Here is a 57,671-nt window from a genome sequence, read left to right as displayed (position 1 = left end):
CTATTTAATAAAAATCCAACTTGGTTAGTTGGTGAAAATTTTGGAATTTCACATCAAGATAATGGTTATTTGTTTTTTAGTAGCTCATTAAAATCATCAGTACCAGAGAAAACATATTTTGTAACTAGACAACTGTCAGAATTTAGTAATCAAGATAATTTGTTGGTTTATGATAGTTTTAAACATCTTTACAAGTATCATTTATCCTCAAAATTGATCGTGTCCCATGGAGTAAGAGATGCTATTCCTTCTTTATATCATTATGATAGAAATAATGATAAATCCATTTATCACCTGCAGCACGGGATAATAGCAATGAAAAAAGTTTATTTTAATCCAAATTCTTATAGAGGTAAAATGAGAAAAATGGTTGTGAGTTCACAAAAGGAAGCTGATATTTTAATCAAAAATATGGATTTTAGACCAGTAAATATCATGGTGACTGGACTTACGAGGTATGATTATTTAGTCAACTCAAGCTATTTAGACAAGAATAAGGAGATTTTTGTAATGCCAACATGGAGAGATTGGCTTGTAAAAGATGAAGATAATTTTAAACATAGTGACTTTTTTAAATATTACTATAAACTTTTGAATGATAAAGACTTATCCGATTTTCTTATTGGTCATAACATAGTACTTAAATTTCTACCTCACATAGAAATGCTTCGAAGATATGGTGATTATTTTAAAAGTGAACTTCCGAATATAGATATAGTTGATAGTCATACAGAATCAATACAAGATTTAATTAAATCTTCAAGCTTATTAGTCACAGATTATTCTAGTGTTGCATTTGATTTTGCTTATCTAAATAAACCGATTATATTTTTCCAATTTGATGTGGAAGAATATATGAATCAGCGTGGGGCGTTTATTAATTTTAATAAAGATTTATTTGGAGACAGATGTAAAGACTACGAAGAATTAAAAGCTTCATTGATTAAAACGGTGGAAAATAATTATTCAAACAATCCTTTTTACAGAGAAAGAGCAAATCAATTTTTTGATTTTCATGATGATGAGAATTTTTTGAGAACTTATCAAGGAATAAAGAGGGATAATGTATGAAGGTCACATTTATAGTTTATAATATATATGGAATTGGCGGAACTGTACGGACCGTTGTTAACACAGCAAATTATCTGGTTAATAATGGATATGATGTATCAATAATGAGCATTAAGAAAACTTTTGATACGCCTAAGTTTGAAATTGATAAGCAAGTCAAATTAGTGCCGCTATTGAATACTAGAAAGCAATTTTCAGATAAGTCTTTTAAATCTAAGATGGCTGCATCCATTAATAAGCTTCCAAGTTTATTCATAGATAGAAATGAACTCCTTTATAAAAATCTATCTTTGTACACGGATATTTTATTAATTAAAGCATTAAAAAATTTAAAATCAGATGTTGTTATTTCTACATTTCCATCACTAAATTTTTTTAACGCTAAGTATGTTAACAAGAATGTCGTAAAAATTGGACAAGAGCATGCACAGCTTTCTGCACATCACAATACGATTAAAAGAAAAATAAAGAGATATTATAATGAGTTGGATTGTTTAACTGTTTTGACACCGAAAGAACAAGAAGATTATGAAGCATTTCTAGACCAATCGATCGACATTAAGGTAATTCCAAACGGAATTAATAATACAGAATTCAAAACAGATTACAGCAATAAAGTAATCGTATCAGCTGGAAGATTTGTTTTTGAAAAAGGTTATGAGAGATTAATATCCTTATATGAGCCTATTGCAAAAAAATATCCTGATTGGGAACTGAGAATATATGGTTCTGGAAATGATTTTAATTTGATGCTAGATACTATTTTTGAAAAGGGAATTTATAATAATGTTTTTCTCTATCCTAATACACCATTAATTATGGAAGAGCTCTCGAAATCTTCAATATTTGTATTACCATCTAGATTTGAATCTTTCGGAATGGTTGTCATCGAGGCTATGTCAGTCGGATTGCCTGTCATATCTTATGATACGTATGGACCGACCAATATTATAGAAGACTCAGTTGATGGATTTGTTGTTCCTATGGATGATGAAAAAGAATTTCAAGAAAAACTTGAACAACTTATAGAAAACCATGATCTTTTGGAACAGATGGGAGAAAATGCGAAAGTAAAGTCAAAATCATATTTATTTGAAAATATAGGGAGCTTATGGGACAATCTTTTAAAAACTTTCAGATAAATGATGTCTTATAGAACAAAGAAGGAGATCAAATGAAAATAAAAAGTTGTTTACCTATAATTTGTTTTCTTTTAGTACTTGTATCTATTAATGAGCTTGTTATTTCAGATGAAATAATCACCTCTACTGAGTCCACTGAATCAATAGATGGTTTTAGAGGAAAGAATTCGGGAGATGAAGAAACTCTTATATCGACATTTCCAAGTACAAATGAGAATTTAGTAAGTGAAAATGAGACCACTAATTCCTCTACAGCCTATTCTAATATTGAAAAAGTAGAGGAGAGCATTACTGCTGAAACAGAAGAAGGTATTTCTGTTTCAAAAGAATATGCAATACCTTCTGGACGTTCTGACTTGTATGAAACAACGAATGAAAATTCAGTAAGAAGATCGACAAGAGCAGCTGTTTTAAATCCTCCAATCGTTAAAGCGGAGGACTTGAATACTCCGAGGAAAGATTTTATTGATGTGTCGTCGCACAATGGTGAAATATCTATAGATAATTATCTAATGATGAAGCAATACGGTGTCAAAGGTGTAGTGGTTAAACTAACAGAATATACTACTTATAAAAATCCTTATGCAAAAAAGCAAATTGAAAATGCGTAACAAGCGGGCTTGAAAGTTTCAGTGTATCATTATAGCTGGTTCACCAATGAATCTGAGGCTATCGCAGAAGCAAATTATTTTGCAGCTTTCGCACAGGAATTAGGACTTTCTAAGACTACTCTAATGGTAAATAATATTGAGGAACCAAAAATTGTAGATAAAGGGAATCATACGCAAAATTCACTTTCATTTAAAAAACGTTTAAATGAACTTGGATATGGAAATGTTATTCATTATAGCGGCTTGTACTGGATTACAGAAGGGTTAATGGATGCTTCAATTCTAGGAGCAAAAAATATTTGGGTTGCTGCTTATCCATACTCTTTATCCAATGTTCAGATGTATTCTCAATATGGAGCATGGCAATGGTCCTCGTTAGTAACATTTCCTAACCTTAGTACATCATTTGATATGTCTTCTGATTATTTAGGAATATTTACCAATAATGAAAATAATACAGTTGATTTATCTAAATACTATACAAGCAACCCTAATTATATCATTATGAAAAAAAATGATTACATTTATAGCAAACTATCATTTGGGACTGCTAATCGTTTAAGAAAAGTGAGTAAAAACCAAGTTATTAAGATAAAAGGAATTGCATATGATAACAAAACACCTAGATTAATTACTGATGATGGGTATTTAACGGCGAATAAATCTTATGTACAGAAAATTTTAAGCAGCTACAAGAACTATATGTATGTCTTACCATCTTCTGGCTATGTCTATACAAAAAAAGATGATTATTCGTATTCAAATGTAACTTTTACTTCTCGAAAAACAAAATATCCAAAGGGCTCTGTTATTAAAGTAAAAGGGATTGCATATGCACCAGATGGGTGTCCGAGATTAATCTTATCTGATGGTTCATATTTTACAGCGAATTTATCTAGAGTATCAACAGTGACTTCTTCGTACAATTCTTATTTATTGTCTAAACCCCAATTTGTTATTTTTAATAAAGATGACTATTTTTATAAAGATGTAAATTTTAAAAACAGGGGCGCTAAAATTAAGAAAAATCAAGTTTTGAAGGTCAATGACGTTGTTTTCACTTCATCAGGAGTACCAAGGCTAAAAGTTAATAACGGATATGTGACCACTAATAAGAAATATGTTTCTAAACTTATAGCTAGTTACTCAAACTATTACTACAAAGATATCTCAAGTGTCATTTTACAGAAAAATGATTATTTTTACTCTTCTGTAAATTTTAGTAATGGAGCCAGTAAGAAAAAAGCAACAAAAGGTATGGTTGTAAAAGTTCAAGGAATCGAGTTTGATGCTAATGGTACACCACGGCTTAGAACAAACCAAGGGTATCTATCAGCGAAAAAAACAATTGTAAAAGCTAAGTAGCTCTTGAAGGGACTATTAATCTTTTTCTATTCCACTCCTCCTAACTTTCGTGTATAATGGTACAAGCCAGTATTACGAAAGTTAGGAGGAGTTGTTTTGAGTAAACAACATCCAGAGGATAAGTCCTTTAAAGACGAAGTATTAGGAGCTTTAAAGCAACCTCAATCAGATCAAACCCAAGAAAGCAATGGTTTGAACGAGCGTCCTATTCAACAACCTCAAGAAGAGGTGGGTTCGCGAACTGCAAGTGGAAAGGCCAAAAATAAACAAGCAAAGCAAGCTGCTACAAGTCGTAGGGCAGCAGAAGAAGAAGTGCCCATAGCTGAAGGTGGGGAAACGCAATTGCGCAAGCAGCAACGCAAAAAAGAAGATCGGATTGTCAATCGGATCGTTTTGATCGTAGTCCTTGCTCTGCTCGTCATCGGTGGTGTTTTAGGATTTTCAATGTATCGTTATGTAACATCAGGATTGCAGCCGTTGAATCCAGAAGATACCGAAACGGTGGCGGTTGAGATTCCTAGTGGATCGTCCAACAAAGCAATTGGAGAAATATTGGAAGAAGACAATATCATTAAAAGTGGTATGATTTTTAACTATTATACGAAATTCAATAATTTAACTGGATTTCAAGCAGGAAATTATCATTTTTCTCCTAGTATGACATTGGATCAAATCTCAAAGATGCTGCAAAATGGTGAAGGATCGGTCACCTCTGATGCAAAAGTGACGATTCCAGAAGGATTTGATGTTGATCAAATCGGTGATGCTCTAGCGGAAGCAACGAATATCTCGAAAGACGATTTCTTAGCTTTGATGGAAAGCGATGAGTTCTTTGAAAAAATGAAAGAAACCTATCCTGAGCTTTTAGCAAGTGCCGGCGATGCGCAAGGTGTGCGTTACCGACTAGAAGGATACTTGTTCCCAGCAACTTACGACTACTATACAGGGAATACCCTAGAAGAAGTCGTTACCCAAATGGTGGATAAATCAAATTCAGTCTTGTCAAAATATTTCGATCAAATTGCTCAAAAAGAAATGACGGTTCAAGAAGTCCTTACTTTGGCTTCACTTGTTGAAAAAGAGGGCAGTAAGCTAGAAGATCGTAAAAATATCGCACAGGTATTCTTCAATCGTTTAGCGATTGATATGCCACTGCAATCGGATATTTCGATTCTATACGCGTTAGGTGAGCACAAAGAGCTAGTTACTTATGAGGACACTCAAGTTGACTCTCCTTATAATCTCTATGTGCATACTGGCTACGGACCTGGACCATTCAACAATCCAAGTGAAGCAGCGATCCAAGCGGTCTTAGATCCAACACCGAACAACTACTATTATTTCGTTGCTGACATTCAAACCCAAGAAGTTTACTTTGCGGAAACCTATGAACAGCATATGCAATTAGTGGAACAATATGTAAACAATACCTCAAATTAAATTTTCATAGGTTTATAGTTTACATTTAAAAAAAAGCATGGTAATCTTTTGTGGACTCATCGCAAAAGATTACCTTTTGCGATTTATTAGAAGTTACTAAAAGGAGAAAAGAACTATGGTAGAAAAAGTTTACCCAATGACACTTGAAGGAAAAGAAAAGCTAGAACAAGAATTAGAAGAATTGAAAACGGTAAAACGCGGCGAAATCATTGAACGTATCAAGGTAGCCCGCAGTTTTGGCGATTTATCCGAAAACTCAGAGTATGAGTCTGCTAAAGATGAACAAGCGTTTGTCGAAGGCCGAATCACTACTTTAGAAAATATGATTCGTTTTGCAGAGATCATTGATAATGAGGGTGTAGACTCTGATGAAGTCTCCATCGGAAAAACAGTGATTTTTGTTGAGTTGCCTGATGGTGACGAAGAAGAGTACATGATCGTCGGTAGTGCTGAAGCAGATCCGTTTTCTGGTAAAATTTCCAATGATTCACCAATCGCTCGTGCCTTGATTGGGAAAAAAGTCAACGATGAAGTGACGATCTCAACGCCAGGCGGAGATATGCAAGTAAGAATCACAGAAGTAAAGAAAAGCTAATTGCTTGATCACTCGATCAATCTAGTTGACCCTGTTGTTCATTCTCCTTTAGGGAATTTGATCAAACAGGGTCTTTTTTCGGACCAGCGACGGATGGACAAACCATTTTTTTCAGGTATGATAGAGTAGAATTACTAGGAGGAGGAGCTTGAATGAAAAGTCCTTGGCGTTTTTTCTTTATTGTTGAAGCGCTCTTACTGCTTTTTGCGGTATGGCAAATTTTATCTAATCCGCCATTATTATTTTTATTAATACTTGGTGTGACGTGCTTGGTCCTTGTGAACCGAAGTGAGCGCAAGAGCAATTTTAAAAATTTCTTGATGGTCTCAAGTTCCATTGCTATTTTGATCAGTTTGTTAAATAGTCCAGCACTGTGGCTGATGCTGATTTTTGCGATTTTATTTATTGGTTTAAAAGGAGTCGAGATTACCGGAATCGACTTAACTAAAAATTCATTCTGGCGCAAAAAACAAATGATTATCGTTGAAACTGAAGAACCCAAAGCTGATCATCCACTGAAACAAAAGCAGCAATGGTTAGGTAATGAACGGATCGGCAGTCAAGTCTATGAATGGGACGATATCAATTTAGATATCTTGACGGGAGACACTTTCATCGATCTAGGCAACACTTTATTGCCTAAGAAAGAAAACGTCGTGATCGTACGAAAAGGCTTTGGCAGAACTCGTATTTTAGTGCCTGCTGGCGTAGCAATCAAATTAGAGCACAGTACTTTTATTGGCTCCGTTATCTTTGAAGGCGAAGAAACGAGCTTGAAAAATGAAAAAGTGACGATCTACAGCCCGGATTATGGCGAAAATAGTCGGCGTTTGAAAATCTTGACGAATACCCTTGTTGGTGATGTTGAGGTGATTCGGGTATGATCGGGAAATTTTCAAGAGGCATGATCGCTTTTTATGCAGGATTAGCAAGTTTTTTCACCATGATTTTGATGCTGTTTTCCTATTTGTATGCCAGTGGGAAAAATAATTGGCTGATAGAAGTCTTTCAAATCAAGCTCTTCTTTATCCCAATCGTCTTTCACTTACTTGTAATATCTGCATTGATTGCGTTAGCTGTCTTTTTACTGATTTCTTTTTTTCGCAACCGTCAATATGGTCCGGTGGAAGAAAAGTTAAGACTGTTAGCCAGCGGCTATATCGATAGCCCTTTATTGGAAACAAAAATCCCCCATGCGTCTGAAAACCATTTGATTGCGAATGTGGATCGTGATATTGCCAGTATCCAATCGAAGATGAAACAGATGTCGATGGAATTACAGCAATTGAATGCGAAACCGCAGTTTGTTGATGGTCAGACGAAAGAAGAGATTTTAGAAGCAGAAAGGCAGCGTCTGGCTCGTGAATTGCACGACTCTGTTTCTCAACAGCTGTTTGCCGCCATGATGATGATGTCTGCACTAAATGAGCAAGCGATTCGAACAGATGCTCCAGAAAGTCAAAAGAAACAGTTAGCTATGGTCACAGACATTATCAATGCTTCGCAATCTGAAATGCGGGCGCTCTTGCTTCATCTACGACCTGTTACTTTGGAAGGGAAGAGTCTAAAGCAAGGAATCGAGCAATTGTTAAAAGAATTAGAGACCAAAATCAAAATTCTATTGACTTGGGATATTGAAGAATTTACGATGCCTAGTTCGATTGAAGATCAACTCTTTCGTGTGATCCAAGAACTCTTATCTAATACACTGCGTCACGCCAAGGCCAATGAGTTGGAAGTTTACTTGCATCGCATTGATAATAACGTGTTGTTGCGGGTGATCGATGACGGTGTTGGCTTTGATCCACAAGATCAAAAGGCCGGCAGCTATGGTTTGATGAATATCCGAGAACGGGTAAGTGCCGTTGGCGGAACGTTGAAAATTATTAGTTTTAAAAATCAAGGAACCAGTATTGAAATTAAAGTTCCACTGTTGAAGGAGGCATAAGGTATGATTAAAGTGTTGTTAGTTGATGACCATGAAATGGTTCGTCTGGGGGTTTCTTCTTATCTATCGATTCAAGACGATATAGAAGTAATTGGGGAAGCGGAAAATGGTCGAGTCGGGTATGAAAAGGCATTGGAATTACGTCCAGATGTGATTTTGATGGATTTGGTGATGGATGAAATGGATGGGATCGAATCTACGAAATTGATTTTAAATGATTGGCCCGAAGCAAAAATCATTATTGTCACTAGTTTTATTGATGACGAAAAAGTCTATCCTGCTATTGAAGCGGGGGCGGCAGGTTACCTGTTAAAGACGTCTACTGCTCATGAGATTGCGGAAGCCATTCGTGCAACCCAGCGAGGAGAGCGGGTCTTAGAACCCGAAGTCACCACGAAAATGATGGATCGTTTGACGAATCGGACACCGATCCTACATGAAGATTTGACCAATCGGGAACAAGAAGTGTTACTGTTGATCGCCGAAGGAAAGAGCAACCAAGAGATTGCGGATTCACTCTTCATTACGCTGAAAACAGTGAAGACACATGTGTCAAATATCTTATCAAAATTAGAAGTAGAAGATCGTACACAAGCTACGATATATGCTTTTAAACATGGTTTGATAAAATAAAGTCTTAATAATCATACCTCCTCATGGCAAGCAGAGGAGGTTTTTGTTATACTAAATTATGATCTGGTAAAAAAGGAGCGTTTGTGGTGAAGCAAAATTATGCAATAATCGGTCTGGGCCGTTTTGGTGGCAGTATTTGTCGCACGTTGATTGAATCTGGACAAGAAGTACTGGCGATCGATAGCAACGAAGATCGTGTCAATGAGTACATGAATATCGCCACCCATGCGGTGGTCGGCAACGCACAAGATGAGATGACGTTACGCTCATTGGGTATCCGTAACTTTGACCATGTCATTGTTGCGATTGGTGAGGATATTCAAGCTAGTATTTTGGTGACCTTGATGGTCAAAGAAATGGGTGTTCCTAATATCTTAGCGAAAGCCCAAAACGAATACCATGCCCGTGTGCTGGAAAAACTCGGCGCAGACCGTGTCGTTCATCCCGAACGTGACATGGGGATTCGCATCGCCCATAATCTTGTTTCCAAAAATATTTTAGATTATATTGAACTATCTGACGAATTTTCTCTAGCAGAGATTCGCGTGTCCAATCCACGCTTTTTCAATAAATCCCTGATTGAGCTGAATTTTCGACAAAAGTATGGTCTGACAGTCGTTGCGATTCGTCGGGGACCAGGACAAGTGATCGTTTCGCCTGATGCAGAGGCGATCGTGCGTGAAAATGACAATTTACTCGTGATCGGCAATACAGATGATGTAGATATACTTGATGAACATATGAATGATTAGGAGTGAAGAAAATGAACTTAACAATAAGTCCTGAAGCAATGCAATGGTTTAAAAAAGAATTGGTGGTAGACCAAGGAAGCGGGATTCGTTTTTTCGGAAAAATTTATGGCAAAACACAAGTGCATGACGGATTTTCCGTGGGAATGTCAGTCGATAAACCAGAACGTCCGATCGTCGAACAAACCATTGATGGCTTGCTTTTTTTTATTGATGAAGCAGACGAATGGTTTTTCAAAGGCTATGATCTAACTGTGGACTATGATGAAACGTTAGATGAACCGAAATATGATTTTAGCGAAGATAAAAAATAATGTGGATTCGGTCCCAGCTGACCGATTTCCCACGATTGGCTCTAGGAGATGAAACCGATGTTATCAATTGTTGTACCTTGTTTTAATGAAGAGGCAAGCTTGCCGATTTTTTTTGAAGAAACAGAAAAAGTGAAGAAACACTTAAATATGCCTTTTGAATATATTTTTGTTAATGACGGGTCTTCAGATCAAACTCTGTCTGTTTTAAGAGACTTGTATCACGCCCACCCTGAAAGTGTTCGCTATCTATCTTTTTCGAGAAACTTTGGCAAAGAAGCTGCTCTTTATGCGGGGCTACAAGCTGCTAGAGGCGATTTTGTCACTGTAATGGATGCAGATTTACAAGATCCGCCGTCATTACTACCTGAAATGTTTTCTTTGCTAAGAAGTAAACCAGAGCTTGACTGTGTGGGGACGAGACGTGCCGATAGAAAAGGTGAGCCAAAGATTCGCAGTTTTTTTTCGAACTCGTTCTATAACATCATCAACAAAATTGCCGATACTGAAATGGTAAACGGTGCGCGAGATTTTCGCTTGATGCGCCGCAATATGGTTGATGCAGTTTTACAGCTGTCAGAGTACAATCGCTTTTCAAAAGGGATCTTCAGCTGGGTTGGGTTTGATACAGAATACATCGCCTATGAGAATCGAGAAAGAGTAGCGGGTGAGACGTCCTGGTCATTCTGGAAGCTATTCCAATATTCGATCGATGGCATCGTCAATTTTTCAGATACACCTTTGAATATCGCCTCGTTTATTGGTGCGCTTTCCTGTTTTGGTTCTCTGATTGCTTTGATCTTTATTGTGATAAGAACCTTTATTTTTGGAGATCCGACATCAGGGTGGCCTTCAATGGTCAGTATCTTCTTATTTGTTGGTGGATTGCAATTGCTTTGTTTAGGGATCATCGGCAAGTATATCGGAAAAATTTTCTTAGAGACTAAACATAGACCCTTGTACTTCTTGAAAGAAACCGAAAAAGACCAAGAAAAATAATGATAAAATAAAAGTGTACAATTTGAAGGGGTTGCCTTCAACTGTACACTTTTTTTGCGGAAAGAATTTGTTAGTATCCCTTATCCAAGTTTATCTCATTTTTAACAAGTTCTTGTTTTGTTAAAAATTGTTGGAAATTCGCTAAGAAAATATCCATAAATACCTTTTGAAAATGGGGCGTGTGTCCTGAGATATGAGGAGTAATCAACAGGTTTTCGGTATGCCATAGTGGATCATTTTCTGGTAGAGGTTCCTCTTCAAAAACATCTAGTGCGGCAAATGCCAGCTGCTTTTTCTCTAATGCCTTTGTTAATGCGGCAGTATCCACGCTAGGACCGCGACCGACATTATAAAATGAAGCGGAAGGCTTCATTTGTGCAAAAAAGGCTTCGTCATACAAATGTGTGGTTTCTTCTGTCAGTGGAAGAATATTGATGATGCAATCGGCGGTTTTTGCGCAAGCGTGTAAGTCAGATAACGCAAACGTTTTTTCAAAATTCGCCACCTCATGGCCGCTTGTATTAATGCCGATCGGATGTACACCAAAAAAGGTTAATGCTTGGGCTAATCTTTGGCCGATTTGTCCCGTACCAACGATCAAAATCTCTTGATCAGATAGCTTTGCATAAGGAATCGTATCCGGTGCCCATTGCTGTTTTCTTTGTTGTTGGATTGCTTGGAAAATCCCGCGGTTTTCCATAAAGAGCAAAGCCAATAAATGGTCTGTAATCGATTCAGCGTGGATGCCACTGCCATTTGATAAGAGAATGTCGTATTTTGCAAACTCTTTTAATGGCAAGGTGTCCACACCAGCCGAAATCGCTTGGACCCATTTCAAATTTGTTTTTTCGGTTAACAGGTGTTCGTTCCATGCTGGCTTCCAACCGATAGTGATTTCCACTTGTGACCAATCAATTGCTTGGTCCTTTGAGTACACGAGAAATTGATAGTCTTTTTCCATTTGTTCCACATAAGTGTCGCGAAAGTTGCGAGTGGCTAAGATTATTTTTTTCATTGCCAAGCCTCCTTGTATCTTAAGTGTAGCAAAGAATGAGAAAAAAACCATGTTCAATGAATTGAACATGGCATAGATCATTTTTTTAATTGTATTTTTGGGGAATCTTTGACACCTTGCGTAAATAAGAATAGGGAACCAAACAAAATAAAGGTGGTAGCATCAAAGGAAGGTAGCGCTAGTTGTACAATAACACTAATGAGTGTAGGCAATGCAGCACAGACAATGAGAATCTTTAAATTTTCGAAAAAGGTATAAGAGAATAGCTTCAATTTCGTATAGATCGTTGCAATAAAGGTTCCCATGATTAAGGTGATCAGTAAGCTGACAAACGTGGGATATAAGGCGACAAAAAAGACAATGATTTTTATCAGCCATGGGATCGCTTGGTTGGATAAGGTTTCTCGAATCGCCTGACCGTTAAGATTACGCAGTGCTGGTTCACTATAATCAAACTCTAATTGGTTTGAATCGAACATAGACGTTGAGAAACCAGAAGAAGGGATACGAATGACCAGCTGATCTTTTAACAAACCTACTGCGATCACCGAGCCGGTAACATCAGATGCAATATCCGCTGGTGTACGATTGCCATCAGGATCAAAAGTAAAGATGATCGAATCGGTTTGATAGATGAACCCTTGCGTATTGGGAGCGACAGAAAGCTGTCCATTTTCGATCGTGAAATCAGGAATCGTTTCTCCGATTTTTTGTCCATCTGCTTGCACATCACGAAAGACGCCTAAGACATTGATGGTAACTGGCAAAGCCATCATCACGGCTGCACCTAATAGAAAAACGATTACTTTGGAAAACTCTGCTTTTTTGACGAATTTTAGTTCGGGTATTCGAAAAAAAGCAATTTTAAATAGTTGGACGATAGTCATTTGCTGATAAACTCCTTTGTGGTATAACTAGAGTAATTGTAACGAAGGGTTCTTAGGATTACAAGGAATTCACAAAAAAAGAGCCAAATATCTATTGAATAAGTAAATAAAGTAATGAAAGTAGGCATATGTATGCAAAAGTTTATTGAATACAAACAAATTTTACAACAAAAAAAACTATGGGAGCCACTCACGTATTTATTTTTTGGTGGTTTGACCACCGTAGTCAATATTGTCGTCTATCTTATTTTTCGTGAAGGGTTTGGTTTTTATTATCAAACAGCGAATGTGATTTCTTGGATCGCTTCTGTTTTATTCGCTTACTTTACAAATAAGTTATGGGTTTTTGAAGCAAAAACAAAAACGAAGCAAGAGTCTTGGGCGGCATTTGGAAAGTTCATTTTTTTTCGCGTTATATCATTAGGCTTGGACATGCTCTGTATGTATTTCTTTATCTCAGTTTTAGCTACCGGAGATCTTGTTGCCAAGCTGGTCACCCAAGTCGTTGTTGTTTTGGCAAATTATGTGTTTAGTAAATTTTTGATTTTCAATACGAAAAAAAGTGAGAAAAAGTAAGCATATTTTTTGAACAAAGTCTGATAGTCTGATAATGTTACTTATGTAAACATTATCATTGAGGAGGATTTTTTTTATGACTTACACATTACCAGATTTACCTTACGCATACGATGCATTGGAACCATATATTGATGAAGAAACGATGCATTTGCATCATGATAAACACCACAACACTTATGTAACAAACTTAAATGCAGCGATTGAAAAACATCCTGAATTAGGTGAAAAAACAGTTGAAGAATTATTAGCAGACTTTTCTTCTGTACCTGAAGATATTCAAACAGCGGTTCGCAACAATGGCGGCGGCCATGCTAACCACACATTCTTCTGGGAAATCTTAGGCCCAAATGCCGGTGGCGAACCTACTGGAGCAATCAAAGAGGCAATTGAAGAAACTTTTGGCAGCTTTGAAGACTTTAAAGAAGAATTTAAAACTGCTGCAACTGGACGTTTTGGTTCAGGTTGGGCATGGTTAGTCGTTAAAGACGGTAAACTAGCAATCACTTCAACCGCGAATCAAGATTCACCATTGATGGATGGTCAAACACCTGTATTAGGTTTAGATGTTTGGGAACATGCGTATTACTTAAAATACAAAAATGTTCGTCCAGATTACATCAATGCTTTCTGGAGTGTTGTTAACTGGGACAAAGTAAACGAATATTTCGCAAAAGCTTAAACAAACTATTAGGAAGAAGCCTGACTAAGGGCTTCTTTTTTGTTGATGGAAAGAAATTTCATTATTGCTAACGCTTACATATTCCGCTATAATGAAATCGACGGAATCGTCGGATTATAATTATTGGAGGCTTTACACACTATGGAACATGGGAAAGTAAAATGGTTCAATAACGAAAAAGGGTTTGGTTTTATTACAGTTGACGGTGGCGATGATGTATTTGTTCACTTCTCTGCCATTCAAGGAGATGGGTTTAAATCGCTTGAAGAAGGACAAGAAGTTGAATTTACGATCGTTGAAGGTGCCCGCGGACCGCAGGCAGCGGAAGTAACCAAAGTCTAAATCAGAACAAAAAAGCTGAGTAACCTCTCAGCTTTTTTAATTTGCTATTTCCTGCCATTTTTGGTATCTTCAATACATTAAAGACTAGAAAACGAAGAGGTACAAGAATGAAACGAGTAATTACTTATGGAACATTTGACTTGTTACACTATGGACATATTAATCTTTTACGTCGTGCAAAAGAGCAAGGCGATTATTTAATCGTGGCACTATCAACGGATGAATTTAATTGGAATGAAAAACAAAAAAAATGCTACTTTTCCTATGAGAAAAGAAAGCAATTATTAGAAGCGATTCGTTATGTGGATTTAGTTATTCCCGAGAAAGAATGGGCACAAAAAGTTTCTGATGTCAAAGAGTATCATGTTGATACCTTTGTTATGGGAGATGATTGGGCGGGAAAATTTGATTTTATTCAAGAAGAAACCGATGCTGAAGTGATTTATCTAGCGAGGACGCCAGAAATATCAACCACTCAAATTAAAAAAGAGTTGAAACTAAATAATTGAACAATTCTAATAGAAAAAGCATCTTTTACAGATGTTTTTTTTATTGAAACAAACTCCAAGAACTTAAGAATTTATTACTAGTTTTTCATTGATTATTTGTTCAGAACTCAAAATATGGTATGATGTTTTGTGAGTTGACTTGATCAATTAGAAATTCTATGAGAATGGATGAAGAAAGTGGAAAAAGAAATCAAAGTCCGTGCAACTTTAGTGACGAAAGAATACGACTTATATAAAAAGAAAGCTGATAAAGTAAAAGCGCTATTCAAGTTCTATCATCGCAATGTTCCCCGATTTTGGGCATTAAAAGGAGTCAGCTTCGATGTGAAAGCTGGTGAATCAGTGGGGATCATTGGGATCAATGGTTCTGGGAAATCAACTTTATCCAACGTGATCAGTGGGATTATCCCTCCGACATCCGGTACGATGGAAGTAAATGGTGATACCTCGATCATCGCAATCGGTGCCGGGTTAAAATATCAGCTGACAGGGTTAGAAAATATTCGGCTTAAAGCATTGATGTTTGGAATGACTAATAAAGAAATTGATGAAAAAATGCCTGAGATCGTAGCCTTTGCTGATTTAGGTGACTTTATCAATCAACCCGTTAAAAGCTATTCCAGTGGGATGAAATCACGATTAGGCTTTGCTATTGCGGTTCATAATGATCCAGATATTTTAGTCATTGATGAGGCGTTATCTGTCGGAGACGAAACGTTTTATCAAAAATGTGTGGATAAGATCATGGAATTTAAAGAAGCAGGAAAAACGATCTTTTTTGTTAGTCATGCTTTAGGACAGGTAGAAAAACTTTGTGACCGAACGATTTGGATGCATTATGGGGATTTACGGATGTTTGGTCCTACTGAAGAAGTAATGGCTGAATACCGCAAATTTATCGATTGGTTCAAAAAACAACCAAAGAAAGAGCAAAAAGCCTATCAAGATAACTATAAAGAAGAACAAAAAGCATTTAACTTGGACAAACTAGCAGAAAAAAGCCGTGAAGATCATTTTTTGCAACAACAAAATCTTTCCGACCAAATGATTCAAAAAAACTTGAAGCGCACGCCATTAGGAGAAAAAATGAGCTGGCCGACAAAAGGGATCTTAGGTTTGGTCGTAGTCGCAACGATATTCTGTTCGCTGGTTTCTTTTAGTGGGCGTTCGATTACTTACGCAATTAAAAATCCTGTTGAAACGATTAGTCAAGTTTTCAAATAAAGAAGATGTTTCTTTGTTTAGTTCAAATAGAAAAGGAAGAAGTTTGTGAAAGAGATTGCTGCAGTTATAAAAGAACAATTTAAACATGCGGGAATTATATTCCGGATGTCTCGATACGAAGATAAGGCTACTTATCAGAGCCATTATTTGGGATTAGCTTGGCAAATATTAAACCCTGCGATTCAAATCGGTATTTATTATTTAGTTTTCGGATTAGGAGTGAACGGGAATAGAGAAGTTGATGGCGTTCCTTTTATTATTTGGATGCTGATTGGGATCACGGCATGGTTTTATATTAATGCATCTGTGTTAGGTGCCTCCAACAGTATTCATCGACAAGTAGGAATGGTAGCGAAAATGAAGTTCCCAGTAAGCATTTTACCATCGATCAATATTATAAGTAATCTGTCATCGTACATCCCTATGGTGGCAATCGTGGTAGGTTCGTTATTCATAGCGGGTGTAACACCAAGCATCTATTGGTTACAATTTATTTATTACTTTCTTGCGATGGTCATCTTCTTATTTGCATTTGGCCTTTTGAATGCAACCATAACGGTACTGATTCGTGACTATCACATTTTTCTGCAGTCTGTTTTGAGATTATTATTTTATGTTTCTGGTCCAATATGGGATATTAATAATCGAAACATGCCTGTTTGGTTGATTAAAATCCTTCGCTTAAACCCATTTTACTATTTAATCGAAGGATTTCGGGATGCTTTCCTTTCTCGAGCATGGGTTTGGGAAAAAACGACCTACACACTTATATTCTGGTGTCTAACTTTGATGCTTCTTATTTTAGGAAGCCATTTGCATATGAAGTTCCGTGCTCGTTTTGTTGATTACATTTAAAAATGATGTTTTGACGTGTGCTCTCTAACTTAGAGAGCGCACTTTATTTGTTTGTAATTTTTTCTTTATTTCAAATAAGTTACAGAAACGTTACGGATGAAAGTTATTCTTGATAGCGGTTGCTGAACGTTGTATTTTGTGGGAAAATTTACTCGATAAGTGATTTTTTATTGGCGAGGTGCAGGATGCGGAGTTATCAAAAAGTAATAGTCAGTCTTTTAGTCGTGTTAGTAGTTGGAATCATTGGGTTAACGATTTATGGCATGCAGATCTATCAAGAGACGAATGCTACATTCAACCAAATCTCAAAGTCTGTTGATCGTAAAACAGACAAACGAGAAACAGCGATCAGCATTGAAGAGCGCGATCCATTTTCCATTCTGTTAATGGGGATTGATACAGGGGCGCTGGGACGAACCGAGCAAGGCCGTTCAGATAGCATGATGGTGGTAACAGTCAATCCTGAGAAAAAGCAGTCAACGATCGTTAGTCTTGACCGTGATATCTATACGCAAATCGTTGGCTTTAATACGATCGATAAGTTGAATCATGCCTATGCTTTCGGTGGTGAAGCGATGGCAATGGATTCAGTTGAAAATCTTTTAGACATTCCTATCGACCATTATGTGACGATCAATATGCAAGGGATGCGGGATTTGATTGATGCAGTAGGTGGTATCGAAGTGACAAATACCATCGATTTTACGTTAGAAGGTGTCCATGTCCCTAAATGACAAATCACTTTAAATGGGAAAACAGGCTTGGCCTACGCAAGAATGCGTAAACAAGATCTAGAGGGAGATATAGGTCGACAAAGAAGGCAAAGAGAAGTGGTGACGAAAATCCTTCAAAAAGTCATGAGTTTGGAGGGAATAGGAAATTACCGCAACATCCTTAAAGCAGTTGAAAAAAATTCGAAGACGGATCTTACCTGGAATGACATGATGGATATCGGTACGAATTACATGCCAGCTTTTGCGACCATTGAGCAAGAGCAGCTGCAAGGGGAAGGACAACTGATTGGTGGAGTGTATTATCAGTTATTGGGGACGAATCAGTTATTGCATACGCAAAATTTGTTAAAGGAGCAGTTGCAACTTCCGACGAACGAGGGGTTGACCCAAGGCGATGAATATACTAACGGATCGCCTAATTATCAGTTATACGACGACAGTTTGACCTTCTCAGAAGAAAATTCAACAACTGGGGAGTAGCTAGTTTCTTTAGAAGCCTAAAAAGCAGGGTGACAAAATGTCCTCCTGCTTTTAGTTTTCCACAATAACATCAATCAATTTCTTGTTTCACGAAATCAACAAATGAAAAAACATAAGAAAGCTTAAAAAAACAATTTTTTCATGAAAGAGTGAAAATGAAACATTCTATCTGTGAAACATTCAGGCAGATATCGTTGAGTTTTTATAGTTTTTTCTAAGGATTAATGGATATTTTTTGTTTTTTCTGTTTCAGATCGAATTTTTTGGTAAAATAGGACAGTAGTCATTATAGATTGGAAGGATAGATGAGATGAAGAATTTGAAAGATAAAGTTGTCCAAGGGATACGTAAGGGGCCAGAAGAACCAAAGGCCAAATCGTATCGCAAATCTCATGTTCCATTTCGATTGAACTTTTTGTTTTTTATTATATTTGCTTTGTTTGTATCATTGATTGTCCAATTAGGCTATCTACAGATCGTCAATGGCGAAAATATTGAGCAGCAATTGAAAGCTTCATCTGTAGTGGAAGTAAAAGGAAGTGCCCCTCGGGGGATGATTTACGATGCTTCTGGGAAAGCTTTAGTGGAAAATCAAGCCAATGCAGCAATCACTTTTACGCGGGGAAACAAAATGACCGCTCAAGATCTTTTGGAAACGGCCAAAAAATTGAGCGAGTTGATCGAAATGCCAGTCGACAAAAACTTGTCTGATCGAGATCTTAAGGACTTTTGGTTGGCAGATGAAGACAATCTTGAAAAAGCAACTGAACGATTGAGTGATGAAGAGCGTTCTTTAGGTACTTCTGAACAATATGCGGCAACCGTTGAGAAAGTGACTGAAGAAGAAATCAATTTTTCCGATGCCGAATTAGAAGCAGCCACGATTTTCAAGCGGATGAACAGCGCACAATCCTTGAGTACGGTCTTTATTAAGACGTCGGATGTGTCTGACCAAGAATTGGCAGTTGTTGCTGAAAACATGGTCGATTTACCAGGAATCTCCACCGGGACCGATTGGACACGAAAGATCGTTGAAGGAAGTTCTCTGGCTAGTTTGATCGGAACGGTGACTAGTGAAGAACAAGGAATACCTGAAGAAGTTCTAGACGAATTCTTAGAAAAAGGTTACGCACGTAATGATCGCGTTGGCCGTAGTTATTTAGAACAGCAATATGAAGAAGTTTTACAAGGAACAAAATCCATCTCTGAAATATCGCTTGACAACAACAACAATATTGAAAGTCAAAAAGAAACCTTTGCAGGCGCAAAGGGGGATAATCTGGTTTTAACACTCGATGCTGAATTTCAAGCGAAAGTTGACAAGATTTTGCAAGACAATTTTCAAAAACTGATTGATTCTGGTGCTGCAGAGTATTCCCCAGGGGTATACGCAGTGGCGTTAAATCCGAAAACCGGCGGTGTCCTTTCCATGTCCGGGTATCATCATGACACGGGATCAAATGAAATGCAGGAAAATGCCATTGGTACCTTTATTAATTCCTTTGTACCAGGGTCCGTCGTCAAAGCAGGAACCTTGGCTGCCGGTTGGGAAAACGGCGTCTTAAACGGCAACGAAGTGCTGCTGGATCAACCAATCAGAATCGGCTCCGATGTAAAAGCTTCTATTTTCAACCCAACTGGGGCAAATAATCGCAATCTTTCTGCAGAGCAGTCGTTAGAAGTTTCTTCTAACTCCTATATGATGCAAGTCGCTTTACGTTTGATGGGCATCAATTATCAGTCAGGCATCTCGATTCCAACAGTGGATCGTCAAGGGGATGTCTACGAAAAACTCCGTTCCTCTTTTGCCTCTTTTGGTATGGGAACTGAAACAGGGATCGATTTACCAGGAGAAGCAACTGGTATCAGCACATCCATTGAGAACATGGACCCTGTCAGTGATGGCGGAAAGATCCTCGACTTAGCATTCGGCCAGTTTGATACTTATACGACACTGCAACTGGCACAATATGCAGCAACTGTTGCTAATGGTGGCAAAAGATTGCAGCCTCACATCGTTGACGGAATCTACGACAATGATGAAACAGGCGGACTAGGTTCGCTGATTGAGGACATCGAACCAACAGTATTGAACGAGGTTGGTTTATCAGATGCGCAAATGCAAATTATCCAAAATGGCTTTTACGATGCGGTTCATGGAACGGATGCTTGGGCAACTGCCAAAGGCTTGGCTTCTGCGAAAATGGAAGTCTCTGCCAAAACAGGTACTGCCGAAACACCCATCGTGGATAGTAATGGCAATACCATCAGCTTAGTTAACTTAAACATCGTTGCCTACGGGCCAAGCAGTGATGCGGATATTGCGATTGCGATCGTGATGCCTCAATTAAAAGGAGACACCGATACGCATCCCAATATTCAAATCGCGAAAGAGATCATGGATGCTTATTACGACTTGTATATGAAATAAACAAAAAATCGCAGTGAAAGCTGCGGTTTTTTTAGTTTATAAGAATGCGGATAGAAAACCATCTTTTAGTGAGAAAGACTTGCTATTTTTGAATGATTGGCTTAGAATACTAGCGGTCAAGAGATAATTTTGATTTATACGATAAATAAAAAGATAAACTGATAATAAAAGGGGCCCAAAGCACAATCATGAACAAGGAATGTTTAAGCAAACAAGAACTGATGAAACAGTTGGGACAATTTACACCAGCTGAAAAAAAAGAGATTCGTGAGTACTTGCAACGGAAAAATCCATTGCTTTTTCGTAAATTTGAGCGAATGAAACACGATCTTTACCGCTTGGAATCACGGCGTGTCCAATGCGAAATTGAAAATAACGAAAAGGAGTTAGGTCTTCTAAACGATAAGATCCTTTTGAAAAAAGAAGATTTTCTTGAGCTGTTATTAGCTATTCGAAAGAAAAGAGGGTAATGGATGGAATTTATTGAACTCGTCATTATCATTGCAATTCTCGTCACGTTATCAAATGTGGCGAGCAAAATATTACCCTCGGTACCGATCTTTTTTATTCAAATCATCTTAGGGATTTTACTAGGTTTAACAGAAATGGGACAGGAAATCGCTTTTGAACCGGAAATGTTTTTAGTAATGATCATTGGACCATTGCTGTTTCGTGAAGGAGAACGAGCAGATGTACCTGAAATCCTCAAAAACAGCAAGATCGTATTGTTTTTGGCTTTTGGCGGCGTTTTAATGACACTGTTTGCTGTCGGCGGAACGCTCCATTGGTTGATGCCCACGATTCCTCTGGCTGCTTGTTTCGCTTTTGGTGCTGCGTTAGGACCAACTGATGCAGTGGCAGTCTCCTCATTAGCAAAACGTTTGAAAATTTCCAAAAACATTATGCATATTCTGGAAGGCGAGGGCTTACTGAACGATGCTTCAGGGGTTACCGCATTGCAGTTTGCTATCGTAGCTTTGACCACCGGGAGCTTTTCAGCAGCCAACGCAGGGTTCCAGCTCCTATTCTCTAGTATCGGCGGCGGGCTTGTCGGTTACTTGATCGTGTGGCTGAAACGCCGAATTTTGCGCTTTATTGAAAAAATCTCGGCACAAGATGTCACAGTATACTTATTGATCGAACTGCTCTTGCCATTTGCTGCCTATTTGCTGGCCGAAATGATCGGGGTCTCAGGGATCATCGCAGCCGTTGTGGCAGGTGTAGCCCAAGCCCAAAGAAAACGACGGATCTCGTTGTTTGATGCAGAGCTGGCGAACATTTCAGAAAGTACTTGGTCGACCATTGTCTTTACATTGAATGCATTGGTGTTTCTTTTTCTAGGAATCGAGTTGTCACAAGTATTTTCACCAATCTGGGAGAGCAATAATTATGCAAACTGGCATCTAGTGATTACGATTTTGGTGATCACGGCGGTGATCTTCCTTGTTCGTTTTCTCTTTTTGTTGTTTTACTATTGGTTTTTACAGTCAAAAAAACAAGTATCAATGAATCAAGTCGCCTTGTTGACTTTTGGCGGAGTCAAAGGAACAGTCAGTTTGGCAGCCATCTTTATTTTGCCTGTGATGGTGCATGATGCACCCTTTCATGAAAGAGGCTTGCTTCTGTTTTTGACCGCTTGTGTGATCTTACTGACATTGATCATCAGCGTGATGGTCTTGCCATACTTGGCAGATGGGGAAGCTGCCGAAAGCGTCGACTTCAATCACTTGCTGATCTTAGAAGACGTCATCGAACAATTGGAAGCAGAAGAAAAGCAGGAACTCTCGGATAAAGGCCGTTTAGCGATCGATGCTGTCATCAATTCCTATGAAAATCGGCGCTGGGAGTTGTATCGCAATAGTTTGACTGATTCAGAAAAACAAGAAATCCAAGAAATTCAAGGATTGATCCTATCGATCGAACAAGACGGCTTGGATGAAGCGTATCGAAATGGGAAAGTCAGCTTAAATGGCTACCGTTTTTATTCACGGTTTATTTCTCAGCAACAGCATTCCCTCGCAAAACAAATTCTCTCATTCTTTAGTTTTTGGCTCTTCTTTATTCAGCGATTTATCCGTATTTTGATTCATCCTCGCTTGTTTTTACAAAGACAGCAGCAGCTAAAAGCTGCCTTGAAGCAACGAGACATTTCTGAAGTACAAAAAATTTACTTAAAGAACAGTGAATATATTTTTCATAGTTTGAGCAATTTAGAAGATGTCTATGATTCCTCGCTGATCAATTTCTTTATTCGTCAACGAGAAATGAGCATCAAACGATTTGAACACAGCAATTTCATTGAAACGATCATGATCGAGCAAGACCCGATTTTTGTTAAGAAAGTCCTTTGGGGCTATTACCTTGAGCGCAAGACGATCGATGAATATGAAGTGGCTGAAAAAATCTCAACGATTTCGGCAAATGAATACCGACGCAATGTCAATCTGTTAGAATCGTATGCGATGTCTCGAGCAGAAGAACAGCCGAAGCAGCGAATGTTTCGCCGATAATACGTCTCAAGAGGCGCACAACTTGAGGCACGTTTTATGGAGTGTCTTCGTCAGGTTATTCCTAAAAGATGATCAACATCGATGATCAGAAGGAGTAGACTGACGAAGGCATTCTTTTTTTCAAAAATTGATTTTTTTCTCTCATCGTTTCCGCTGATGAAATGTGGTACAATGAGCGAAGAAAAAACTCAGGAGGGATTCTGTGAAAGAATTAAAAGTAAGTGAATTAACCAAAACATATGGTGAAAAAACACTGTTTGATCAGCTTTCTTTTCTGATACATGAAAAAGATCGAATCGGTTTGATCGGTGTCAATGGCACGGGTAAATCGAGTTTGTTACGGATCTTGGCCGGTTTGGATCGCGGAGATGGCGATCGCCAAACGGTATTTGCCGCCCAAGATTATCGCATCGGTTTCTTGACTCAAGACAATCAGTTACAAGAAGAATTATCTGTTGTAGATGCTGTTTTTCAAGGCACCAGTCCGCTGATTCGCGTTGTTCGTGACTATGAAAAAGCGCTGATTGCCTTAGAGAATAATGGCTTGGATCAACAAACGCAACGGAATTATCAGTTGGCAGAAGAAGCGATGAATAAAGCCGATGCTTGGAATACAGATACAACTGCCAAGATCATTTTACAAAAACTTGGGATCAATGAGTTAGAAAAAAAGGTCAGTGAATTATCTGGAGGTCAAAAGAAACGAGTGGCTATGGCTCAAGTATTGATCGATGAACCAGACTTGTTGTTATTGGATGAACCGACTAACCACTTAGATTATGATGCGATCCAATGGTTGGAAGGCTATCTAAAAAATTATCGGGGTGCGTTACTGATGGTGACCCACGATCGCTACTTTTTGGATCGAGTCGTTAGTCGGATCTTTGAATTGTCTTTTGGCAAGCTACATGAATATCAGGGCAATTACGAGACGTATCTTCATGCTCGAGCAGAACGAGAACGTGTGGAGGAGACGCAAGAAGACAAGCGCAAGCAGTTGTACAAACATGAGTTGGCTTGGATTCGCACTGGAGCGAAGGCCCGTACAACGAAACAACAGGCACGGATCGATCGTTTCGATGATTTAAAAGAAAACCTACATCAAGTAAAACGAAACGGCGAAGTGGCCATTGATGTTGCTACGACACGCTTAGGCAAACAAGTCTTAGAGCTAAAAGATGCGAGTTTCAAGATTGAAAACAAAACGATTTTGTCTCACTTTGATTTGTTGATTCAATCAAGAGAACGCTTAGGGATCACAGGAGAAAACGGTGCGGGCAAATCGACGTTGCTCAATATTTTAGCTGGTCGCCTGCCTTTAGAAGAAGGGGAGCGTACGATGGGCGTGACTGTGAAAATGGCTTATTATACGCAAACGATTGAAGCGATGAACCCTGATCAGCGAATGATTGCTTATTTGCAAGAAGCAGCCGAGGAAGTGCAAAAAGTGGATGGCTCCCAAGTCAGTGTCGCAGAAATGCTGGAACAGTTTTTATTTCCGCGATCCATGCATGGCACCAAGATCGGCAAGCTGTCTGGCGGGGAAAAACGACGACTATTTTTACTCAAGCTATTGATTGGACAGCCAAATGTTCTCTTGTTAGATGAACCGACCAACGATTTGGATATTGATACCTTGACGATTTTGGAAAGTTATTTGGAAACATTTCCAGGTGCAGTCATCACTGTTTCCCATGACCGCTACTTTTTAGATAAAGTTGCCCAAAAATTGCTGATCTTCGAAGGAAATGGCAGGATTACGTCCTACTTTGGTTCCATCAATGAATATCTAGCAGCCAATACCAATAAAGCTAGTTCGAGTGTACTAGAGCCAAAAGAAACAAAATCCGATTCACTTTCTGCTGAAAGTGAGGCGTCTGCTGCAGCGCCTGTTAAAAAGAAACTGAGTTATATGGAACAAAAAGAGTGGGCGACGATTGAAGATGATATCGCGGCATTAGAAGAAAAAGCAGCCGCTTTGACCGAAGAAATGAATCATCAAGGTGCGGACTTTACGAAGCTGCAAAAATTACAGCAAGAAATCAGCGAGGTTGAAACACAACTGGCAGAAAAAATGGATCGTTGGGAATATTTGAGCGAATTTGTGTAGAGTAAAGGAGAGAACGATGGAACAAGCATATTTAGATCTAGGAAGAAAAATATTAGCAGAAGGCAATGATAAAAGTGATCGTACAGGAACGGGAACACGCAGTGTCTTTGGTCATCAAATGCGTTTTGATCTGTCCCAAGGCTTTCCTTTGCTGACAACAAAAAGAGTTCCTTTTGGCTTGATCAAGAGCGAATTATTGTGGTTTCTAAAGGGAGATACCAATATCCGCTACCTGCTGGAACATAATAACCACATTTGGGATGAATGGGCGTTTGAACGTTACATTAAAAGTGATGCTTATACAGGTCCTGATATGACAGACTTTGGTCGCCGTTCATTAGTGGATGAAGCTTTCAATGAACAGTATCAACATGAGTTGAAACTATTTTGTGAAAAAATCTTAGCCGATGATGCTTTCGCTGAAACTTTCGGCGATTTGGGCCATGTATATGGGTATCAATGGCGGCATTGGGAAAAAAGTACCGGCGGGTTTATCGATCAAATCAAAGAAGTGATCGACATGATCAAAACGACGCCGGATTCTCGCCGTCTGATCGTCTCCGCATGGAATCCTGAAGATGTACCGACGATGGCGTTGCCACCTTGTCACACAATGTTTCAATTTTATGTTCATGAGGGTCGCTTAAGCTGTCAGCTGTATCAACGCAGTGCCGATGTCTTTTTAGGCGTTCCCTTCAATATTGCTAGTTATGCGCTATTAACGCACCTGATTGCTCATGAAACTGGATTAGAAGTCGGGGATTTTGTCCATACATTAGGCGATGCTCATCTGTACAGCAATCATATGGAACAGATGAAGGAACAGTTGACTCGTTCGGTACGTCCTGCGCCAACCTTACAGTTAAATCCTGAAAAACAGTCGATCTTTGATTTTGAAATGGAAGATATTACCTTGGCAGGGTATGATCCGCATCCAACGATCAAAGCACCGATCGCAGTTTAAGTGGTTGTTTGGGTTTCATTTCATAAAGAAAGGAATGAGGCGTAATGGTAAATACCCACAAGCGAGGCTTTGCGGCGACCTTTCATCAGAGACATGCTGGATCGATTACTGCAGCGCTCATTGAGCAAGTCATCGAGTTCTTGCATCAGCACTATGATGCAGTTTGGCTATCCGTATCCGAAGAAACAGTGCCAGAGCTAAAGGAAGCCATTCGATCAAATCAGCAGTGTACTGCCATTTTTATACCAGCAAAAGGAGCAGCGGATGCCCGCAGAAGGCTTGTTTTTGCTGCCCAGCACCACCTGCCAGCTCTGGATTCGCTGCATATTTGTGATTTTGATCGCGTGGTGACGTGGATGAAGACCTATCCAGAAGAACTAGTGGCTATAAGCAAAAAGCCTTTACCTGCGAATACGTATTGTATCCTTGGACGAACTGCAAGGGCATTTGCGAGTCATCCGCAAACGTGGCAAAGAACGGAGCGCTTGATCAACGAGATCGCTGCTGACTTTTTTCAAATAGAAGAAGTTGATATCGCAGCTGGCAGTGCTCTCTTTCCAATCTCCCTGATACCGACCTTGCTGAAAAACAACAACGCGCATTTAAACGATGGGGAATGGCCGCGAAATATCCAAAGAAGCGGCGGCACAATTGTTTACCAAGCCTGTGATGGCTTGCGCTTTGAGGAGCGCAACAAAGATCCATTTGAGCATGAATCAGCTTTTCAGCTGATGCAGCGGCTGCAGGTTGCTGCTATTATTTCGGAATCATTTTATACAGAAGGGATGTAATTTTTATGTTGATCGCACTTTGGGCACAAGATCAAAAAGGGTTGATCGGAGCGGATGGTACACTGCCGTGGCATTTGCCGAATGATTTGAAATTTTTTAAAGAGCAAACCATCAATAATACGATTATAATGGGGCGCAAAACCTTTGAAGGCATGGGAAAAAGATTACTGCCACAGCGTACGACGATCGTTTTGACGAGTGATCAGGATTATCAAGCCAACGGCGCCTTAGTGATGCATGACCGTGAGGAAATTTTGGCGTATGTGAAGCAGCAAGAGCATCCCGTTTTTTTAACTGGTGGAGCAGGTGTTTTTGAAGCGATGATTGACGATTGCGATCAATTGTACCGTACAGTGATCGCTGCGGAATTTAACGGAGATGTGTATTTCCCAGAGATTGATTGGACGCAATGGAAACTTGATCATGTGATCGATGGGATCGTCGATGAAAAGAACCATTATCCCCATCAATTTGAATTTTATCGTAGAAAATAAAAGAACAGGAAGCTTTCTGCAGCGAAAGTTTCCTGTTCTTTTTTTGTAAGCAGTGCTTCATTTTTAGGTATACAACAAGACGGAAAAGTACATCAGTCCCGCACCTAACATAACGAATAGGTGCCAAACCACATGCATGAACCGAACGGATTTTAAACTATAGAATAGCGCACCTACAGTATAAGAAACACCACCGCTTCCTAGTAAAAATGTTCCCCAGTAGCCTAAATGTTCGATCAGAGGTTTAAAGGCAATAACACATAGCCAGCCCATGATGATGTAGATCAGGGTGGAGATTTTTGAGACGGTCTCTTTTTTATGAAGAGTCAGTGACTTATAAACGATGCCGCTAATTGCTAGTAGCCAAATCAAGACAAAGAGTGACCAGCCAAGCAAGCCTTGGATACTAAGCAAGCAAAAAGGTGTATAACTTCCAGCGATCAGCAAGAAAATGGAGGCATGATCAAAGACTTGGAAGACCTTTTTTGCTTTGGTAAAAATCAAACTGTGAAATAAGGTAGAAAAGAGGAAGAGCAAAATCATCATCGACCCATAAATGGCATAGGAAACGATGTGGATAGGTGACCCTAGATTTGCCCCCTTGATTAAGAGGATGACCAATCCTGCGATACTCAGTCCTAATCCGATCCCGTGGGTTACTGCATTTAATACTTCATTGACGATCAAATATCTGCGACTAAACTTCATGTGCTGCATTCGGCACCGTCCTTTCGAATCGAAATTAGATGAAAAAAAATTTTCTCTCTGTTATACTTAGTATAAATGGTCTGTGGTTATTTTACCACGAAAAAAGACTTGATTTAAAGAGAGAGTGAATATATGATGGCAAATCTTAAAATTGTGACAGATTCTTCCAGTACGATGGAACCAAGTGTCCGTGATGCTTTGGCTATCCATGTCGTGCCTTTATCTGTAATGATCGATGGTGTCGTTTATCCAGATGATGAAACGCTGCCGGGAGAAAAATTTATGCAAATGATGGCGCAAGCCAAAGAGTTACCTAAAACTAGTCAGCCGCCGATTGGTCATTTTGTAGAACTGTATGACGAATTAGGCAAAGATGGCAGTGAAATACTATCGATCCATATGACCAAAGGTCTTAGTGGCACTGTGGAAGCGGCTCGTCAAGCCAGTCATTTATCAAAAGCGAAAGTCACCGTGATCGATAGCGACACGACAGACCAAGCGTTGGCTTTTCAAGTGATTCGGGCAGCAGAATTGGCTAAAGCCGGTAAGACATTAGAAGAAGTTTTACCAGAAGTGGATCTGGTGCGTGAGCATACGAAATTATTTATCGGCGTTTCAACGTTAGAAAACTTAGTAAAAGGTGGGCGCATCAGTCGCGCCAAAGGTCTTTTATCGAGCTTACTGAACATGAAAGTGATCATGGATTTTGATCATTCAGAACTGATTCCAGTCGTCAAAGGACGCGGCGTCAAGACGTTCAATAAATGGTTTGAGGAATTAAAAGCAGAATTGAAGAATATGCCAAAAGTGACGAAAATTGGTATTTCTCATGCAGAAGGGTTAGAAATTACGGAACGTTTCCAAAAAGAACTAGCAGAATTGTTTCCTGACTTGGAGATCCCATTGCTTCACACAACACCGATCATCGCCACTCATACAGGTAGAGGAGCGTTTGCGATCACTTACAGTACGGAATAAAAAAGGTGCTTCCTTTCAGCGATTCGTTTGACGACGAATCGCTTTTTGGTGTATGAAAAGCTGAAAGGAAGAAAAAGCAGAATGAAGCTGCGTTTCTTTGTCTATTCAGAGAGTAGGGAGCTGTTTTCTTTCTTAAGTTTGAAGGATTGCGACTAGGAATTTTATGAGAATTTTGTTAAAATAGCAAAGATTACAAAGGAGTTTGAATACCTGTGAAATGGAAGAAATTAGTAACTTATTTGATCGTTGTGGGACTGATAGCCGTTGGAACGGGTGTACTGTTTCACTTAGCTGTTCCCAAAGCGCAACCACTGCTGACCCCTGTGGATAAGCTAGCAGCCAATGATTCGAAAAAATCCGCCATTGAATACCTCGCACTTGGGGATTCATTGACAGAGGGTGTTGGGGATGAAACAGCTCGGGGCGGCTTTGTGCCTATTTTGGCAGGAGATCTAGAGGACCGCTATGATCTGAGCAATTTAGTAACCAAAAATTATGGGGTCGCTGGTGAACGAAGCGACCAGATTTTAAAACGAGTCAAAAATGATGAAGACTTGCGCCAAGACCTTAGTCAAGCGGACCTGATTACTTTGACCGTCGGCGGAAATGACGTCTTAAAAGTGATCCAAAGCAATTTCTTCGGTCTGAGTATCGAGACGTTTACGGAACCGATGGCAGAATATAATGAACGCTTAAAAGATTTATTCGCTCAAATCCGTGAACTAAATAGCGATGCCCCAATCTATGTTTTGGGTATTTACAATCCATTTTATCTGAACTTTCCAGAGATCACCGACATGCAGACGATCATTGATAACTGGAATAAACAGACGGAAACGTTCGTCAATCAGCAAGAAAATGCCTTTTTTATTCCTATTAACGATTTGCTCTATAAAGGGTTAAGTGATGAGGTCGGTATTGCGGATACAGAAGAAGACGCAACTGAGGAAACAACACAAACAACCGACACTGGAAGTTTACCTGAGTCATCGGCGTCAAATGCTGATGAGACACAAAGCAGCACGTCGGCGACTACCGACTCATCGCAAGCTGTCGGGAATAATATCACCAACAATGTTTTGTATGAAGGCGATCGCTTCCATCCCAATAATCTTGGGTATCAACTGATGGCGAATGCCGTTCGCGATGAAGTGATCAAAACACAAAACTATTGGTTGCTAGAGGAGGAAGCAAAATGAAACCAAGCGAATCAACGAAGCAGCCGGAAAAAACAGCTGCAAACACTAAAAAATCGATCAACTACTGGAAAATTGCTTTTCTAGTTCTGGTCGGCATCCTTTTGGGGACAACGGTTTTCTTTGCTTCAAGAATTTTTCAGCAGCGAGAAACTGGCTTAAATGAAAGTGCTGAACTTGTTCAACGGGAGGGCAGTCCTGTTCTGACCGTTAACAGCAACAAAAGCCAAGTCAATCAATTGATTGATTTTTATCTATCTGATTTTCAAAAGGATCAAGAGGTAAAATATAATTTTGAGCTGAGAAACGAAGCACTCTTAACAGGCGAGTTTCAAGTATTAGGGTTTCCTATCACGTTTTATCTCTATTTTGATCCTTATGTGACAGAAGAAGGCAATGTCCAATTAAAAGCCAAAAGTTTATCGATTGGCACCTTGGATTTGCCCACTAGTGAAGTAATGAAAATGATCAAACGTAGTTTTAAATTTCCCGAATGGATCGATGTCAATGCCGATGAACAAATTATACTGATACGATTGGATCAATTCCGCATGCAAAACGGATTGTTCATCAAGGCAAACAAAATCAATCTTGTAGATGATGAAATTCAAATGAGCTTATATTTACCAGCTGAAACGGAGGATGAATAATGGAACGAGCAATTTTTGCAGGTGGGTGTTTCTGGTGTATGATCCAGCCCTTTGATGAACTCGAAGGGGTGCATTCGATTTTTTCTGGTTATACCGCAGGACATACCGAAAATCCAACCTATGAAGAAGTCAAAAGCCATCAAACAGGGCATACTGAAGCAGTAGAAATCATTTTCGACCCAGAAAAAATCAGTTATGAGGAGCTCTTGACGATTTATTGGCAGCAAACAGATCCAACGGATGCTTTTGGCCAATTTGAAGATCGCGGCGACAATTATCGTCCGGTTATCTTCTATTTTAACGAAGAGCAACGAAAAAAAGCCGAAGCCAGCAAAGCAGCACTTCAGGCTTCCGGTCGCTTTACCGATCCGATCGTGACTACGATCGAACCAGCGCAACCCTTTTATTTAGCGGAAGAAGAACATCAAGAGTACTACAAAAAGAATCCTGAAAATTTTGCTCGCAATCATGCCCGTCGAGCAGCCTTTTTAGAAGATCATTGGGAGCAAGAACATGCGTAAAAGTTTTTATAGCTATTTAATGGCAGTCAAAGGTCCGAGTCATACAGATGAGGCTCAGATCTTTGCCACTCATGCGAGTCATGATATTCAGTTTCCAAAGCACAGTGATGATTATGATGAAGTCTCTTCTTATCTGGAACTAAACGTTGATTATTTGCCATCCATGGATATTTTTGATCGTATCTGGGCAGAGTATCTCGAAAATAACAAATAAAAACGTCCTTCGTTTTGCCTGCATAAATGCTCAGAACGAAGTTGTTTTTTCTCAGAGAGGTGTTGTGAATGAAAAATGTAACGACAAGCCGATATATCGTTTCTCTTGTCTGTGTCGCGATTTTGTCGGGAGGCGGTGTCTACTTATGGCAAACAGCCCAGCAAAATCAGCAGACGACACAGCCGGCGACAGAAACGACGACAGCAGCCAGCGGGATGGAGAAAATCCAGTCGTTGTATGACCAGATCCTTGCGAATTATTACCAAGAAGTCGATGAGGATGCATTGATTGAGGGTGCTCTTCAAGGGATGACCGATGCGCTTGACGATCCTTACACGACGTATCTGAACCAATCAGATGCGGATAACTTGGATCAGTCCCTCTCAGGAAGTTTTGAAGGGATCGGTGCTACTTTGTCGATCGTGGAAGACTATCCCGAGGTCGCACAAGCGCCAATCAAAAACACCCCTGCAGAAAAAAGTGGTCTGCGCATGAATGATCGAATCGTCAAAGTCGATGGGGAAGATACGCAAGGACAGGAATTGTCTGAAGTCGTGAGTAAGATTCGAGGGGAAAAAGGCACGCAGGTGACCTTAACGATTCAGCGTGGAGCAGATACCTTTGATGTGGAAATCACTCGGGACGTGATCCCAATCGAAACGGTCCATGGTGAACTGGTTGAAAATGATGATACGATCGGTCGAATTGATATTACCTCCTTTGCCGAAAACACAGCAGCTGAGTTGAAAGAAACGATCACCGAGTTGCGGGAAGACGGTGTGAAATCGTTTGTTCTTGATCTAAGACAAAATCCTGGTGGATTGCTGGATCAAGTCCAGATCATGGCAAGTATGTTTTTAGAAAACGGCCAAACGATCGTGAAGTTTGCCAACAATCAAGGGGTTGTCAGTGAGACCAAAGCGAGCGAAGCATTGGATGAAGGATTCAAAGTCACAGAGCCAGTCGTTGTTTTAGTCGACGGCGGCAGTGCCTCCGCAGCTGAGATTTTTGCCGCAGCCTTGCAAGAATCAGCGGATATCCCAGTCGTTGGTACGGAAACCTTTGGTAAGGGGACCGTTCAAAATGTGAAGGATCTGGGGGATAATAGTGAATTAAAAATGACGGTCATGAAATGGCTGACACCGAATGAAAATTGGGTCAACGATCAAGGTGTGATGCCGGACTATGAAGAGGATTATCCTGAATATGCGTATTTCCCGCCATTACCTCGTGATAATGCCTTAAAAGCTGGACAATCGTCAACGGCTGTCAACAATCTGAATCAATTTCTTAAAGCGTTAGGGTATGCCACGAGCGGAGATACCTTCAATGACAAGACGACTGCAGCTGTGAAAGCCTTCCAAGAAGCTCATGACCTAAAGGCAACTGGTGAAGTCGATGCCGACACTGCCCAAGCAATTGAAAAAGAAGTAGCAGAAAAACTCAAAGCAGAGGACCCAGCGTACTTAAAAGCACTGTCCTTGCTTTCAGAAAAATAAGTAAGGAATAAATCGGAGAGGAGGTAGATTTGTGAATGCCAAGAAACAGTGGATCGATCGTTTTTGGCTAGTCGTAAAATATGCCTTGATCGCCTTTGCAACAGCCTTCTTGATTCGGGCATTTTTACTGATTCCGGTTCCTGTTGAAGGGAACTCCATGGAAGGAACGTTGCAACAAGGAGATATGGTAGTCATCGAAAAGATTTCACCGATTCAGCGTTTTGATGTCGTTGTTTTCCAGCTGCCAGATGGTTCGACCTATATCAAGCGGGTGATTGGCTTGCCGGGTGAGTCGGTAAAATATGTCAATGATCAGCTTTACATTGATGATGAACCGGTAGATGAAGATTTTCTAGTGAAAAACCGCAGCAACGATCATGAGTCTGCCTCTTATACCAATGATTTTGATTTGGAATCTTTATTGGGCGTGGAGAAATTAGGCAAAGACAGTTATTTTGTCATTGGTGATAATCGACGTGCCTCTAAAGATAGCCGCTCCTTTGGTCCTATATCAGGCGATGCGATTTTAGGCAATGCCCGCTTTGTTTATTATCCATTGACTCATATTCGGCTGATTTAGACTGAGAAAAATAGAATGTTCCTAACTAAACATCCCCCTTGGAATCATCTGTTGATTCCAAGGGGGGATTTTGTATAGCAATGATCCCTTTTCAAAAGGATGTGGTTTGTATCGAGAAAAGGGTGGACTTAGGCGCTATTGGCAGTTATTCTTTGTATTTTTTCATTAAAAGCAGCCAAGAGTTTCTGACATAGATTCGTTTCAAAATCACGGTAGCGGCAAAAATCAATGATCGCCGTGTTTTCCTCGGTTGTAAAAGGAGGTAAAAGCTGTGGGGAACTCAGAATATAAAAATCAAAAGGTTCCTCTGTGGGCAGCGTGATCCGTTCTATTTCAACATAGGGCAATCGTTCACATATATTAAACACTTCCATTGAGACCAAGTAATTGGATACATAGACAAAAGCAACTTTAAGCTTATATTTCTGTTCCTTTTCGATGTAAATGGGGTAAAGCAAACACGCTTGATAAAAAGCAAGATCCGTATAACAGGCTTTTAACCACTCGTAGCCTTTGCGATTTGCTATTTTACGCCAAAAACTCTGAATCGTATTTGTCAAAATCGTATGTAATGGGTACTTATCTTTGATTATAGTAGCTTCAAAAAAATTTAAAAGAGGGACTTTTTGCTTGAATATGCAGAACTTCAGCAATGTAAGATATGTATTCATATAAAGAAACGATTGATGGTCGAAATCAAAATCACAGAGAAATTTTTGGCAGTGTGCTTCAAATTCAGCCATCAGTTCCTTTAACTCCGATTTTTCATGCTTGTAACAGTCTTGAATGATCGGAAGGCGCACGTCTGCTGCTGAAGTTAGCATCGGCCAGTAATAAAAAAGGAAAAACAAAGCATTGATCTCAAGAATATCTATCGCTGAATCAATGATTTCAAAAAACGCTGAAAAGAAATCAAGATTTTCACCACTGGGAATAAAGGACTGGTTCGTTAACTGATAAAGATTTGTCGCGTGGCCATTCTTGATACGAAATAGACAGATTTTGCAATGAAGCAAGGCTTCTTTTTTGCCAATCTCATACTTGCTTTTGTACTTCGTTCCTTCGTAAGTCACAAAAAGTTCTTCGATCTCTTGATCAAATGCCCTCGCCAAACTATCTCCTAAAGAAATGTGCCAGATAAAATTAAACAATAAGATGCGAATCACCATCTCCGAACCTGTAAGTGCCATAGCGGACTGATTTAACGTCACGTTGAATTCTTTCAAATGGTCTTGCAGCTTCTTTGTTTGCCGAAAGCAAGTCGAACGACTGATATAGTTTCTTTGGCAAAATGCCAGTAAACTTTCATCTTGATTGGTCAAGATGCTTAACAATAATTTGTAAGAAATGCTTTCTTGCGCTAAAAATTGCTGATATTGGTTGTATTCAATCAAATTTTTAGGAAGATTCAGGGTGTTTTTATGTAATGAAAGATTCACTGGGGAGAGGTTTTGCAAGTCGATTTGGATCGAGGAAAGTAAACTTTTCAATCGTGTTGCACTTAAGTGGGTCAGATTTTTCACGAACTCTAGGTTGTATTCACCCGGAGCAATTGATAATAGTTTTCCGTAGAGTCCGATTTTGTCTAACGCTCGGGTATCTAAGAGTATTTTTTCAATCAAATGATCACCTTCTTGTTTTATTAATAACGTATTTATATAACGGTGTAAAGACACGTCTCAAAACTTTTGCTTTTTTTTAGAAAAATTGAGACAAATTTTTCATAGAACTGTCTCATAAAGAATAAAAATAGAAATCGCAGGTGAAAAACGATAGTTTTTTACATTATTAAATAACATGTCGATAATGAATTAACTTTAAAATAACTAACTTTTTTTCTTATGAATAACTACAGGTGTGCCAATTAGTTCTATTTTTCAGAAAATAAAAAAAAGAGGTGCCTTTTGCTTCTTTCTTGTATGATCAGCTTGTAATTTTTGCTTCTTTGAAAGGAGGTCTTTTTATGTTTTTGACAAAGAGACACCACTGGTTCTCTTTCATTTTCTGTATGTTAGGGGGGATACTATTTTTCATTTATTCGAGTTTGCAAATAAATGGGACTGCAAGTGCACAAGAAGAAAACACGATCACTATTGCTGAAACGAAGCAGATCAAGCTGACTGGTCACCAAGAGGACCATCAATTTTCTTTATGCTATCAGCTACCACAAAAAAACAAACAGCAGCGTCTCTGGGTACAACTATATGCGATCGATGAAACGAAGGAACAGTTGTTATTAAAAACAAGCAATGAAGAGATGACTCAAGTCAAGGATGATTCCGCACAGTCTTGGCTTACAACCCAAGATTTCTTACAAACACCAACGGAACAAGAACTAATCTTTCAGCTGCCTGAAGAAACGAAAAAGCTAAAATTGACGATTCAGATCGAAGAATATGACAAGGAACGTGAAGAATCGTACAACCTACTGTCTTTGAATGAATCAGTTTTTGACATCCCACTTGCCACAAATTCTGCTTCTTCAGAAACGTCAGAAGTCAATTCTGGCACTGGATCCTCTTCAGAAGCCGTGAGTGAGTCGACCTCGGAGCAAACGGCGACTGAAAGTTCAAAAGAAGTTTCGAACGAAGAAACGAAGGAAGAGACAAACGAGACAGGAACGGCGACAAGTGCTCCTGAAGAGGAAACGCTTATTGAACCATTTAAACAAGAACATCTTTATCAAAAAACGACCGTTTCACAGGCTTTTGCTTCGATTGAACCAGATTATACGACAGACCAAAGCGGGACGTATCCTGTGGCGAACTGGAAAACTGATGAAAACAGTAACGTCTTAAATCATCAGGGGAACAAGGATGCAGGCGAAACGTGGGACGGCATAACTACATGGAATGGCGATCCAGCAAATTTGACCCATTCATATATTGAATATGGTGGTGTAGGAGACGAAGCAGATTTCGCGCTACGAAAATTTACCAAAGAGACGAATACCCCAGGACTATTTGATGTCTACCTAAATGTACGAGGGAATGTTCAACGTCAAATTGATCCCATCGATGTCGTGTTGGTAGTGGATTGGTCAGGCAGTATGAATGAGATGGGACGGATCGCAGAAGTGAAAAAAGGCGTGGATCGCTTTTTGAATCAAATTGAAGGAAGCGGCATGCAGGATAGTGTCTACATGGGCTATGTCGGTTATTCCAGTGATGGCAGCAATTACCAAAACAAAACCTGCCAATTAGGAAAATTTTCTGAAGTCAAAGAGACGATCCGATCGATGACGCCAGAAACAGCAGCTGGGGGAACCTTTACACAAAGGGGGCTACGTCAAGCAGGGGATATGCTATCGACGCAAAATGGACATAAGAAAGTCATCGTTTTGCTAACGGATGGCGTTCCTACTTACAGTTATCATGTGTCTAAAGTGCATACCCAGGCAGACGGCAGTTATTATGGAACCGCCTTTTCTCTTACTCAAGACCAGCCGATGAATACATCGTTTCTCTACAATGGCTATTTTGCGTTTGATCAACAGAACAATTATAAATGGATCAACAATACCTTTATCGCCACGATTGGTGAAGCGATGGCGTTAAAAGAACGCGGCATCGAGATTCATGGGTTGGGGATTCAACTGCAAGGAGATCAAACCGCTGGGTATACAAAGGCCGATGTCGAGAAAAAAATGAGACAGATGGTTTCTGCTGATGAAGACGGCCATCTTTATTATGAGTCAGCGAATGAAGCAGCGGATATTGCCGACTATCTCGAGAAAAAAGCCCTTCACATTGCGGCAACAGTCACCGATGGCGAGATTACTGACCCCATTTCGCAGCCATTTGTCTACGAAGAAAATAGCTTGTCCGTCAAAAGTGTCGGGTCGGCTGCTCTAACGGTGCAGCCTGACATTTCGATGTCTGACAATACAATCCATGCTTCTGGTCTTTATTTAGGCGAAGGGCAAGAACTGCAAATTCATTATCAAGTGCGGATTCAAACAGAAGCAGCGGATTTTAAACCAGATACTTGGTATCAAATGAATGGCGAAACGGTATTTTATCCGAATCATCAGTCCGATCAAAAGGCATTGTTTGGTGTGCCATCCGCCAAAGCACCTGGGAAGGAGGTGACGATCAAAAAACACTGGGAAGAATACGATGGCGATAGCTCCAGTCGTCCCGAAACGATCTATTTTGAAATAAGCAGGAGTCCTGTCAGCAATGAGAATAGCTGGCAAACAGGGTATCTCAAACTTACTGAGACCGATGCCCAAGACCAGACAACTTGGGAACGAAGCAAGGTTTACGCGCTTTCTGAAAAGGATGGGATGGAGTACGAAGAAACCGTTTACTGCCGCTGTATAACAATCAAGGAGAAACTTTTGATTATCAAGTCACAAATGAACGAGCAGTGGCAGGTTATGAAGCGGCAAAAGTGGACGCTTATACATGGAAAAACACAAAGGCGTTTGTGCCCTTGGCATTAAACCTGATCAAAAAATCCGCTGTAGGAGAGGTGAAGCTGACAGGTGCCGTTTTTGAATTAACGGAGGCAGGAGAGACAGTGACCCTTGTGGATCAAGGGGATGGAACGTATGGGCTGCCAGCAGATACTGTGTTGCAAAAAGATCAGACCTATCGTTTGGAGGAAGTCACTGCACCGGCGGGACATCATTTATCTAAGCAGACAGAGTGGCTAATTCATATTGATGCGCAAGGGAATACGACGATCGATGGGCAACCCGTCACAGTGGACGATCATACGATTACGCTGGAGATCACCAATCCGTTTACAGAAATTCCAGTTGCTATTCGAAAATATACGGTACAAAAAGAGCAGCAAGTACTGTTAGCTGGGGCTGTCTTTTCTCTGCAACAAAAAACAGCAGCGGGGAACTATCAAGAAATTGCCTCAGAAACATCGAATGATGTGGGGATGGCTGAATTTACGATCCTTGAGCCGGGCGCTTATCGCATCTCAGAAACAGCCGGTCCGCTTGGATACGATACGATTGCTGGTGATTATGAGTTTGTCGTTGGTTCAGACGGAAAGATCCAGTATCAAGGGGAAAACGTCGCTGCAGCTGCCAACTGTTGGACTCTTACCCATGGCAATCAGTTAAAACCTTTTGATTTGGTGGTCAATAAACAGGATGAACTGGGACAAGCACTTGAGGGAGCCAAATTCCGCTTAAGCGGAAACGGTCAGACGATAGAAATACCAGAATCCCAAGAATCGCTAGCGGTATTTCATTTCCATGATCTAACACCAGGCAGCTATACCTTAGAAGAAATTGTTACGCCTACAGGCTATGCTGGTTTAACAGCACCTGTGAAAATCAGGATCGAAGAGGATGGCAGTGTCTTGATTGACGAAAAATTGCAGCCGAATCTTCTTGTTTCTGGAGAAAAGAACAATCAAATAGAATTGATCGTCACCAATCAAGTAAAAGTGTCTCTTCCTGAAACAGGAGGGAATTGGCATGGGTGGCTGGCGATTCTTTCAGCAGGTCTACTAGTCCTTTTAACAGGTAGCTATCTGTACGTTACGCGCAAAGATAAGCCTTCATTAAAGTAATTTGACCATTCGTGAAAAAACGAAAATATCAAACATAGAAGAGAGGAAAGAACAATGAAAAAGATTTTTAATCATACGAAAATGGTTTGTCTCCTATTTTTACTTCTGCCATTTGTCTTTTTTGGAACGAAAAATCAGCAAGTATCCGCAGAGAGCAATTTGGCACAGGTCCATCTGCATAAAAAGAAAATGGTCAATTTGCCAGGTTCATTGATTCAAAATAGTGGGACTGAGATGGCAGAGTTTGATCAATACCAAGGCTTAGCCGATGTCACTTTTTCTGTCTATGATGTGACCACAGCATTTTATGAAAAACGATCTGCAGGGGCATCCGTTGAAGAAGCGAAGCGTCAAGTCCAAACCTTGACGCCTGGTTCCCCTGTAGCTAGCGGGAGACAGATGCAGCCGGTGATTTGGTTTTTGAATTGCCGAAAAAACAAGCCGATCGGGATGCAGTTTACACCATTGTAGAAGCCCCTAAAGACGGTGTTACCACTGCTGAGAACATGGTGATCGCCTTTCCTGTTTACGAAATGATCCAACAAGCAGACGGGTCGTATGCTTACGGGGAAGAAGAATTAGACACGATTCATCTTTATCCTAAAAATACTGTCACAAATGAAGGAACGCTCCTTGTGAATAAGCGAGGAACGGGGGAAAACGAACCACTGAATGATGCGGAATTTGTCATCTCAAAGCAAGAAGGAAACCAACAGACCAAGAAATATATTTTAAGTGCAGCCGATGGACTTTATACGTGGACGACTGACAAACAAGCAGCGTACCGCTTTTTAACAGGTAAACAATATGCTGCTGGAGAAACGACCATCGATGTTGAAGAAAACCAAAAAGGACAGTTAAAAGTTGAGCAGTTAGAAGCAGGCACCTATCAATTAGAGGAAACGAAAGCCCCAAGTCAAGCCGCCTTGATCGAGCAAGAAACCATCAAGGATTTTTCGATCGCAGCAGGCAATGACGTCACGGTTGAGTTAACAGTCAAGAATGACACGACAAATGTTACCAAAACAACACCACAATTAGACGGCAAAGACGTGGGAATCGGCGAAAGAATTCAATATCACCTAACGGTCAATATCCCATTAGGTATCCAAGACAAAGTAGGAGCAGAAAACAAATACAAACAATTCCAATTGATCGATGCGCACGATCCAGCGTTGACTTTTGAAAATACAGCAGAGGGAGAAACTGGCTATGCGTTGTATGATGGAGAAAAGAAAATCGATTCAACGAACTATCAAGTAACGGAAAAAGAGCATGGCTTTACGGTAACCATCAATCCAGAATTTGTGCCGCAATTAACGCCGGGAAATCAATTGCGCTTTGTGTATTATATGTATTTAAATGAACAGGCTATGCCTATCAATGGCTTTAAGAATGAAGCAAATGTAGAAACAGATTTCATGACGGATCAAACGCCGCCAAGCGTGGAAGTTTTGACCGGGGGCAAACGCTTCTTAAAAGTCGATGGGGCTGTGACCGCTACCGAAGCGCTGGCAGATGCAGTTTTTGTTGTACGAGATCAAGACCGTGATGATGCCAACTACTTGAAAATCGAAGAGGGAACCAAACAGGTATCTTGGGTGCAAACAGCGGATGAAGCGACGAAATTTACCACAGGTACAGATGGATTGGTTGATATCATCGGGTTGAAATTTGGCACGTACTATTTGGAAGAAGTAAAAGCACCGAAAAATTACGTGCTGCTAACAAATCGCATCGCTTTTGAAGTCCATGAAACGTCTTATGGAACGAAAGAGCAATTGGGAGAGCCCGAAAAAGTTCCTAACCGCCGCAAAGGAACCTTGCCAGCAACTGGTGGTGTCGGCACGTATTTAATAGGCGCAATCGGAGTGGTGATCGTTGGTTTAGCAGCGGGTTATTTTGTAAAACGGAAAGGGTAAGTAAATGAGATGAAAAAGCACGATGAGTATCAGACGAAGAAATGGCGTAAAAGCACCAACTAGAAAAGTAACTTTATTGGATTTTCTGATGGGTGTTCTGCTGCTGCTAGGGGTTTTGATCATCAGTTATCCTTTTGTAAGTAATCAGCTCAACACGTTTTTGGATCAACAGTTGATCAGTTACTACCAAAGCCAAGCCAAAAAAATGAGTGAAATAGAAAAACAACAAAAAAGGAACCAGTTGGAACGAGCAAATCAAGAGCTGGCACAGCAACCCAGCAATCCTGGAATCAAAGAAACGCAAGATTTATCAGAAACAAGAGACTCAGAATCAGTTGATACACCTGATTACTATGAACGACATACGATCGGTGTTTTAAAGATCCCCGTAATCGGTGTCGCTCTCCCGATTTTTGATCAAACCACCGATACGTTGTTAAAAAGAGGTGCAACATTATTGGAGGGCGCTTCGTATCCAATAGGTGGTGAAGATACCTATGCGGTTCTTTGTGGGCACCGTGGGTTAACGAGTGCAACGCTCTTTACTGATCTGCCTAAGCTGCAGATCGGCGATGAGTTTTATATCGAAACGTTTGATGATACATTGGCGTATCAAGTAGATCAAATAAAAACGGTCGACCCTGATGATACTCAGGCATTAAAAATTGTGAAAGGCAGCGATTACGTCACGCTGTTGACCTGTACCCCCTATATGGTCAATAGCCATCGTTTATTGGTACGGGGCAAAAGAATTCCTTATGTTGAAGAAAAAGAAACAGCCGCCGCCAAAAAAGTACAGCAGCAAAAAGTAGGATTGATGCTAGGCGTGATCACTGTTCTTATCCTCCTCTTGGTGATTAGTAACAGGATTCAGCGGAAAAAACGTCTTCATTCGAATACTTCCATTGATGAAAAGTAAGGATCGTTCGTTTTTCTCACTCAGTAGAAGAAAATGACTTTTTAACCTAAGTCAGAATGAAACATGTCGTGTGAAATATGGTACAATAACTAAGATAAAAGATAGCAAAAAAGCAGTCAGACTATTGTGCGTGTGTTAGGAAAAACCAAAATAAAGCGGTAAGGATGCTTCATTCAACCACTTCCCCAAAATTAAAAGTCAAGGAGCGTTGAAACAAACGCGCTCGAAGCTTTTCCTATGCATCAGGTTGGAAAAAGAACCTTGATCCGCAAACAGTTCAGCTAGTTTGCTGCACTGCTGGGTTTTTCAGACTCAAAAAAAGCAAGTAGCCTTCGTTCTTGTCACCTATAGACTACACGAATATAAAAACGACTGTCTTTTTTATCAATTCGAAGAAGTACCAAGGAGGAAAACGTTCAAATGACCATTCAATGGTTTCCAGGCCATATGGCGAAAGCCAGACGTGAAGTAAGTGAAAAATTAAAGTTCGTGGATATCGTTTTTGAACTCGTGGACGCACGCTTGCCGATTTCATCCCGCAATCCCATGTTAGATCAATTATTACAACAAAAACCACGATTGATCTTGATCAATAAAGCGGATCTCGCAGATCCCGTTCAAACCAAAAAATGGGAACATTATTTCCAAGCGCAAGGCTATCTAGCACTGGCAATCAACGCCCAAGACAATCAAGGGGTTAAAGCCATTGTTCCTACAGCAAAACAAGTCTTGAAGGAAAAAATTGCTCGTGACAAAGCGAGAGGCTTGAAGCCTCGTGCGATTCGAGCAATGGTGATCGGCATCCCGAATGTCGGAAAATCGACCTTGATGAACCGCTTAGTAGGGAAGAAAATCGCTCAGACGGGCAATAAACCCGGCGTGACGAAAGGGCAGCAATGGCTGCGTTTTGGGACTGATCTAGAGCTTCTAGATACGCCTGGGATCTTATGGCCAAAATTTGAAGATCCTGAGATCGGCAAGAAGCTGGCATTGACCGGAGCGATCAAAGACCAGCTGATCCACTTGGATGATATCGCATTGTATGGTCTTGATTTTTTTGCCCGCTATTATCCTGAAAGAATCGCGAATCGTTACCAACTAAAAGCGGAAGAAGAGGCGTTGTTAGCGCCCGATCTGTTGATGAAAATCACGGAAAAACGTGGCTATAAAGACAATTACGATCGAGGAAGCGAACTCGTTGTCTTCGACATTCGGCAAGGGAAATTGGGCCGATATACACTAGATCGAGTGGAGGAAATGGAAAGCCAAGATGAAACAACCGATTAAGACAATCAAAGAGCGATTATTTGATCCAGCTTTCAATGACCAAGCGTATTTGCAGGCGCTGCAAGCAGATGAACGAGCGGGGGTCCAAAAGCTGCTGCAACAATACGAGAAACAGCGAGTGAAACACCAGCTATTGCAGGAAAAATACGAAGAAATGATGCGTTTTGAAAACGAAGCATTTCAGCAAGGCGCTCGTTTTATTGCTGGTTTAGATGAAGTGGGGCGCGGACCATTAGCAGGACCCGTTGTGTCAGCTGCGGTCATCTTGCCTAAGGAATGTCAGATCTTAGGTCTAAATGATTCCAAACAGCTTTCTGCCAAGAAAAGAGAAGAGCTATTTATCGAAATTCAAAACAAAGCCGTTGCTGTCGGTATCGGTGTGGTCAGTCCAGAAGAGATCGATCGGATCAATATCTATCAAGCCAGTCGTCTAGCAATGAAAGAAGCCTTGATCGACTTAGCAGTCAAGCCCGAGTATTTACTGATCGATGCGATGACGATCGATACGGAAATCCCTCAACAAAGCTTGATCAAAGGAGATGCCCGTTCCATTTCCATTGCCGCTGCAAGTATCATCGCCAAGGTATATCGAGACAACTTAATGAAAGATTTTCATGAAGTCTATCCTTTTTATGGGTTTGATCAAAATGCTGGGTATGGAACCAAAGTCCATTTAGAAGGGCTAGCTGCCCACGGAATCTGTCCTATTCATCGTAAAACATTTGCGCCAGTAAAACAATATCTATAAATTTCATCCATCCCTCTTTTTTTAGCGAATCTTATAAGTAAGATTACTAAGAAAAGAGGGCTTTGTTTATGAAGTATCAACAAGCAACAGATTTTGAAAAACAGTTGATAAAACTGTACTACTGTCAGGGAATTGGTCTGCAAGGTTGTTGGAAGATCATTTGGCATTGGTTGGAAACAAAAGAGATGAATTGTTCGCTGGAAGAGATGATTGCCATCGGGGTCCTTCCACAGCACCGTGCGGTTTTTCGGCGATCATGGGAGCGATTGACGGACGAACACATCGCACAAAAGATGGGCGCACAAAACTACCTCACTTTCTTCTCGGCGGAGTATCCGATGCTTTTACGACAAATCGCGGACCCGCCATTGATGCTTTTTTATGAAGGGAATCTGCAATTGCTACAAACGACCATGATTGGCTTTGTTGGTGCAAGAACGGCGTCCTTATACGCACGAAAAGTTTGCGAAAAGCTGATTCCACCTCTAGCGACGGAAAATTATACCATCGTTAGCGGATTGGCCAATGGTGTCGACAGCTTTGCCCATGAATCAGCCATCAGAAATCGTGGACAAACCATTGCTGTGATTGCTTCTGGGATGGACCATTGTTATCCGTCATCTTCCTACCGTTTGTTCCAGCAGATCCGTCAAGAACATCTGGTGCTAAGCGAATATCCGCACGATACCCAACCGCAAAGATACCACTTTCCGCTGCGCAATCGCATTATTGCTGGGATCTCAAAAGGGGTCTGCGTAATTGAAGCCAAGGAAAGAAGCGGTTCTTTGATTACGGCACAGTTAGCGATGGAAAACGGACGAGAAGTTTTTGCAGTGCCTGGTGAAATGATTTCGGATCAGTCAAAAGGTTGTCACAGCTTGATTCAAGATGGTGCAAAATGTACGATTAGCGTGTCGGATATTTTACAAGAGTTAGCCTTTTTTTGATTTTTCCAATCAACCTTCCTTGACAAACCTTTTCTTGAAAGCTATGATAAGCTACGATTTGTATGTTTCATCTGCATACGATAGGTTCACTGATTGATAGAATATAATAGTAGGAAAAATTCAGGAAGGAGCCATTTTTTATATGGCATATAAATATTTAGTAATCGTGGAATCGCCCGCAAAGGCGAAAACCATTGAAAAATACCTTGGACGAAATTACAAAGTCGTCGCAAGTGTCGGTCATATTCGTGATCTCCCTAAAAGTAAGATGGGGATCGATGTCGAAAATGATTATGAGCCTCATTACATTTCCATCCGTGGAAAAGGTGACGTGATCAAAAGTCTCCGTTCTGCTGCGAAAAAAGCTGAAAAAGTCTACCTCGCAAGTGACCCGGATAGAGAAGGAGAAGCTATTGCTTGGCATTTAGCTTTTCTACTTGGACTAGATTTAAAAGATAAAAATCGTGTCGTCTTTAATGAAATCACTAAAGATGCGGTCAAAGCAGCCTTCAAAGAGCCAAGAACGATCGATGTGGATCTCGTCGATGCTCAACAAGCACGGCGGATCTTAGACCGATTAGTCGGGTATTCATTGAGTCCGATCCTTTGGCGCAAAGTCAAAAAAGGGTTAAGTGCTGGACGTGTTCAATCGGTGGCGCTTAAGATCATTATTGATCGTGAAAAAGAGATCCGTGATTTTGTTCCTGAAGAATATTGGAGCATTGATGGAAACTTTAAAAAAGCCACGAAGAAATTCAAAGCCAATTTTTGGGGCTTAGATGGCAAAAAGAAAAAATTACCGAATGCTGAAAGTATTAAAGAAGTCACCGATCGCCTTTCTGGTAAAGACTTTCAAGTGACAAAGGTTGAAAAGAAAGAACGCAAACGGAATCCATCTGCACCATTTACCACCAGTAGTTTGCAACAAGAAGCAGCCCGCAAACTGAATTTTCGAACACGGAAAACCATGATGGTCGCACAGCAGCTCTATGAAGGGATCGCCCTTGGCAAACAAGGGACTGTCGGTTTGATTACCTATATGCGTACCGACTCGACGCGAATCGCTGACACAGCCAAAGGGGAAGCAGCCGAATTTATCGAAAACACCTATGGTTCAGAGTTCTCCGCTCACGGTGGCAAAAAACGCGCCAATGCACAAGGGGCGCAGGATGCCCATGAAGCAGTAAGACCGACCAGTGTTTTGCGTACGCCAGAAGCCATGGAGAAATTCTTAGACAAAGACCAATTAAAATTGTATCGCTTGATCTGGTCTCGCTTTGTGGCTAGTCAAATGACGCCTGCCATTTTGGATACGATGAAAGTTACTTTGGATCAAAATGGTGTCATCTTTATTGCCAATGGTTCAAAGATCAAATTCAAAGGATTTATGCAGGTCTATGTGGAAGGACGCGATGATGGCAAAGAAGACAAAGAGAACATCTTGCCAGAGTTAGTCGAAGGAGATGTCGTTCAATCCGTATCGATCGAACCGAAACAGCATTTCACCCAACCACCTGCTCGTTACAGCGAAGCAACGTTGATCAAAACCCTTGAGGAAAACGGTGTGGGTCGTCCTTCAACCTATGCACCGACGTTAGAAACCATTCAGCGGCGTTATTATGTGAAATTGACGCAAAAACGTTTTGAGCCAACTGAACTTGGTGAGATCGTCAATTCGTTGATCGAGGAATTCTTCCCGCAAATTGTTGATATGCATTTTACTGCTGAAATGGAAAATAGCTTGGATAGCATTGAAGCTGGGAAAGAAGAATGGGTCAAAGTTGTCGATCAGTTTTATCGCCCATTTGAAAAAGAATTGACAACTGCAGAAGAAAGTATCGAAAAAATTCAAATCAAAGATGAACCTGCAGGCTTTGATTGCGATCTTTGTGGTCATCCGATGGTGATCAAATTAGGCCGCTACGGAAAGTTTTATGCTTGCAGTAATTTCCCAGATTGCCGCAACACAAAACCAATCGTGAAAGAAATCGGCGTTGAGTGCCCTGTCTGTCATCAAGGGCAAGTCGTTGAACGCAAATCGAAGAAAAACCGGTTGTTTTATGGTTGTACCCGCTACCCTGAATGTGACTTTACTTCTTGGGACAAACCAGTGGGTCGTAATTGTCCGAAGTGTGATAATTATTTAGTCGAAAAGAAAGTCAAAGGCGGGAAACAAGTCGTTTGTATCAAAGGCGACTATGAAGAAAATGTGCAAAAATAACTAGCAGGATATCCTGTTAAAAAAGAATCGGCGTATTCTCTTAAACGGTCAGCCTCATCGTTGGCTGACAAAAGAAAGCGCCGGTCCTTTTGATTAATACAAGCTGTTTCTTATGAAAAGAGACGAGCTTTTGAAATAAAAGGAGAGCACTATGAAAGAAATCAATGTTATTGGTGCCGGTTTAGCCGGAAGCGAGGCTGCGTGGCAAGCAGCGCAAGCAGGTGTCGCAGTAAATCTTTATGAAATGCGTCCTAAGAAGTCGACAGAAGCCCATCACACAAATAATTTTGCCGAGCTTGTTTGTACCAATTCACTACGAGGCAACAATTTAACGAATGCGGTCGGTGTCTTGAAAGAAGAAATGCGTCGCTTGGATTCAGTGATTATCACTTCTGCAGACAAAACAGCGGTTCCAGCAGGTGGTGCCTTAGCTGTGGATCGCGATGATTTTTCAGAGTTGGTCACCAAACGTGTCAAGGAGCATCCTTTAGTTACAGTCATCGAAGAGGAGATCACTGAAATTCCAGAAGGCATCACTGTGATCGCAACAGGTCCATTGACTTCTGAACCGCTATCAAAAGCGATCCAAGCGTTTAACGGATCTGAAGGATTTTATTTCTATGATGCCGCAGCTCCAATCGTTGACAAATCAACCATCAATATGGATAAAGTTTATTTGAAATCTCGTTACGATAAAGGTGAAGCAGCCTATCTGAACTGTCCGATGAATGAAGAGGAGTTTTATGCGTTTCGTGAGGCCTTGGTCAAAGCAGAGGTGGCTCCTTTGAAAGAATTTGAAAAAGAAAAATTCTTTGAAGGGTGTATGCCGATCGAAGTCATGGCTGGTCGTGGTCCGAAAACCATGTTGTTTGGTCCGATGAAACCAGTTGGGTTAGAAGATCCGAAAACTGGCAAGCGTCCTTACGCAGTGATTCAGCTGCGTCAAGATAATGCGGCGGCTTCTCTTTACAACATCGTTGGCTTTCAAACACATTTGAAATGGGGCGAACAAAAACGGGTATTTCGGATGATCCCTGGCTTGGAAGAGGCTGAATTTGTGCGCTATGGCGTGATGCATCGGAATAGTTTTATGAATTCACCTGAGCTTTTGCAACAAACCTATCAATCGAAAAAACGTGAGGACCTCTTTTTTGCTGGACAAATGACAGGGGTCGAAGGATATGTGGAAAGTGCAGCCAGCGGGTTGATGGCTGGCATCAACGCTGCCAAACTTGCAAAAGGCGAAGCACCGATCATTATGCCACAAGAAACGACGATTGGTAGTATGGCGTATTATATCACCCATGCTGAAGGCAAACACTTCCAACCAATGAATGCAAACTTTGGGTTGTTGCCAGAACTTCCAGAGCGAATCAGAGACAAGAAATCCCGTTATGAAGCATTGGCAAATCGAGCGTTAGCTGCTTTAGAAAAAGCCAAGGAACAATTATAAGCACGATGATTGAAAACTTTCTTACTGATAATTGGGCTCTTTGTCAATAAGGACTGATGAGTTGTGCAAAATCAAATCTGGGTCAGAATGAACCACATTCTGGCTCAGATTTTTTGTTATCTTACATTGATTAATTGATTGATCAAAAAGATTCTAATTCTCATGTTCTCAAATGATTTAAATCCGTAGGATACTCGTTTCATTGTCTTTATGTGGGTATTCTTCGCTTCTATTTTTCCATTGGAATAAGGATAGATCATTGCGTTGGTGATGCCTTCTTCATAGGTCAGAAGGTTTTGAAGCTTTTCCCGAAAGCTGTCATCTAACGTTTCGGGAAGTTCTGCCAATAAGGAGAAAAATAAGTCAGGGTCTTTGTCTCGAAAGGCTTCAACTAATTCATGAAAAAAGGGATACGCCTCCTTTAGGGGCGGAGAAAACTCAAGCAATCGATCAATCATCATTGCTTCAGTAAGAAATGGGTATTTTGGTGCTCGGAAATTTTTCCATGTTTTGTATTCATAATGGTTGATGTTTGCACGATTTTTTAGCAAAAAGCGCCAGTTCTTTTTCAGTTTTTCTGCCTGGCTTTTCTGTCCGGCTTTACGAAGTTCATTCATTTCACGGATACGCAACTCATTGAACGCTTGATTCATGTGTTTGACAATATGAAACCGATCAATCACGACTTTCGCATTTGGCAGAACACGTTTGGTGAGCTGGAAGTAGGCGGCGTTCATGTCTGTCACCAAGAATTCTACTTCTTCTGGATTGGTACAACCTAAGAAATAGCTTGTTAATCGAGGTAATTTACGCGTAGGCAAAACATCTATTAATTTTCCTGTTTCGCCATCTGCACAAATAAAGCTCATTTTATCTTCTATAGAAGCATGCGAACGAAATTCATCAACCATCAATACTCTGGGGAGAATCTTCTTAGATTGCTTTGGTAAATAGCTTTTAAACTCTTTCAATGTACGAATAACGGTGGTCAAAGATACCTGACAGCTTTTCGCAATAAAAGATAAAGATACTTTTTCAGTCAGTAAAGAAGCAATTTTATATCTAACATGATTTGCGATTGAATGTCTGGGTTGGACAAAATAACTTTGAGCCGTCCAATGGGTTCGGCAGTTTTTACAGGTATAGCGCTGCTTTTTTAGGCGCATAACCAAAGGCATATGATTGTATTGTTCAAAACGGACAATCGTTTCCTTCTTCCCATTTTTCACTATAATTGCTTTCCCGTTTCCATCTACCACAGTAGAACCACAACTTCTACAAGCACGAGGAGTAGGCGAGAGAACAGCATCGACGACCAACGTCTTTTTCTTCTGAAGGGTCTCGTAAGAGACCTCTGTAATCATCAAATCTTTCTCTATTATTCTCAGCATTTTTTTGATAGAATCATTCATATAGCATATCGTCCTCTCAGTTGTTTATTTTGTGGTGATTTAATCATACTAGAGAACGATATGTTTTTTAATACCTAAAATGAAAATGGGGCTGAAGAATCAATTCTGATTCATCAGTCCCATAAATTATAGAGCCGATAATTGGTGAGAAAGTTTTTTTTTAATTTGTCTTGAAACTTTAATCAAGGTGACTTATGATAGACAGTAACAATGACAGAAGGTGGTGAAGATGGTGATCGGAGAATGGATTCATTTGATTCAAAACTATTTACAGCGTTTTCCTACAGTGATCCAATTTTTAGGCTGGCTGATCCTCTTGGTCGGGGTCATTTTCGTTGTCTTTGTTGCATTTAGTTTGCTGTTGGGGCCCTTTATGTGGCTCTACAATCGCATCACAGACAAAAACCGCAGCAATGTCATTAGCCGCAATGAGTTTGTGATCGGCGAACTGACGGAAAAGATTGTCGGAGATACAATCGGCGAAGTCATGGAAATAGGGAGTCAAGGTGCACGTTCTGTTTATCCTGCTCGTTTTTTTCGAGAAGAAGATCGTGAAAACAATGTTCGATTGCCAGTCGGAACCAAAGTCATCATTGTCGATTTTGATAAAAAAGGGATCGCGTTGGTGGTTGAAAGTAAAAATTTTATAGAATAGGAAGTGTTAGGTTATGGTGGATACAGGATCAGCAGTTGATTTTTTAAGTAATCCGATTTTATGGGGCGTTGTCCTCGTAGTTTTATTGATCGCCTTTTTGATGATACGCTACCGAATCGGAAAACCCGATGAAGCGTTGATCGTCACGGGGTCGTTTTTAGGAAAAGAAGGCATCAAGATTTTAAAAAACAGTGGGACGTTTGTGATTCCTATTGTTCAAAAGGCACATAAATTAAGTTTACTGACCCACAAGTTAGAGATTGGGACACCAGAAGTTTATACAGAACAAGGCGTACCTATCAAAGCCAGTGCCACGGTATTAGTGAAAGTCGGCAACAGTACCGAGTCGATCAAGACAGCCGCTGAACAATACTTAGGCAAATCCACTGGTGAACTGGAAGATGAAGCGCAAGAAGTCTTAGAAGGTCACTTACGGGCAATTCTAGGAACGATGACGGTGGAAGCCATCTACAAAAACCGCGATGATTTTGCGGAACAAGTACAAGAAGTTGCCTCTACGGATTTGAAAAAAATGGGACTGGAGATCGTTTCATTTACGATCAAAGACGTTAGCGACAGCAATGGGTACCTCGATGCTTTAGGGCGTCCCCAGATTGCTGAAGTGAAGAAGAATGCTGAAGTAGCAGAATCCAATGCCTTAAGAGAAACGCGGATCAAGCAAGCCGAGAATGAACAGTTGGCACAGCATGAAGAGATCCGTCGCCAAACAGAAATCGCAGAAGCGACAAAAGATATGGCATTGAAACAAGCGCAGTACAAACAAGAACGTGAAGTTGCGGATGCGAAAGCAGAGCAAATCGCGGTCGGTGAGCAAATGAAAGTACAATTGATCGAGCAAGAAAAAAATATTGAGATTCAAGAGAAACAAGCGGAATTGACAGAAAAAGAATTGAATGCAACTGTCCGTAAAAAAGCCGAAGCAGATAAATATGTCGTTGAACAAAACGCATTAGCAGACAAAGCACGTGAAATCGCCCGAGCACAAGCCGAAGCGGAAAAAGTCAAATTGGCTGCACAAGCGGAAGCGGAACGAATTGAAAAATTAGGTAGTGCCGATGCGGAACGAATCGCAAAAGTCGGTCAAGCCGAAGCGGAAAGCCGAGAAAAAATGGCGATCGCTTTGACCAAGCTGAACGAAGCTGGTATTTTGATGGAATTTATCAAAGTGCTACCTGAAATTGCGAAAGAAGTCAATGCACCCCTTAGCAATATCGATAAAGTGGTCAGCTTTGGCGGCAACGATGGGCTCCAATCAATGGGAGAAGCTGGCTTAGCTCGAACCTTTGATACGATCAAAGAAACCACCGGATTAGACTTAGTGGCGTTGATCAATGACACCATGTCCACAAAACAAGGAAACAAAGAGCTAGTTCAGGCTGTTTCACAAAGCAATGGTTCGCCTCAGCCAACAACGGAGCGGATCGAATAAAAGGAAATAAATGGAAACGTACCCGTCCCTCTCTATTTTGAGAAAGGGACGGGTACGTTTTTATGGCTCTTTTGAGTGATCTTTCTGAAGAATGATAAGAATCTTACGAAGATTCTTAAAAAGTTTTCACAATTATGTCTAAACTTTGAAATATTGATTAAATTCTGACAATTCATTTGTTTTTTTTTGTGGTCTATGCTAAAGTTATTTCGAATCATGAAAAGGGGGGTTACTTTGCAAACGGATCAATTACAAGAAGAGTTTTTTCGTTATCTTATTGTTGAAAGAGGGTATTCGGAAAAGACAAAAAAAGCGTATCAAGAAGATATGAACGATTTTTTTCACTTCTTGAAAGAGTCTGGCAATGAAGACCCGTTAGCGGTGGAGTATCGTGATGTTCGTGTCTATTTGAGCTACTTGACGGAACGAGGGTATAGCCGTAATTCCATCAGTCGGAAAATGGCTAGCTTGCGTTCATTCTACCAATTTCTAACCAAGCATGAGATCGTCAAAGAGAATCCCTTCGCCTACATTCATTTAAAAAAGAAAAACGCTAAATTGCCGCGTTTTTTTTATGAAAAGGAAATGGATGCTCTTTTTCAAAGTGTCGCTGGTGATGAGCCATTACAACAGCGCAATCAAGCATTGTTAGAAGTCCTTTACGGTTCAGGTCTGCGGGTCAGCGAGTGTAGCAGTCTGACGCTGGGCGCGATCGATTGGGAAAGCGGCGTTTTGCTGATCCACGGAAAAGGCAACAAAGATCGCTATGTTCCTTTCGGCAGTTACGCACAAGCGGCAGTCAAGCGCTATCTTTCCTCAGGACGCAAGCAACTGATGGAAAAGCAGAACAAGGAACACGAGGTTCTCTTCGTGAATCATCTAGGTGATGGGATCACTGCAACAGGGATCGAGTATGTGTTGAATCAAATCATCCGAAAAAGCAGTTTAGACAGTAAAATCCATCCTCATATGCTGCGGCATACGTTTGCGACCCATCTATTAAACAACGGCGCCGATATGCGGACCGTTCAAGAATTGTTGGGGCATGCCAATCTATCTACGACACAGATCTATGCGCATGTCACCAAAGACAGTTTACAAAAAAATTATCGCCAATTTCATCCACGTGCGTAAAATTGGTACAGGAGGAACGTAAATGAAGTCAGAATTTCATTCAACCACCATCTGTGCGGTTGAAAAAGATGGCAAGTTTGCCATGGCTGGTGACGGTCAGGTAACGATGGGAGAACAGGTCGTTATGAAAGGAACCGCTCGGAAAGTCCGTCGAATTTACAACGGTGAAGTGATCGTTGGCTTTGCCGGTAGTGTGGCAGATGCCTTTACCTTGGAAGAAAAATTTGAAGGAAAACTAAATGAATACAACGGAAACTTGCAACGAGCTGCAGTAGAATTGGCACAAGAATGGCGGACGCAGCAATCGATGCAAAAATTAGAGGCGATGCTGATCGTCATGAATGACAAGGAGATGCTCTTAGTCTCAGGGACAGGTGAGGTCATTTCGCCAGATGAAGGGATTTTAGCTATCGGTTCAGGTGGAAACTATGCCTTGGCGGCAGCCCGTGCGATGAAACGTTATGGCGGTGAACTATCTGCCAAAGAAATCGCTGAAGGTGCCTTGAATATCGCAGCAGACATTTGTGTCTTTACGAATCACAATATCATTGTAGAAGAGTTTTAAAGAGGGATGACGATATGACAAACCAAAACAAATCACCACGAGAGATCGTGAAAGAATTAGATGAATACATCGTTGGACAAACCAATGCCAAAAAATCAGTGGCGGTTGCATTAAGAAATCGTTACCGCCGACTGCAATTAGATGAAAAAATGCAGCAAGATGTCACACCAAAAAATATTTTGATGATTGGACCAACGGGTGTTGGGAAAACGGAAATTGCGCGACGGTTAGCGAAAATCGTTGATGCGCCTTTTGTTAAGCTAGAAGCAACGAAATTCACAGAAGTCGGTTATGTCGGTCGAGACGTAGAATCGATGGTTCGTGACCTTGTAGAAAACGCGATCCAAATCGTGAAAAAAGAACAATATAAAAACGTACGCATCCAAGCGGAGAAAAAAGCCAATCGTCGTTTAGTAAAAGTCTTAGTTCCTGGTATTAAAAAGGAACAGAAAAAGAACACCAATCCTTATGAACAAATGATGAATATGTTCAACGCCGCACAACAACCAGAAGAACCAAAAGAAGAATTGACAGATGAGATTCGCAGCAATCGCCAAGCAATTTTCGAACAATTAGAAAAAGGCCTTTTGGATAACCGAGAAGTGACGATCCAAGTCGATGAACCGAAAAATCAAGCGCCAATGATGAACAATGGCTTAGAACAAATGGGCATTGATTTGAATGAAACATTAGGTGCATTGAAACCGCAAAAGAAAATTGAACGCACAGTAACCGTGAAAGAAGCGCGGGAATTGTTAATTCAAGAAGAATCCTCCAAACTGGTCAACGACGCGGATATTCATAGCGAAGCATTACGTTTGGCGGAATCTAGCGGCATCATTTTTCTTGATGAAATCGACAAAGTATCTTCGAAATCGCAGCAATCAGGAGAAGTTTCTCGTGAAGGGGTGCAAAGAGATATCTTGCCGATCGTTGAAGGTTCACAAGTCAATACGAAATATGGAACGTTACAAACCGACCATATTCTCTTTATCGCCTCAGGCGCGTTCCATCTATCAAAACCAAGCGATTTGATCCCTGAGTTGCAAGGGCGTTTCCCAATCCGCGTGGAACTGGATGACTTGACGAAGGAAGACTTTGTTAAAATTTTAACGGAACCAAACAATGCCTTAGTCAAACAATACGTTGCCTTGTTAGGAACCGAGAATGTCAAAGTGGTCTTTACGATGGAAGCCATCGAAAAAATTGCCGAAATCGCGTATCAAGTGAATCGCGATACCGACAATATCGGTGCCCGTCGTTTGCATACGATTCTAGAGAAACTACTTGAAGATCTATTGTTTGAAGCATCTGAGATGCAAATGGGGGAAATCACGATCACAGAAGCGTATGTGGAAGAAAAACTTGCGTCAATCGCAAAAGATGAAGACTTAAGCCGGTATATTTTATAAAGGGAGCGGACCAATGAAAACATTATTAGAAAAGACGAGACAAATCAACGAATTATTGCAACAAAAAAACACCTTTAATTTAGCTTCTGATTTGCCTTACGACAAAATGGCTGTCATTTTAGGAAACATCCTAGACAGCAATGCGTATATTATTAGCGTCGATGGTAGCGTGTTAGGTTTTGTTGAGAACCATGATGTCAATAATGAACGCATCAAAAAAATGTTTGTCGAAAAACAGTTTCCTAAAAATTATACAGATTTAGTCGATCACCTGACTTCCACAGAAGCCAATGTGCCGATCAGTGACGATATGACGGCTTTTCCTGTGGAAGGGCGCGAGCTGTATCCCAATGGTCTCACAACCATCGTACCAATCTACGGTGCAGGAGAACGCTTAGGGACGATCATTCTTTCCAGAATCGATGCATCCTTTGATGATGATGATTTGGTATTAGCGGAATACAGTGCGACGGTTGTTGGTATGCAGTTTCTGTATCAAAAATCCCGTAGTATCGAAGAAGATGTTCGCAGTACCACAGCTGTTCAAATGGCGATCAACACGCTTTCTTATAGTGAGCTAAAAGCTGTTCAAGCAATTTTTGAGGCATTAGAAGGAGACGAAGGTCGTTTGACCGCATCAAGTATCGCTGACCGTATCGGTATCACCCGTTCGGTGATCGTGAACGCTTTGCGTAAATTAGAGTCTGCCGGTATTATTGAATCCCGCTCTTTGGGGATGAAAGGCACCTATTTAAAAGTGCTTAACGGCCGCTTTAAAGAGGAATTGACGAAACATCAATATTAGGAGATGAGACCATGACAGTTACCATCACGGCCGGTCATCTGCAAGCAAAGATTGCAGAAAAAGGGGCTGAGCTGCAAAGCTTAGTCGATACGAGCAATGACCTTGAATATATTTGGCAAGCTGATCCAAACCACTGGGGAAAGCATGCACCGATCTTATTTCCAATCGTGGGTGCGTTAAAAGAGGACACCTATCAACATGAGGGCAAGAGTTATCATTTGCCTCGCCATGGATTTGCCAGAGACATGTTATTTACTGTCGTTGAACAACGCACAGATTACGCTTTGTTTTTACTAGAAAGTTCGACTGAAACCAAAGCAAAGTATCCGTTTGATTTTCAGCTGTATGTCAGTTATGAATTAGGCGGTGATGGCTTAGTCGTCAAATACCAAGTGAAGAATAGCGGTCAAAAAGAACTCTATTTCTCCATTGGTGGACACCCTGCATTCAACGTTCCACTTGAAAAAGGGCTGACTTTTGAAGACTATTATCTTTCTTTTTCTCCAAAGAAATCACGGGTGAAATTGCCGTTAAAAGGCAACTATATTGATTATGAGCAACGCACACTCGGTCAAACGAATACGGATCTACGCTTGACCCATGACATGTTTGCAAATGATGCGCTAGTTTATGAAACGAAAGGCTTACATTCCTACTCGATTCGCAGTGAAAAATCGCCTCATAGTGTCACGTTAAGCTACAATAATATGCCGTATGTCGGTTTTTGGTCCACGTATCCAGTGAAATCGCCATTTCTATGTATTGAACCATGGTGCGGCATCGCAGATACGCTAGAAGCCTCCGGTGAGCTGTCAGAAAAGCTGGGGATTCAAGCACTTCCACCTGAAGAATTATTTGAAACAAAGTATTCCATTACAGTTAAATAAACGTATGTAAAAAGAAGCTGGGAAAAGCGCAATGACTTTTCTCAGCTTCTGCTTATTTGTTCGTTTGACCCTTATTCAGTCCAAAGGGTACCCGACTTTCGGTCCCATCTTTGATGCGGGTAATGTTTTCACGATGGCGAATAAAGATAAAAATCGTTACGGCGATCGCAATGAAGGTCAGCAGCCAATTTTGCTCAGGCAAGATCGCAGGAGCGATAAAAGGCAAGACGATCGTCGATAAGGTGATCAAACACGCCGCGATCATACTGGTCAGGCTCACCGTACTTGTCACATAAAGACAGATAACGAAAATCAATGAAGAATAAATGAAAAAGAGCGGATTGTATCCTAAGAGCATCCCAGCACTTGTCGCCACTGCTTTGCCGCCTTTAAATTTGGCAAAGATCGGGAAGGTATGACCTAAGATCGCACAGACCCCAAACCAGAGCGGATTGACAGTATGGAGACCAAAGATGACTGGCAAGCTGGTCGCCAAAGTTCC

General features: G+C 40.6%; 52 protein-coding genes and 3 pseudogenes (2 of these 55 only partly in view). 49 read left to right on the top strand and 6 right to left on the bottom strand.

The features are described 5' to 3' along the window. The 12 genes and pseudogenes from QN079_RS10750 to QN079_RS10695 form a co-directional block, all read left to right on the top strand. Positions 1-1,071, top strand: partial view of a CDP-glycerol glycerophosphotransferase family protein gene (locus QN079_RS10750; protein ID WP_289229735.1) — the end only. Its footprint begins 2,283 nt before the window's first position; the window shows 1,071 of its 3,354 coding nt (coding positions 2,284-3,354); its start codon lies beyond the left edge, outside the window; its stop codon occupies positions 1,069-1,071. After that, entirely contained in the window at positions 1,068-2,213 is a 1,146-nt protein-coding gene (locus tag QN079_RS10745) for a glycosyltransferase family 4 protein (RefSeq protein ID WP_289229734.1), read from the top strand. Before QN079_RS10750 ends, QN079_RS10745 begins: the two co-directional genes overlap by 4 nt. Positions 2,214-2,245: 32 nt before the next feature. After that, a pseudogene (locus QN079_RS10740) lies at positions 2,246-3,202 on the top strand (GH25 family lysozyme); the annotation flags it as partial. Between the two features lie 33 nt (positions 3,203-3,235). After that, positions 3,236-4,189 carry a DUF5776 domain-containing protein gene (locus QN079_RS10735; protein ID WP_289230737.1) on the top strand — a complete coding sequence of 318 codons (954 nt, stop codon included), beginning with the start codon at positions 3,236-3,238 and terminating at the stop codon, positions 4,187-4,189. A gap of 96 nt (positions 4,190-4,285) precedes the next feature. Then, positions 4,286-5,629 (top strand): endolytic transglycosylase MltG, encoded by a 1,344-nt coding sequence (gene mltG / locus QN079_RS10730; protein ID WP_153883792.1) that lies wholly within the window; start codon positions 4,286-4,288, stop codon positions 5,627-5,629. Positions 5,630-5,744: 115 nt separating this feature from the next. Further along, on the top strand, positions 5,745-6,224 hold the full coding sequence (gene greA, locus QN079_RS10725; protein WP_005229556.1) for a transcription elongation factor GreA: 480 nt from the start codon (positions 5,745-5,747) through the stop codon (positions 6,222-6,224). Between the two features lie 152 nt (positions 6,225-6,376). Next, on the top strand, positions 6,377-7,108 hold the full coding sequence (gene liaF, locus QN079_RS10720) for a cell wall-active antibiotics response protein LiaF (protein ID WP_005229558.1): 732 nt from the start codon (positions 6,377-6,379) through the stop codon (positions 7,106-7,108). Further along, positions 7,105-8,172, top strand: a complete 1,068-nt coding sequence (locus QN079_RS10715) for a sensor histidine kinase (RefSeq protein WP_289229733.1) — start codon at positions 7,105-7,107, stop codon at positions 8,170-8,172. Before liaF ends, QN079_RS10715 begins: the two co-directional genes overlap by 4 nt. 3 nt (positions 8,173-8,175) lie before the next feature. After that, the gene (locus tag QN079_RS10710; RefSeq protein ID WP_005236913.1) at positions 8,176-8,805 is read left to right on the top strand and encodes a response regulator transcription factor; all 630 of its coding nucleotides are present in this window, start codon (positions 8,176-8,178) and stop codon (positions 8,803-8,805) included. Between the two features lie 86 nt (positions 8,806-8,891). Continuing rightward, positions 8,892-9,557 (top strand): potassium channel family protein, encoded by a 666-nt coding sequence (locus QN079_RS10705; RefSeq protein WP_005229566.1) that lies wholly within the window; start codon positions 8,892-8,894, stop codon positions 9,555-9,557. A gap of 11 nt (positions 9,558-9,568) precedes the next feature. Beyond that, positions 9,569-9,868: a HesB/YadR/YfhF family protein gene (locus QN079_RS10700; RefSeq protein ID WP_005229567.1), complete on the top strand. Its 300-nt coding sequence runs from the start codon at positions 9,569-9,571 to the stop codon at positions 9,866-9,868. A 57-nt stretch (positions 9,869-9,925) separates the two neighbouring features. Continuing rightward, the gene (locus QN079_RS10695) at positions 9,926-10,864 is read left to right on the top strand and encodes a glycosyltransferase family 2 protein (RefSeq protein ID WP_289229732.1); all 939 of its coding nucleotides are present in this window, start codon (positions 9,926-9,928) and stop codon (positions 10,862-10,864) included. Between the two features lie 70 nt (positions 10,865-10,934). Here QN079_RS10695 and QN079_RS10690 read toward each other — a convergent pair whose 3' ends face one another. Continuing rightward, positions 10,935-11,930 (bottom strand): phosphoglycerate dehydrogenase, encoded by a 996-nt coding sequence (locus QN079_RS10690; protein WP_289230736.1) that lies wholly within the window; start codon positions 11,928-11,930, stop codon positions 10,935-10,937. A gap of 26 nt (positions 11,931-11,956) precedes the next feature. Then, a complete protein-coding gene (locus tag QN079_RS10685) occupies positions 11,957-12,766 on the bottom strand; it encodes a DUF1189 family protein (RefSeq protein ID WP_289229731.1) in 810 nt (269 codons plus the stop codon). A 132-nt stretch (positions 12,767-12,898) separates the two neighbouring features. Here QN079_RS10685 and QN079_RS10680 point away from each other — a divergent pair, with 132 nt between their 5' ends. The 14 genes and pseudogenes from QN079_RS10680 (at position 12,899) to QN079_RS10615 (ending at position 27,468) form a co-directional block, all read left to right on the top strand. Further along, complete coding sequence (locus QN079_RS10680) at positions 12,899-13,342, top strand: GtrA family protein (protein WP_034858380.1); 444 nt, start codon at positions 12,899-12,901, stop codon at positions 13,340-13,342. Positions 13,343-13,418: 76 nt separating this feature from the next. Next, on the top strand, positions 13,419-14,024 hold the full coding sequence (locus QN079_RS10675; protein ID WP_005229576.1) for a superoxide dismutase: 606 nt from the start codon (positions 13,419-13,421) through the stop codon (positions 14,022-14,024). Positions 14,025-14,165: 141 nt separating this feature from the next. Continuing rightward, a complete protein-coding gene (locus QN079_RS10670; protein WP_005229578.1) occupies positions 14,166-14,366 on the top strand; it encodes a cold-shock protein in 201 nt (66 codons plus the stop codon). 107 nt (positions 14,367-14,473) lie between these two features. Then, the gene (gene tagD / locus QN079_RS10665; RefSeq protein ID WP_115232543.1) at positions 14,474-14,875 is read left to right on the top strand and encodes a glycerol-3-phosphate cytidylyltransferase; all 402 of its coding nucleotides are present in this window, start codon (positions 14,474-14,476) and stop codon (positions 14,873-14,875) included. A 168-nt stretch (positions 14,876-15,043) separates the two neighbouring features. Next, a complete protein-coding gene (locus QN079_RS10660) occupies positions 15,044-16,099 on the top strand; it encodes an ABC transporter ATP-binding protein (RefSeq protein ID WP_289229730.1) in 1,056 nt (351 codons plus the stop codon). A 45-nt stretch (positions 16,100-16,144) separates the two neighbouring features. After that, positions 16,145-16,954 (top strand): ABC transporter permease, encoded by an 810-nt coding sequence (locus QN079_RS10655; RefSeq protein WP_081117285.1) that lies wholly within the window; start codon positions 16,145-16,147, stop codon positions 16,952-16,954. A gap of 185 nt (positions 16,955-17,139) precedes the next feature. Then, positions 17,140-18,168: pseudogene (locus QN079_RS10650) on the top strand (LCP family glycopolymer transferase). A gap of 310 nt (positions 18,169-18,478) precedes the next feature. Beyond that, positions 18,479-20,599, top strand: a complete 2,121-nt coding sequence (locus tag QN079_RS10645; RefSeq protein ID WP_086295557.1) for a peptidoglycan D,D-transpeptidase FtsI family protein — start codon at positions 18,479-18,481, stop codon at positions 20,597-20,599. 188 nt (positions 20,600-20,787) lie between these two features. Then, on the top strand, positions 20,788-21,069 hold the full coding sequence (locus QN079_RS10640; RefSeq protein ID WP_015510017.1) for a hypothetical protein: 282 nt from the start codon (positions 20,788-20,790) through the stop codon (positions 21,067-21,069). 3 nt (positions 21,070-21,072) lie between these two features. Then, the gene (locus tag QN079_RS10635) at positions 21,073-23,109 is read left to right on the top strand and encodes a cation:proton antiporter (RefSeq protein WP_005229585.1); all 2,037 of its coding nucleotides are present in this window, start codon (positions 21,073-21,075) and stop codon (positions 23,107-23,109) included. Between the two features lie 202 nt (positions 23,110-23,311). After that, entirely contained in the window at positions 23,312-25,219 is a 1,908-nt protein-coding gene (locus QN079_RS10630) for an ABC-F family ATP-binding cassette domain-containing protein (protein WP_289229729.1), read from the top strand. 16 nt (positions 25,220-25,235) lie between these two features. Further along, on the top strand, positions 25,236-26,183 hold the full coding sequence (locus QN079_RS10625) for a thymidylate synthase (RefSeq protein ID WP_010749378.1): 948 nt from the start codon (positions 25,236-25,238) through the stop codon (positions 26,181-26,183). 44 nt (positions 26,184-26,227) lie between these two features. Then, the gene (locus QN079_RS10620; RefSeq protein WP_289229728.1) at positions 26,228-26,974 is read left to right on the top strand and encodes a hypothetical protein; all 747 of its coding nucleotides are present in this window, start codon (positions 26,228-26,230) and stop codon (positions 26,972-26,974) included. A 5-nt stretch (positions 26,975-26,979) separates the two neighbouring features. Beyond that, positions 26,980-27,468 (top strand): dihydrofolate reductase, encoded by a 489-nt coding sequence (locus tag QN079_RS10615; protein WP_289229727.1) that lies wholly within the window; start codon positions 26,980-26,982, stop codon positions 27,466-27,468. A 63-nt stretch (positions 27,469-27,531) separates the two neighbouring features. Here QN079_RS10615 and trhA read toward each other — a convergent pair whose 3' ends face one another. Beyond that, the gene (gene trhA, locus QN079_RS10610) at positions 27,532-28,185 is read right to left on the bottom strand and encodes a PAQR family membrane homeostasis protein TrhA (RefSeq protein WP_289229726.1); all 654 of its coding nucleotides are present in this window, start codon (positions 28,183-28,185) and stop codon (positions 27,532-27,534) included. Positions 28,186-28,311: 126 nt separating this feature from the next. Here trhA and QN079_RS10605 point away from each other — a divergent pair, with 126 nt between their 5' ends. From QN079_RS10605 to lepB, 7 genes are all read left to right on the top strand, one after another. Beyond that, complete coding sequence (locus QN079_RS10605) at positions 28,312-29,154, top strand: DegV family protein (protein ID WP_026008095.1); 843 nt, start codon at positions 28,312-28,314, stop codon at positions 29,152-29,154. 212 nt (positions 29,155-29,366) lie between these two features. Further along, positions 29,367-30,353 carry an SGNH/GDSL hydrolase family protein gene (locus QN079_RS10600; RefSeq protein ID WP_289229725.1) on the top strand — a complete coding sequence of 329 codons (987 nt, stop codon included), beginning with the start codon at positions 29,367-29,369 and terminating at the stop codon, positions 30,351-30,353. Further along, complete coding sequence (locus QN079_RS10595; RefSeq protein WP_087627711.1) at positions 30,350-31,000, top strand: YpmS family protein; 651 nt, start codon at positions 30,350-30,352, stop codon at positions 30,998-31,000. The genes QN079_RS10600 and QN079_RS10595 overlap by 4 nt, the downstream gene beginning before the upstream one ends. Continuing rightward, positions 31,000-31,521 carry a peptide-methionine (S)-S-oxide reductase MsrA gene (gene msrA, locus QN079_RS10590; RefSeq protein ID WP_016610786.1) on the top strand — a complete coding sequence of 174 codons (522 nt, stop codon included), beginning with the start codon at positions 31,000-31,002 and terminating at the stop codon, positions 31,519-31,521. Before QN079_RS10595 ends, msrA begins: the two co-directional genes overlap by 1 nt. Further along, entirely contained in the window at positions 31,514-31,735 is a 222-nt protein-coding gene (locus tag QN079_RS10585; RefSeq protein WP_005229600.1) for a YozE family protein, read from the top strand. The genes msrA and QN079_RS10585 overlap by 8 nt, the downstream gene beginning before the upstream one ends. 68 nt (positions 31,736-31,803) lie before the next feature. Continuing rightward, entirely contained in the window at positions 31,804-33,234 is a 1,431-nt protein-coding gene (locus QN079_RS10580; protein ID WP_289229724.1) for a S41 family peptidase, read from the top strand. Between the two features lie 31 nt (positions 33,235-33,265). After that, complete coding sequence (gene lepB / locus QN079_RS10575; RefSeq protein WP_005229602.1) at positions 33,266-33,814, top strand: signal peptidase I; 549 nt, start codon at positions 33,266-33,268, stop codon at positions 33,812-33,814. A 128-nt stretch (positions 33,815-33,942) separates the two neighbouring features. Here the strand turns inward: lepB and QN079_RS10570 are convergent, their stop codons facing one another. Continuing rightward, complete coding sequence (locus QN079_RS10570) at positions 33,943-35,436, bottom strand: helix-turn-helix domain-containing protein (RefSeq protein ID WP_289229723.1); 1,494 nt, start codon at positions 35,434-35,436, stop codon at positions 33,943-33,945. 341 nt (positions 35,437-35,777) lie between these two features. Here QN079_RS10570 and QN079_RS10565 point away from each other — a divergent pair, with 341 nt between their 5' ends. The 9 genes and pseudogenes from QN079_RS10565 to trmFO all read left to right on the top strand — a co-directional run bounded on the left by QN079_RS10565 (position 35,778) and on the right by trmFO (position 48,849). Next, positions 35,778-38,261, top strand: a complete 2,484-nt coding sequence (locus tag QN079_RS10565) for a vWA domain-containing protein (protein WP_289229722.1) — start codon at positions 35,778-35,780, stop codon at positions 38,259-38,261. Then, positions 38,210-39,352, top strand: a complete 1,143-nt coding sequence (locus tag QN079_RS10560) for a SpaA isopeptide-forming pilin-related protein (RefSeq protein ID WP_289229721.1) — start codon at positions 38,210-38,212, stop codon at positions 39,350-39,352. Before QN079_RS10565 ends, QN079_RS10560 begins: the two co-directional genes overlap by 52 nt. 54 nt (positions 39,353-39,406) lie before the next feature. Further along, positions 39,407-41,274, top strand: a pseudogene (locus QN079_RS10555) (SpaH/EbpB family LPXTG-anchored major pilin). A gap of 22 nt (positions 41,275-41,296) precedes the next feature. Further along, on the top strand, positions 41,297-42,193 hold the full coding sequence (locus QN079_RS10550; protein WP_289229720.1) for a class C sortase: 897 nt from the start codon (positions 41,297-41,299) through the stop codon (positions 42,191-42,193). Between the two features lie 420 nt (positions 42,194-42,613). Further along, the gene (ylqF, locus tag QN079_RS10545; protein ID WP_005229614.1) at positions 42,614-43,480 is read left to right on the top strand and encodes a ribosome biogenesis GTPase YlqF; all 867 of its coding nucleotides are present in this window, start codon (positions 42,614-42,616) and stop codon (positions 43,478-43,480) included. Further along, complete coding sequence (gene rnhB, locus QN079_RS10540; protein ID WP_005229617.1) at positions 43,464-44,228, top strand: ribonuclease HII; 765 nt, start codon at positions 43,464-43,466, stop codon at positions 44,226-44,228. The genes ylqF and rnhB overlap by 17 nt, the downstream gene beginning before the upstream one ends. 68 nt (positions 44,229-44,296) lie before the next feature. After that, positions 44,297-45,175 carry a DNA-processing protein DprA gene (gene dprA, locus QN079_RS10535; RefSeq protein ID WP_289229719.1) on the top strand — a complete coding sequence of 293 codons (879 nt, stop codon included), beginning with the start codon at positions 44,297-44,299 and terminating at the stop codon, positions 45,173-45,175. Between the two features lie 142 nt (positions 45,176-45,317). Further along, the gene (topA, locus tag QN079_RS10530) at positions 45,318-47,396 is read left to right on the top strand and encodes a type I DNA topoisomerase (RefSeq protein ID WP_005229621.1); all 2,079 of its coding nucleotides are present in this window, start codon (positions 45,318-45,320) and stop codon (positions 47,394-47,396) included. 151 nt (positions 47,397-47,547) lie between these two features. Then, entirely contained in the window at positions 47,548-48,849 is a 1,302-nt protein-coding gene (gene trmFO / locus QN079_RS10525; protein WP_289229718.1) for an FADH(2)-oxidizing methylenetetrahydrofolate--tRNA-(uracil(54)-C(5))-methyltransferase TrmFO, read from the top strand. 116 nt (positions 48,850-48,965) lie between these two features. On the opposite strand, the gene QN079_RS10520 is transcribed toward trmFO, so the two are convergent. Then, complete coding sequence (locus tag QN079_RS10520; RefSeq protein WP_289229717.1) at positions 48,966-50,261, bottom strand: ISL3-like element ISEfa11 family transposase; 1,296 nt, start codon at positions 50,259-50,261, stop codon at positions 48,966-48,968. Positions 50,262-50,490: 229 nt separating this feature from the next. Here QN079_RS10520 and QN079_RS10515 point away from each other — a divergent pair, with 229 nt between their 5' ends. From QN079_RS10515 to QN079_RS10485, 7 genes are all read left to right on the top strand, one after another. Continuing rightward, a complete protein-coding gene (locus QN079_RS10515; RefSeq protein ID WP_010749390.1) occupies positions 50,491-50,916 on the top strand; it encodes a hypothetical protein in 426 nt (141 codons plus the stop codon). Between the two features lie 13 nt (positions 50,917-50,929). Then, positions 50,930-52,366, top strand: a complete 1,437-nt coding sequence (locus QN079_RS10510; RefSeq protein ID WP_015510006.1) for a flotillin family protein — start codon at positions 50,930-50,932, stop codon at positions 52,364-52,366. A 195-nt stretch (positions 52,367-52,561) separates the two neighbouring features. After that, the gene (gene xerC / locus QN079_RS10505) at positions 52,562-53,500 is read left to right on the top strand and encodes a tyrosine recombinase XerC (protein ID WP_080544137.1); all 939 of its coding nucleotides are present in this window, start codon (positions 52,562-52,564) and stop codon (positions 53,498-53,500) included. 22 nt (positions 53,501-53,522) lie between these two features. After that, positions 53,523-54,065, top strand: coding sequence for an ATP-dependent protease subunit HslV (hslV, locus tag QN079_RS10500; RefSeq protein WP_005229630.1), 543 nt, complete (start codon positions 53,523-53,525; stop codon positions 54,063-54,065). 14 nt (positions 54,066-54,079) lie between these two features. Then, on the top strand, positions 54,080-55,477 hold the full coding sequence (gene hslU / locus QN079_RS10495) for an ATP-dependent protease ATPase subunit HslU (protein ID WP_010749393.1): 1,398 nt from the start codon (positions 54,080-54,082) through the stop codon (positions 55,475-55,477). Positions 55,478-55,490: 13 nt separating this feature from the next. After that, on the top strand, positions 55,491-56,282 hold the full coding sequence (gene codY / locus QN079_RS10490; RefSeq protein ID WP_289229716.1) for a GTP-sensing pleiotropic transcriptional regulator CodY: 792 nt from the start codon (positions 55,491-55,493) through the stop codon (positions 56,280-56,282). A gap of 11 nt (positions 56,283-56,293) precedes the next feature. Continuing rightward, the gene (locus tag QN079_RS10485; RefSeq protein ID WP_015510004.1) at positions 56,294-57,169 is read left to right on the top strand and encodes an aldose 1-epimerase family protein; all 876 of its coding nucleotides are present in this window, start codon (positions 56,294-56,296) and stop codon (positions 57,167-57,169) included. 52 nt (positions 57,170-57,221) lie between these two features. Here QN079_RS10485 and plsY read toward each other — a convergent pair whose 3' ends face one another. Beyond that, positions 57,222-57,671 carry the 3' portion of a glycerol-3-phosphate 1-O-acyltransferase PlsY gene (gene plsY, locus QN079_RS10480; RefSeq protein WP_289229715.1) on the bottom strand. 189 nt of this gene lie beyond the right edge of the window, so 450 of the gene's 639 nt are visible here — the last part of the coding sequence; its start codon lies off the right edge, out of view; the stop codon is at positions 57,222-57,224.

This window comes from Enterococcus sp. FZMF (genome assembly GCF_030263915.1).
Classification (GTDB): Bacteria; Bacillota; Bacilli; order Lactobacillales; family Enterococcaceae; genus Enterococcus_D; species Enterococcus_D casseliflavus.
This window is presented reverse-complemented; position numbering and strand designations above follow the sequence as displayed.

What these genes read in the sequence shown, in the direction of transcription:
- ylqF (WP_005229614.1), top strand. Translation starts at nt 42,614, where the DNA reads ATGACCATTCAATGGTTTCCAGGCCATATGGCGAAAGCCAGACGTGAA.
- QN079_RS10635 (WP_005229585.1), top strand. Translation starts at nt 21,073, where the DNA reads ATGGAATTTATTGAACTCGTCATTATCATTGCAATTCTCGTCACGTTA.
- QN079_RS10660 (WP_289229730.1), top strand. Translation starts at nt 15,044, where the DNA reads ATGAAGAAAGTGGAAAAAGAAATCAAAGTCCGTGCAACTTTAGTGACG.
- QN079_RS10745 (WP_289229734.1), top strand. Translation starts at nt 1,068, where the DNA reads ATGAAGGTCACATTTATAGTTTATAATATATATGGAATTGGCGGAACT.
- QN079_RS10585 (WP_005229600.1), top strand. Translation starts at nt 31,514, where the DNA reads ATGCGTAAAAGTTTTTATAGCTATTTAATGGCAGTCAAAGGTCCGAGT.
- QN079_RS10645 (WP_086295557.1), top strand. Translation starts at nt 18,479, where the DNA reads ATGAAGAATTTGAAAGATAAAGTTGTCCAAGGGATACGTAAGGGGCCA.
- msrA (WP_016610786.1), top strand. Translation starts at nt 31,000, where the DNA reads ATGGAACGAGCAATTTTTGCAGGTGGGTGTTTCTGGTGTATGATCCAG.
- liaF (WP_005229558.1), top strand. Translation starts at nt 6,377, where the DNA reads ATGAAAAGTCCTTGGCGTTTTTTCTTTATTGTTGAAGCGCTCTTACTG.
- QN079_RS10675 (WP_005229576.1), top strand. Translation starts at nt 13,419, where the DNA reads ATGACTTACACATTACCAGATTTACCTTACGCATACGATGCATTGGAA.
- QN079_RS10695 (WP_289229732.1), top strand. Translation starts at nt 9,926, where the DNA reads ATGTTATCAATTGTTGTACCTTGTTTTAATGAAGAGGCAAGCTTGCCG.
- QN079_RS10685 (WP_289229731.1), bottom strand. Translation starts at nt 12,766, where the DNA reads ATGACTATCGTCCAACTATTTAAAATTGCTTTTTTTCGAATACCCGAA.
- QN079_RS10715 (WP_289229733.1), top strand. Translation starts at nt 7,105, where the DNA reads ATGATCGGGAAATTTTCAAGAGGCATGATCGCTTTTTATGCAGGATTA.
- rnhB (WP_005229617.1), top strand. Translation starts at nt 43,464, where the DNA reads ATGAAACAACCGATTAAGACAATCAAAGAGCGATTATTTGATCCAGCT.
- QN079_RS10710 (WP_005236913.1), top strand. Translation starts at nt 8,176, where the DNA reads ATGATTAAAGTGTTGTTAGTTGATGACCATGAAATGGTTCGTCTGGGG.
- trhA (WP_289229726.1), bottom strand. Translation starts at nt 28,185, where the DNA reads ATGCAGCACATGAAGTTTAGTCGCAGATATTTGATCGTCAATGAAGTA.
- QN079_RS10690 (WP_289230736.1), bottom strand. Translation starts at nt 11,930, where the DNA reads ATGGTTTTTTTCTCATTCTTTGCTACACTTAAGATACAAGGAGGCTTG.
- QN079_RS10485 (WP_015510004.1), top strand. Translation starts at nt 56,294, where the DNA reads ATGACAGTTACCATCACGGCCGGTCATCTGCAAGCAAAGATTGCAGAA.
- QN079_RS10680 (WP_034858380.1), top strand. Translation starts at nt 12,899, where the DNA reads ATGCAAAAGTTTATTGAATACAAACAAATTTTACAACAAAAAAAACTA.
- QN079_RS10625 (WP_010749378.1), top strand. Translation starts at nt 25,236, where the DNA reads ATGGAACAAGCATATTTAGATCTAGGAAGAAAAATATTAGCAGAAGGC.
- QN079_RS10510 (WP_015510006.1), top strand. Translation starts at nt 50,930, where the DNA reads ATGGTGGATACAGGATCAGCAGTTGATTTTTTAAGTAATCCGATTTTA.
- QN079_RS10550 (WP_289229720.1), top strand. Translation starts at nt 41,297, where the DNA reads ATGAGTATCAGACGAAGAAATGGCGTAAAAGCACCAACTAGAAAAGTA.
- QN079_RS10515 (WP_010749390.1), top strand. Translation starts at nt 50,491, where the DNA reads ATGGTGATCGGAGAATGGATTCATTTGATTCAAAACTATTTACAGCGT.
- tagD (WP_115232543.1), top strand. Translation starts at nt 14,474, where the DNA reads ATGAAACGAGTAATTACTTATGGAACATTTGACTTGTTACACTATGGA.
- codY (WP_289229716.1), top strand. Translation starts at nt 55,491, where the DNA reads ATGAAAACATTATTAGAAAAGACGAGACAAATCAACGAATTATTGCAA.
- QN079_RS10735 (WP_289230737.1), top strand. Translation starts at nt 3,236, where the DNA reads ATGTCTTCTGATTATTTAGGAATATTTACCAATAATGAAAATAATACA.
- QN079_RS10670 (WP_005229578.1), top strand. Translation starts at nt 14,166, where the DNA reads ATGGAACATGGGAAAGTAAAATGGTTCAATAACGAAAAAGGGTTTGGT.
- trmFO (WP_289229718.1), top strand. Translation starts at nt 47,548, where the DNA reads ATGAAAGAAATCAATGTTATTGGTGCCGGTTTAGCCGGAAGCGAGGCT.
- hslV (WP_005229630.1), top strand. Translation starts at nt 53,523, where the DNA reads ATGAAGTCAGAATTTCATTCAACCACCATCTGTGCGGTTGAAAAAGAT.
- QN079_RS10615 (WP_289229727.1), top strand. Translation starts at nt 26,980, where the DNA reads ATGTTGATCGCACTTTGGGCACAAGATCAAAAAGGGTTGATCGGAGCG.
- dprA (WP_289229719.1), top strand. Translation starts at nt 44,297, where the DNA reads ATGAAGTATCAACAAGCAACAGATTTTGAAAAACAGTTGATAAAACTG.
- QN079_RS10565 (WP_289229722.1), top strand. Translation starts at nt 35,778, where the DNA reads ATGTTTTTGACAAAGAGACACCACTGGTTCTCTTTCATTTTCTGTATG.
- QN079_RS10520 (WP_289229717.1), bottom strand. Translation starts at nt 50,261, where the DNA reads ATGAATGATTCTATCAAAAAAATGCTGAGAATAATAGAGAAAGATTTG.
- xerC (WP_080544137.1), top strand. Translation starts at nt 52,562, where the DNA reads ATGCTAAAGTTATTTCGAATCATGAAAAGGGGGGTTACTTTGCAAACG.
- hslU (WP_010749393.1), top strand. Translation starts at nt 54,080, where the DNA reads ATGACAAACCAAAACAAATCACCACGAGAGATCGTGAAAGAATTAGAT.
- QN079_RS10580 (WP_289229724.1), top strand. Translation starts at nt 31,804, where the DNA reads ATGAAAAATGTAACGACAAGCCGATATATCGTTTCTCTTGTCTGTGTC.
- QN079_RS10700 (WP_005229567.1), top strand. Translation starts at nt 9,569, where the DNA reads ATGAACTTAACAATAAGTCCTGAAGCAATGCAATGGTTTAAAAAAGAA.
- QN079_RS10605 (WP_026008095.1), top strand. Translation starts at nt 28,312, where the DNA reads ATGGCAAATCTTAAAATTGTGACAGATTCTTCCAGTACGATGGAACCA.
- QN079_RS10620 (WP_289229728.1), top strand. Translation starts at nt 26,228, where the DNA reads ATGGTAAATACCCACAAGCGAGGCTTTGCGGCGACCTTTCATCAGAGA.
- QN079_RS10595 (WP_087627711.1), top strand. Translation starts at nt 30,350, where the DNA reads ATGAAACCAAGCGAATCAACGAAGCAGCCGGAAAAAACAGCTGCAAAC.
- QN079_RS10640 (WP_015510017.1), top strand. Translation starts at nt 20,788, where the DNA reads ATGAACAAGGAATGTTTAAGCAAACAAGAACTGATGAAACAGTTGGGA.
- greA (WP_005229556.1), top strand. Translation starts at nt 5,745, where the DNA reads ATGGTAGAAAAAGTTTACCCAATGACACTTGAAGGAAAAGAAAAGCTA.
- topA (WP_005229621.1), top strand. Translation starts at nt 45,318, where the DNA reads ATGGCATATAAATATTTAGTAATCGTGGAATCGCCCGCAAAGGCGAAA.